Here is a 55,066-nt window from a genome sequence, read left to right as displayed (position 1 = left end):
AACAGCATGCTCAGGTAAGCCACCGGGAACGCCATCCACACCCCTTGCAACCCGAAGTGCGCGTCCAGCAGATACGCGGCCGGCACTTGCACGGCGACGATGCAGAAAATCGAGATGGCGACCGGCACCAGCACCGTGCCGCTGGCGCGCATGATGCCGCCGACGATCGCCTGGAAGCCGAACACCAGCAAGCTCCAGAGCATGATATGCAGCAAGTGTTCGGCCTGGACCCGGGCCGCCGGATCAGTGATGAACAGCCCCAGCAGCCAGTGGGATAACAGATAGCCCAGGAGCACCAGCCCACCGGTGAGCCAGAGGTTGAATGCAAGCCCCGTGCGCAGGATCGGCCCCAGGCGCTCCAGGCGGCCGGCACCGATGGCCTGGGCGCCGAGGATCGAGGCAGTGATGGCAATCGACAGCGCCGGAAACTGCACGTAATTGACGATCTGCGTCACCGCGCCGTAGGCCGCCGTGGCCTGGGAGCCGTGGCGATTGACCAGCGCCAGGATCACCAATTCCGACAACGAGATCACCACCATCTGCAACCCCGTGGGCAGGCCGATGCGCAACACCTTGCCGAGGATGTCCCTGTCCAGGCGCATCGCCGCGAACAACGCACGGTCCGGCGCCAGGGCATGCTCGCGGCGACGCAGGCGCCACGCCAGCATCAGCATCGCCGACGTCGTCCCCGCCAGCCCCGCCCATGCCGCGCTCTGGATGCCCATCTGCGGCAACCCCAGCCAGCCGCGGATCAACGCTGGCGTGAGCAGCAGCCCGACGCTGGTGGACACGAGCAGCGCCAACATCGGTGACACCGTATCGCTCACCCCGCGCAGCAACTGGGTGAACAGCACGAATACCAGCAACATCGGCAGGATCCACAGCATGACCCGGGCATAGGAAACGGCGTCCTCTAGCACATCGGCCGGCGTGCCGAGCCCTTGCAACGCCTGACGCGCGAAGACACTGCCAAGCACCGCCGCCACCAGGCCAATGATCGCCCCCAGCAACAAGGTCGAACCGGCAATCGCCTTCACCGTACCGGTTTCGCCGGCGCCATAGGCCTGCCCGATCAACACCCCCGCCCCCGCGCCCAGGCCGATCACCAAGGCGATAAAGAAAAACACGATGGGAAACATGCCCGACACCGACGCCAACGCCTGGGTGCCGAGCATCTGGCCGATGTAGATGCTGTTGAACGTGCCGGACATGGACTGCAGGAAGTTGGACAGGACCATGGGGATCAGGAACAGGAGATAGGTTTTCCAGAGGGGCTGGGTCGGCATGGGGACTCTGATGGCAGTTCGAAAATCCGATGCGGGGTAATTTAGCTCAATCCATCGATTCTGTTTCAGAAGATGTCCGTTTTCGTGACGAGGGCGCTTGACTGCGCTGTAGAAGCTGCTGAAGGCTGCGATCTTTGATCTTCCACTGGATATTCAACGAGCCTTGGAAGGATCGCAGCCTCGCTTCGCTCGGCAGCTCCTACAGCGCAGTCCACCGGGGGCTAGCGCCCTGGCCAGGGGATCTCCATAGGTCAGGCCACCTCGACAATTTCCCGATCTCGTCTATCCTTAGATAGCACTGTGCCATTATTTTTATCGAAATCGGACGACTGGTCCTCAAGACCATGCCGGCTTTGCAGATAACCAGTTATTCGCAAATTACCTGTCAGCACCACTGTTCAAGGACCGAACCATGACGTCGTACTCTCACGGTCATTCCCTTTCCCGAGCACAACCACGCATTCTCTGGAGCGCCGTGCTGGTGGCCATTGCCGCGAGCATTGGCGTGCTGGCGCTCAATGGCACGAGTGGGCAAAACATCGGTTTGAGTGTGGCGATCCTGGTCTTGGGCGTCGGTGCTGGCGCATGGGGTGCGCGCTCGCAACGCCAACAGTTCGACAGCGCCCTCGCCGCCGCCATCGCCCACCACGACCTGCAAGGCAGCGAGCACCAGGCCCATAAAACCCACGCACAACTCAACGACGTCATCCTCGGTGCCATGCCGATCTGGGCCAAGCAGGTCGAAAGCTCCCGGCAGCAGACCGAGACCGCGATCGTTTCCCTGACCGGCCGCTTCACCGGCATTTCGTCACGCCTGGAAGACACCGTGCAAGCCTCGCAATTGGCCGCCGGTGAACTGGCCGGCGGCAGCGCTGGCGGCGCCGTGCAGGTGCTGGCCCAAAGCGAAGGTGAACTGGTCAAGGTCATCGACTCCCTGAAGGCCACCCAGGCCAGCCGTGACGAAACCCTGGCCCAGGTGCGCAACCTGACGGCCTATACCGGCGAGCTGCGGACCATGGCCGCCGACGTCGCGGCGATTGCCGCGCAGACCAACCTGCTGGCCCTCAACGCCGCCATCGAAGCCGCCCGTGCCGGCGAGGCCGGGCGTGGGTTTGCGGTGGTGGCCGACGCCGTGCGCAGCCTCTCGAGCAAGTCCAGCGAGACCGGCCAGCAGATGTCGGCCAAGGTCGACATCATCAACACCGCCATCACCCAACTGGTGCATGCCGCTTCCAGCGGCGCGGACCAGGACAGCCATTCGGTCAGTGCTTCCGAGCAAAGCATCCAGCAGGTGCTGGAGCGCTTCAAGAGTGTCACCGGCCGATTGGCCGACTCGGCCGACATGCTGCAACGGGAAAGCTTCGGCATCCGCGATGAACTCACCGAGGTGCTGGTCAGCCTGCAATTCCAGGATCGGGTCAGCCAGATCCTCAGCCACGTGCGCGACAACATAGAGGACCTGCATGTGCATCTGCAGCAGGCCAGTCAGTCGCCCGACCAGGCCGTCTCCATCGATGCCCGCCAATGGCTGGCGCGCATGGAAACCACTTACGCCACCGACGAGCAACGCCGCAATCACCACGGCGACTCGAGCGCGCAACAGACTTCACAGGAAATAACCTTCTTTTAGGAGAGCCGCTCATGGCTAAAAGTGTATTGGTTGTCGACGACTCCGCGAGCGTTCGGCAGGTGGTCGGCATCGCGTTGAAAAGTGCCGGCTATGACGTGATCGAAGCCAGCGATGGCAAGGACGCGCTGGGCAAGCTCAACGGCCAGAAAGTGCACCTGATCATCAGTGACGTGAACATGCCCAACATGGACGGCATCACCTTCGTCAAGGAGGTCAAGAAGCTGGCCAGCTACAAGTTCACGCCGATCATCATGCTCACCACCGAATCCCAGGAATCGAAGAAACAGGAAGGCCAGGCCGCCGGGGCCAAGGCCTGGGTGGTCAAGCCGTTCCAGCCGGCGCAGATGCTGGCGGCGGTATCCAAGCTGATTCTTCCTTGATAGCAGGAGGCTCCCATGCCGTTGCACTACGAAACACGGGATGACACTGCCCAGGTGCACATCGACGGCGAGCTGACGATCTACACCGCGGCCGAGCTGGCCGCGCAGTGGCTGCCGCACTTGGGGGCAACGCCGCGAATGGCCCTCGATCTGTCGCAGATCACCGAGATGGACGGCGCTGGCCTGCAACTGCTGCTGATGGTGCAGCGCGAGGCCTCCCGGGCCGGGACCCAACTGACACTTACCGGCCAAAGCCAGGCCGTCACGGAGACACTTGCCCTGTGCAACCTGGTTGCCTAGGACGTCGGACACGACAAAGGAAATGAGCGTGAGCATCAATCTCGATCAGGCACAACAGACCTTCATCGTCGAGGCACGGGAACAGCTGCAGGCGATGGAAGAGTCGCTGCTGCAGCTGGAAACCGACCCCGGCGACGATGACGCCATCGGTGCGATCTTCCGGGCGGCCCACACGATCAAGGGGTCGGCCGGCCTGTTCGGCCTGGAACCGATCGTCAGCTTCACCCACATCGTCGAAGACGTGCTCGACCGCCTGCGCAACGGCAGCGTCGAGGTGGACGCCGGCCTGATTGCGGTGTTGCTCAAGTCCAGCGACCACATGCTGGAACTGATCAACGTGGCCGCCAACCAGGGCGGAGCGCTGCCGCCACCGGCCCTGCAACGGGAAGTGGAGCTGTGCCAGATCCTGCAGGAATACCAAGCGCCCTCGCCGGCCACGGCCCCAACGCCTGCGCGGGACACCGAAACCCGCGAACCTGGCGAAATGCGCCTCTGGCACCTTTCCCTGCGTTTCGGCCAGGACGTGTTCCGCAATGGCATGGACCCGCTGTCGTTCCTGCGCTACCTGCAAACCCTGGGTGAAATCGTCGACCTCACCACCCTGACCGACACCCTGCCCGCCGCCGATGCCTGGGACGCCGAGTCCTGCTACCTGGGCTTCGACATCGCGTTTCGCTCGGCCGCCAGCCACGGGGCGATCAACGAAGTGTTCGATTTCGTCCGGGAAGACTGCGAGATCGAGATCGTTGCCCAGGATGACGACATCGCCCCCCCGGCCAACACCGGCCTGATGACCACATCACCGGAACCGGCCGAGGAAACCACTGCGTTGGTCGCCACCGGCGAGTTGCTGTCCGACCAGCGCAAGACGCCGCGCATGCCCGCCCAGATCGCCACCGACAAACAAGCGGTGACCAGCGACAGCAAGGCCAAGGACACCTACGTACGGGTCAACGCCGACAAGCTCGACGAGTTGATCAACCTGGTGGGCGAACTGGTCATTGCCAGCGCCGGCGCCAGCCTGCTGGCCCGCACCTGCCACAACGACCCGTTGCAGGAAGCCACCTCGTCGGTCTCCGGGCTGGTGGAAGAAATTCTCGACGGCGCCCTGCGCCTGCGCATGATCCCCATTGGCGAAACCTTCAACCGCTTCCGTCGGGTGGTGCGCGATGTCAGCCAGGAACTGGGCAAGGATATCGACCTGATCATCAGCGGCGCGGAGACCGAGCTGGACAAGACCGTGGTGGAAAAAATCGGCGACCCACTCATGCACCTGCTGCGCAACGCCATGGACCACGGCATTGAAACCGCCGAGGCGCGGCTGGCGGCCGGCAAACCGGTCAAGGGGCACTTGCACCTCAACGCGTATCACGACTCCGGCAGCATCGTGCTGGAAATCGCCGACGACGGCGCCGGCCTGAACCGTGACCGGATCCTGGAAAAGGCCCAGGAACGTGGCCTGGTGCAGCCAGGTGCCAGCCCCACCGACCAGGAAATCTACAACCTGATTTTCGAACCTGGCTTTTCCACCGCCCAGGCCGTGACCAACCTTTCGGGGCGGGGCGTGGGCATGGACGTGGTCAAGCGCAACATCACCCTGCTGCGCGGCACCGTCGACCTGGACAGCCAGCCCGGCAAGGGCACCGTGGTGCGCATCCGCCTGCCACTGACCCTGGCGATCATCAATGGATTCCTGGTGGGCATCGGTCAGTCGACCTATGTGATACCGCTGGACATGGTCCAGGAATGCATCGAGCTGAGCGAAGACGATGGGCTCGCCAGCCGCGAGCAAGGCTACCTCGACCTGCGCGGCGAGGTGCTGCCCCTGGTCTACCTGCGCGATCACTTCAGCCACGAAGGCCCGGCCGCGCGTCGGCAGAACGTGGTGGTGGTGCGCTACGCCGAACTCAAGGCCGGGCTGGTGGTGGATGACTTGCTGGGTGAATTCCAGACCGTGATCAAACCGCTGGGCAAGCTGTTTGGCGCCCTTCGCGGCATCAGTGGCTCGACCATCCTGGGCAGTGGCGCCGTGGCGTTGATTCTCGACGTACCGGCGCTGCTCACCGAGATCGCCCAGACAGAAAACCGCTACACCCCGACTCAATTACAACAAGCCAACGCTCGCTGACGCTTTAGCACTTCCATGGAGAGGTACTTCCCAATGAAATGGTTCTACGATCTTAGAATCGCCACCAAACTGATCACTTCATTTCTTGTGGTGCTGGCCCTGACAGCCGTCATGGGGGTGTTCGCGATCATCCAACTGGGCGAGGTGAACAGCACCACCGTCGAGATCCGGGAAAACTGGATGCCATCCATGCGTGCTGCCTCGGGCATGCGTTTCTACGGGGCAAACTACCGCCTCAAGGAAAACCGCCACATTACCGCCGATTCCGAACAGGAACGCGCCACCATCGAGCAAGAAGCCGAAGAATCCAAAAAGGCCTTCGAGACACGCCTGGCGACCTATGAAAAACTGCTCTCCAATGCAGAGGACCGCCAGCTGTTCGAAACCACCCGCAATGACTGGGTCGCTTACCTCGCAGTCAGCAAGGACCTGCTTGCACTGTCTCGGCAAAACCTGACCGAGCAAGCCCATGCACTGCTCAAGGGCGAATCCAAGCGTCAATTCGAGCTGGTGGTCAGCGACCTGCAAAAACTGGTGGAACTCAATGACGCCGGCGCCGCCGCCGCCAGTGAGCGTGGCGCAGCGCTGTTTGAAAAATCGCGCCTGTCGATCATTGTCGTGCTGATTGCCGCCCTGCTGGCGGGCCTGAGCCTGGCGCTGTTCATCTCGCGCATCATCTCCCGCCCCTTGAAACAGGCTGCGACCGTCGCCGAGCAGTTGGCCGAAGGCAACCTGAACGCAAAAATCGAAGGCGGCTCCAAGGACGAAACCGGCATGGTGCTCAACGCCATGCAGAACATGGTCGGCAAGCTCTCGCACATCATTGGCGAAGTGCGTAACGCCGCGGACAACCTGGCCAGCGCCTCCGAAGAAGTCAGCGCCACCGCGCAATCGATGAGCCAGGCCACCAGCGAGCAGGCGGCCAGCGTCGAGGAAACCAGCGCGTCCATCGAGCAGATGAGCGCCAGCATCAACCAGAACACCGAGAACGCCAAGGTCACCGATGGCATGGCCAGCAAAGCCGCCAAGGAAGCCACCGACGGCGGCGAATCGGTGCAGCAGACCGTGGTGGCGATGAAGAAAATCGCCCAGCGCATCAGCATCATCGACGACATCGCCTACCAGACCAACCTGCTGGCGCTCAACGCAGCCATCGAGGCAGCCCGCGCCGGTGAACACGGCAAAGGCTTCGCCGTGGTCGCCGCCGAAGTGCGCAAGCTGGCCGAACGCAGCCAGGTGGCCGCCCAGGAAATCGGCGAGCTGTCTTCCAGCAGCGTCGATATGGCGGAAAAGGCTGGGAACCTGCTCAACGAAATGGTCCCCTCGATCAACAAGACCTCGGACCTGGTGCAGGAAATCAGCGCCGCCTCCGAAGAACAGGCCGCCGGTGTGGCGCAGATCAACACCGCCATGACCCAGCTCAACCAGGTGACCCAACAGAACGCCTCCAGCAGCGAAGAGCTGGCCGCCACCGCCGAGGAGATGAGCAGCCAGGCCGAACAGCTGCAACAGGCCATGAGCTTCTTCACCTTGGACACGCCGCCCAAGTCCGCTGTGCAAGTTGCCAGGGTCGATAACACTCCCGGTTCCTCCGGCCGCAAACCGACGCGGGCACCGGCACCGATCATGCCCAAGGCGTTTGCCTACAACATGGCTACCGCCCCGGACGAATCGGAATTCACCCGGTTCTGATGGCCCGGTTCCACAGGCTTGCTTAAAGGAGAAAAAGCAATGGGCGCCATCGCGACCACACGTCAGACCGCCATCGCGGTCGAGGAAGAAGCGCAATACCTGACGTTCATGCTCGGCACGGAGATGTTTGCCATCGGCATCCTGTGCATCAAGGAAATCATCGAATACGGCAACCTGACCGTCGTGCCGATGATGCCGACCTTCGTGCGCGGGGTGATCAACCTGCGGGGCGCGGTCGTGCCGGTCGTCGACCTGTCGGCCCGTTTCGGCCGGCCGAATTCAGCGATCAGCCGGCGCTCGTGCGTGGTGATCATCGAGGCGTCCAGCGCCGACGGCCAGGCCCAGGACATTGGTCTGCTGGTGGACACAGTGTCGGCGGTGCTGGAGATCCCGGCTTCGCAGATCGAGCCGCCACCGAGCTTCGGCGCGAAGATCCGGGCCGATTTCATCAGTGGCATGGCCAAGGTCGATGGCAAGTTCGTCATCGTACTGGAGGTGGACCGCGTATTGTCCATCGACGAAATGTCCCAACTCGCCGAAGCCAGCCCGAACGCGCTGGAAGTGGATGCCCCGTGAACACCGATACCTGCAAGGAACGCACGGCGAACGCGCTGGCGCTCAGTGACCGAGAATTCGGCCAGTTCCAGTCCTGGCTGTACCAGGCCGCTGGCATCAGCCTGTCCGAGGCCAAGAAAGCCCTGGTGGCCGGGCGCCTGTTCAAGCGCCTCAAGCACTATGAGCTGGACAGCTACGGCGAGTATTTCAAGCTGATCATGAACGGCCAGCGCACCGATGAATTACAAGTGGCGCTGGACCTGCTGACGACCAACGAGACCTACTTTTTCCGCGAGCCCAAGCATTTCGATTTCCTGCGCCAACACGTACTGCCCCACGCAACGCCGGGCAAGACCTTCCGCCTGTGGAGCGCCGCCAGCTCTTCCGGGGAAGAACCCTATAGCCTGGCCATGACCCTGGCCGAAGGGCTGGGCACCACGCCCTGGGAAGTGATCGGTTCGGACATCAGCAGCCAGGTGCTGGCCAAGGCGCGCTCCGGGCATTACCCGATGGAACGCGCCCGTACCCTGCCCCAGCCGCTGCTGGTGAAATACTGCCTCAAGGGCACCGGCAGCCAGCAAGGCACGTTCCTCATCGACCGGGCGTTACGTAACCGGGTCAACTTCATCCAGGTCAACCTCAACGACACCTTGCCGGAGCTGGGGGAGTTCGATGTGATCTTCCTGCGCAACGTCATGATCTATTTCGACCAACCCACCAAAAGCAAAGTGGTCGCCCGCTTGATCCCCCGGCTCAAGCCCGGCGGGTATTTCATCGTCAGCCACTCGGAGAGTCTCAACGGTGTGTCCGATGCGTTGAAACTGGTGGCGCCCTCGATTTACCGCAAACCATGAACGCCGCCATCAGAGCAGTGGCCGAGGAATACCTGGCGCCAGGGGAGTTTCGCTTCGCCACCTGCCCGACTCGCCTGCGCACGATTCTCGGCTCTTGCGTGGCGATCACGCTGTGGCACCCCGAACGCAGGATCGGTGCCATGTGCCACTTCATGCTGCCCAGTCGAGTGCGCTGCTCCACCGCACTGAACGGCCTCTACGCCGACGAAGCCATCGAACTGTTCATCCGTCAGGCCCGGGCGCACCGCACCGCCCCCGAGGACTACCAACTCAAGCTGTTCGGCGGCGGGGAGATGTTCCCCGAACTGCAACGCCATGTGCCCTACGGCGATGTGGCACGACTGAACGTCAACGCCGCGCTGGAAATGGCCGCCCTCTATCGCCTCGACCTGATCGCCCAGGACATGGGCAGCACCGGCCACCGCAGCATCATCTTCGACCTGCGCAGCGGCGATGTGTGGGTCAGGCACCAACCCATAAGGACCCGGCACTGACCATGTCAAAAAAGATCAATGTACTGCTGGTGGATGACTCTGCCGTGGTTCGCCAGGTGTTATTGGCGATTCTCAGCGAGACACCGGACATCCACGTCATGGGCGCGGCGTCCGACCCGATTTTCGCCATGGACAAACTGACCAAGGAATGGCCCGACGTGATCGTGCTGGACGTGGAAATGCCGCGCATGGACGGCATCACTTTCCTGAAGAAAATCATGAGCGAACGCCCCACCCCGGTGGTGATCTGTTCATCCCTGACGCCCCGGGGGGCGGAAACGACGTTGCAGGCGATGGCCGCAGGCGCGGTGGAAATCATCACCAAGCCCACCACCGGGCTGAAGAACTTTCTGTTGGAGTCGGCGCCCGAATTGGTGTCGGCGATCCGTGCCGCCGCCCAGGTCAATGTGCGCAACCTCGGCAAGCGTCCCGCCCCGACGGCGCTGGCGCCGGCGATCAAACTCACCGCCGACGCCATGCTGCCCGCCGCCAACGGCCATGCCATGGCGCAGACCACCGAACGCATCGTCGCCCTGGGTACCTCCACCGGCGGCACCCAGGCCCTGGAAGCGGTGCTCACCGCCCTGCCACGGGTGTGCCCGGGCATCGTCATCGTTCAGCACATGCCGGAGAAGTTCACCGCCTCGTTCGCCGCCCGGCTCAACAGCCTGTGCCAGATCGAAGTGCGCGAAGCCCGTAACAACGACCGCATCCACCCGGGCCTGGCGCTCATCGCCCCGGGCGGCAAACACATGATGGTGACCCGCAGCGGCGCGTTCTACCACGTGCAAGTGGTGGACGGCCCGCTGGTCAACCGCCATCGCCCCTCGGTGGATGTATTGTTTCGCTCAGTCGCCAAATTCGCCGGCCGCAACGCCACCGGCATCATCATGACCGGCATGGGCGACGACGGCGCCCGCGGCCTGAAGGAAATGCTCGACGCCGGCGCCGCCACCGTGGCCCAGGACGAAGCCAGTTGCGTGGTCTTCGGCATGCCCAAGGAAGCGATCAAACTCAATGCGGCGCAACGGGTGATGGGATTGCAGGAAATCGCCCAGGTGATCTTGCATCGGTAACAGCATTAAAAAGGCAATCAAAACCTGTGGGAGCGAGCTTGCTCGCGATAGCGGCGGACCATTCAACATGGATGCAAGCTGTACCACCGCTATCGCGAGCAAGCTCGCTCCCACAGTGGAGTTGTGGCGAGGAACAATCCCTCGTCACAGAAGCTTCAACCGCTTGTGCCTATACGGGCGAAATCGTCGCCAGCACGCCGATCAGAAGCGTCAGTGCCAAAAAACCACCTAGAAAAATCGCCATCTTCGCCATGAGCACTCCTGGACCAAAAAATTGCAGTACACGGGTAGCTCACTAGGCTAACCGCGTGGTTATTCTGGGGTCGGGCCCGGGTTCATTACAGAGGCACCTGGCGCAGGAAAATACGGATCAGACGAACGCCCCTCCACCCTCCTCGCACAATTTCAGTGGGCAACAAAAGATAAAGCCCTGCCGCAGAGTTCTCTCACCGAAGGGAACGGATATACCAACGTATATTTTCATGTCCCAAGTCAGCGTGGTCATCAACCCGGGCACCACTTAATCTTGCCGGGTACTTAACGCCCCCGCTCAAGTGCGCTTCAACTTCATGACTTCCAATGATCGCCAGTGTGGTCGCAGCCCTGATTTCCAAAGCTTAGATAGAGGTGATCCATGCGCCCTTCATTCCTTGCACCTGCATTGACGCCCTTCAAAAACAGAGAACAACTCCCTGCCCATTCCTGGCGCGCCGACATAGCGTCATTGGGCCTCCTGGTGCTCTTGGCTGCCTTTGTATTCCATGGCCTGGATCAGATGAACCAGCCCCTCGGCGTGCTGGATGCTTCGCCACTGTCCCTGGATCTGGTGCACCTGCCGGAATATGCCTTGCGCACCACGTTGCGCATGTTCATCGCCTTGTTTGTTTCATTGGTTTTTTCCCTGGTCATTGCCACCTTGGCAGCCAAAAGCCGCAAGGCGGCAATGGTGATCCTGCCGGCGTTGGATATTCTCCAATCCGTGCCGGTACTGGGCTTCCTGACCTTTACCGTTGTGTTCTTCATGGGACTGTTCCCGGGCAAGGAGACCGGCGTGGAGTGCGCGGCCATCTTCGCCATCTTCACCAGCCAAGTCTGGAACATGACCTTCAGTTTCTATCAGTCGCTGAGAACCGTGCCCAACGATCTCTATGACGTCAGCCGACAGTTCTCGTTTTCACCATGGCAACGTTTCGTCAGGTTGGAGCTACCGTTCGCCACGCCGGGCCTGGTGTGGAACATGATGATGTCGATGTCCGGCGGCTGGTTTTTCGTCGTCGCGTCCGAAGCCATTACCGTCGGCGACACCACCGTCAGCCTGCCGGGCATCGGTTCATGGCTGGCGCTGGCGATCGAGCAGCAAAACATCGCCGCGATCGCTTGGGCGGTGCTGGCCATGGTTGGGGTGATCATTGCCTATGACCTGCTGTTTTTCCGGCCGATTGTCGCCTGGGCGGACAAATTCCGCTTTGAACAGACCGCCTCCCAGAAACGCCCACGGTCCAGGGTCTATGACCTGCTGCGCTCGACTCGCCTGGTGCCCTTGGTGCTGCTGGCGCTGGGCAGCCTCAAGGCGTCGTTGTTTCTGGAAAAGATCCCGCGGCTGCCGTCCATCCGCTTCAGGACCAGCGCCCGCGTCAGCCGCGCCGCCGACCTGGCTTGGCTCGCCCTCGTCGCCGCGGCCTGCATCGCCGGCATCCTGTACTTGTCGCGTTTCATTGGCAGCACGTTGGGCTGGGACGACGTCGCCAGTACCTTCGGCCTGGGCCTGGCCACCCTGTTGCGAGTCAGCGTGCTCATCGTGCTGGCCAGCGTAGTGTGGGTGCCCATCGGCGTCTGGATCGGCTTGAACCCGCGCTGGGCCGAACGCTTGCAACCCGTCGCGCAATTGCTGGCGGCCTTCCCCGCCAACGTACTGTTTCCGTTTGCGGTGATCGCCATCGTCGCCCTGAAACTCGACCCCGATGTCTGGCTCTCGCCGCTGATGATCCTGGGCACCCAGTGGTACATCCTGTTCAACGTGATTGCCGGTGCCAGCGCCCTGCCGACGGATTTGCGCGAGGCGGCGCGCAGCTTCCACGTGCGCGGCTGGCAGTGGTGGCGCCAGGTCGCGCTGCCGGGCGTCTTCCCTCATTACATCACCGGCGCCCTCACGGCAGCGGGTGGCTCATGGAACGCCAGCATCGTCGCCGAGGCGGTGTCCTGGGGCGACCAGCATCTGTATGCGTCCGGCTTGGGTGCCTTTATCGCCCAGGCCACCACGGCCGGGGATCTGCATCGGGTGGCGCTGGGCGTCGTGGTCATGTCGATTTTCGTGGTCGGTTTCAACCGGTTGCTGTGGCGCCCGCTGTACGGTTTCGCCGAACGTCGGCTTCGAATTGATTGAGGGCAATCTCATGCAAGTGATAGACAAACGCTGCCTGGTGGATGTGCAGCAAGTCGGCCATGTCTACGGCACGGGCGGCGGTGCCGAGCGCCGGGTCCTGGACAATGTCTGCATGCGCCTGGACGAAGGCGAAATCGTCGGCCTGCTGGGGCGTTCGGGCTCCGGCAAATCGACCTTGCTGCGCTCCATCGCCGGCCTGATTTCGCCCACCACAGGGGTGGTGGATTTTCCGCCCAATGCCCAAGGACTGGCGAGTTCGGTGCGCATGGTGTTCCAGAGCTTCGCCCTGTTCCCCTGGCTGACGGTACTGCAAAACGTCGAGATCGGCCTCGAAGCCTTGGGCGTGGCGGCGCCTGAGCGACGTCGGCGGGCGCTGGCCGCCATCGATATGATCGGCCTCGACGGCTTCGAAAGCGCCTTCCCCAAGGAACTGTCGGGCGGCATGCGCCAGCGCGTCGGCCTGGCCCGCGCACTGGTGGTCAACCCGGATGTGTTGTTGATGGACGAGCCGTTTTCCGCCCTGGACGTATTGACCGCCGAAACACTGCGCACCGATCTGCTGGAGTTGTGGCGTGAGGGGCGCATGCCGATCAGGTCGATCCTGATGGTCACCCATAACATCGAAGAAGCCGTGCTGATGTGTGACCGGATACTGATTTTTTCCTCCAACCCGGGGCGGGTCATGAGTGAGATCGCCGTGGACCTCAGCCAGCCGCGCAATCGCGCCGACCCGGCGTTCCAAGCCCTGGTCGAACACATTTACGTGCAGATGGCCGGCGGCGCGAATGTCGGCTCCGCACGTCAGGAGACCTTTGCAGGCAGCGGAGTGGGCATGGTCCTGCCGTCGATTTCCAGCAATGCCCTGGCCGGGCTGATCGAAGCGGTGCAGGATCAGCCGTTTGCCGGCCAAGCGGATCTGCGCGAGCTCGCCGACGCATTGCGCTACACCGCCAGTGATCTTTTGCCGGTCGCCGAGGTGTTGCAGCTCCTGCGCCTGGCCGACCTGCAGGATGGCCACATCACCCTCCTGCCGGCCGGGCTGCGCTACGCCGAGTCAGCGGTGGATGAGCGCAAACACCTGTTTGCCCGGCACCTGCTTAAATATGTGCCGTTGGTGGGGCATGTGCGCCGGGTGCTGGACGACCGCCCCACCCGCACCGCACCGGCCAGGCGTTTCCGTGACCAACTGGAAGATTTCATGTCCGAGCACGACGCCGCCATTACGCTGGACTGTGTCACGCAGTGGGGGCGCTACGCCGAGTTGTTCGCCTATGACGAAGTGGCCGATCAGTTCAGCCTGGACAATCCATCCTGAGGTGCTGCGGTATAAACTGCGTGGATCGGTCGTTGGAGCAATGCGCGATGGACATTCAATGAGAAGAACCCAGTTGACCCTGCGCCTGCTGCTCCTGCTGGGGTTGGCCCTCGGCATCGCGGCGATCGATACGGTCACCGACCTGGAAATCGCGGTCGGGGTCTTCCAGATCGTGGTGGTGCTGATCGCGGTGAGAATCCTGCCGGCACGCGCCGTGGCAGGGGTAGCGCTGATCTGCATGGTCCTGACGATCCTGAGTTATCGGCTGACGCGTTTTGGCGACACGGAGGCCGGTCTGATCAACGTGCTCATCAGCCTCGCGGCCATCGCCGGCACGACGTACCTGGCCCTGCGGCTCTCGGCCGCCGTGCGCACGGTACACCAGACCCGTGCCCACCTGGCGCACATCGCCCGCATCAACATGCTCGGCGAACTCGCCGCCTCGATCGCCCACGAAGTCAACCAGCCCCTGGCTGCCGTGGCCGCCAGCGGCGGTGCCTGCCTGCGCTGGATGGCGACCGAGCCGCCCAACCTGCCCAAGGCCCGGCAGGCGGTGGAGCGGATCATCGCCGACACCCACCGGGCCAGCGACATCATCGCTCGGTTGCGCGGTATGGCCCGGCATCAAGCACCGACGAAGCAGTGGCTGAACGTGGCCGACACGGTCCATGCCGCGTTGCGCTTGATGACGGGCGAGCTGAACGAGCAGAACATCACTGTGCAGGTGCAGGTCCAGGACGGACTGCCGCCGATGCTGGCGGACGAAGTGCAGATCCAGCAAGTGATCCTGAACCTGGCGATGAACGCGCTCGACGCCATGCGTCAGGTTGACGTCGACCAGCGGATTCTGCAGTTTCAGGTGACGCTCGAATCGCCTGGGCAACTGCTCTTTTCGGTATCCGACCAGGGCAATGGCTTGCCGGCCAGCGACCGCGAACGGGTGTTCGACGCTTTCTACAGCACCAAGCAGGACGGCATGGGGATGGGGTTGGCCATCAGTCGCTCGATCATCGAGGCCCATGACGGACGACTCTGGGCCACCAGCCATTCGCCGTCAGGTTCGACGTTTCACTTCACCCTGCCCGCCGTCACAAGGGAATCCGATGAGCCAGACTGACATGCATGACCAGGCCGACTCGAGGGTCTTCATCGTCGACGACGACCCTTCGGTGCGGGCCTCCCTGCAAGACCTGCTGGCCTCCGTGGGCCTGACGAGCATGGCCTTCGGCTCGGCCCGTGAATTCATGGATGCCGAACGGCCGGACGTCCCGGCGTGCCTGATCCTCGACGTGCGCATGCCGGGCCTGAGTGGGCTGGATTTCCAGCAGGAAATGGCGCGTTTGAATATCCAAGTCCCGGTGGTGTTCATCACCGCCCATGGCGACATTCCCATGTCGGTCAAAGCCATGAAGGCCGGGGCGCTGGAGTTCCTGACCAAGCCATTCCGCGAACAGGACCTGCTCGATGCAATCACCCTGGGCCTGAACCGCGACCAGGAACGGCGCAAGGCCGCGGCGAGTGTCAACGCATTGAAACGTCGGCATGACGCGTTGACTGACGGCGAGCGCGAGGTGATGGACCTGGTCGTGTCAGGGCTGTTGAACAAGCAGGTGGCCGCCCGACTGGGTTTGAGCGAGGTGACCGTGAAGGTGCGGCGCGGGTCGTTGATGCGCAAGATGAATGCGGACTCGTTGGCAACGCTGGTGAAGATGTCGGAAAAACTCAAGGAAGCAGATCGCTAGCGGCCCATGATCACGGCTATCATTGCCGTTCGCCCTGTTGACGGGCGATGTCGCTGCCCCCTCAAGGACTCAGGTATGAACCTTCTGCCGTCACGCTCCACCCTCTTCGTCTCCAGCCTTTTGCTCAGCTCGCTGTGCTTCGCCGAAGGCGAGCCAACCGACGGCAGCCTCATCAAGGACTCGACCAAGGCAGCCGTCTCAAGCTTCATTACCGCTGGCAAGAACCTGTTGGGCGGCGTCAGCGAAGGTGTGCTCGATGGCCGTGAGTCGGTGCAGGGCACCGACGGCGCCGCGATCGTTGCCTCCGGCGAACAAATGAAAGACCGCATCGCCATCGAGGTGCTGAAGCTGGAGCCCAGCGACGAAAACATCAGCGTCACCCTCGGCTTCAAAAACAGCACCGACACCCAACTGCGCCTGATCAACCTCGGCCAGACGGGCGTGCTGCTGGCCATTGACCAAGCAGGTTACGCCAACCGCCTCACCGGCCTGGACAACCCGGATGAAGTCACCATCCCGCCGAAAACCGCCGTGCGCCAGAAGTTCGTGTTTGAAGGCATGAACGAGCCGGTCAGCACCGTACGGGTGTGGGGGCAGGATTACTCGGTCAAAAAATAATGCGGCAACGTATCCGGATGACAGGCCTGGTTCTCGCCATGTGCACGCTTGCGGCCTGCGAGTACGCTTCAGAGCCGGACCCGCTGAAAACCGCCCTGCTCGACGCACCACCCGAACTCGTCTTCAAGGGCCCGCTTGCGGGGCAGTCTGTTCACCTGGTTGTTCACGATTGCGCGGTTTACAAGATCGAGGGCCAGTCAGCGAAAGACATAGCCTGGACCGTGGTGCTGGAAACCGAGCCCTACCCTTTTTTCACCCGTTGCGCGCGGCAGTCGCTGAGCAAGGGAGAGGATGGGGTGACGGTTGAGCTGGGGAAAATGGCGTTTGGGGCTGGTGGGTGCTGTGCCACAGGGGGAACCTACCGCACGACCGATGGACGCGGATGGAAAAAGTTGTAGGCGTAACTGCGCCGCTACAACGTCCAACCTCATTACCTCCCTCCACGACAGCATCAGCTGGCTTTTGCCCCATTACCCGGCCCAACACTCAACGCCAGCACGCTCATCAACACAATCACCGCCCCCACAATCACCATCATCGACGGGCGCTCGGCCAACACCAAAGAAGCCATCGACATCGCCGTGGGCGGTATCAGGTAAAGCGCCATGGAAGCGCGGCTCACGTTGCTGTGCGCCAGCACGTAGGCCCAAGCAAGGTACGCCAGCGCGCTGGGAAAAATACCGAGAACCAACACCGCCAGGTTCACCGAAGCCGAAGCCTGTCGTGCCGCGCTCAACATGCCCGGCGCGAAAATGAACAACACGAGCGTGCCCGACCAGACGGTGTAACAAACCAGGGTCAAACCGTCGTAGCGATGGGTATGGCGCTTCTGCAAAGCGAAATACACACTCCAGGACAGCGCCGCCAGCAGAATCAATAGCCCACGGGCGTCCATGTCACCCAAGCCTCGATCCCCCGTGACGACTATGGCAGCGCCAAGCAAGCCGCACAGGACACAGCCCCATTGCCAAGCGCCAACTCTTTCCTTGAAGACAGAATGCGCCAGCAACGTACTGAACAGAGGGGTGGACTGGGCCAGGACACTGGCCGCCCCAGCGCTGACGCCCCGCTGACCGTAATTGAGGGCGATGTGGTGCAGACTCACGGCAAAGAAACCCAACACCGCCAGCAACGGCCAATCCCCGAGACGCGGCCAGGAAATACCCTTCGCCATCGCAACGACGGCCATGAACACTGAAGCGATGAGAAACCGCACCAATGCCAGCTGACCCGGTTCGTAGGCCTGCAAGCCGATGCGAATACCAATCGGCGAATAGGCCCAGCAAAGAATCACGAACATCATCGCCAGGATCACTTTCACGCGGGGTCTGCTGGGGCTCTTCAAGCCGCCAAACGGCATACAACGGGTTTCCATTCAGAGTTCCTGCGCACTGAGCGCCTGGGCTATTACGCCGCAGTATCAAAAACCACCAACCCTCAATACAAGTGACTTAAACTCAGCCAACCATTCACTTTGGGTGAGTTATGGAACTGTCCCAACTGCGCATGCTCAAGACCGTCTGCGACACAGGCAGCATCGCCCGCGCCGCCGAAGTGCTGCACTGCGTGCCGTCCAACATCACGGCACGGCTCAAATCCTTGGAGCGGGAGTTGGGCACACCGTTGTTTTTTCGTGAAGGTCGCGGCTTGCGGGTCAGCCCAGCGGGCGAGGTGTTCCTGGGATACGCGACAAAAATCCTCGGCCTGACGGAAGAAGCCCGCCGCGCGATCAACCCCAGCCACACGCCAAGCGGACCGCTACGCATAGGCGCCATCGAATCCAGCGCCACGGGGCGCCTGCCGCAGTTGTTGGCCAAATACCACGCGCAGTATCCTCAGGTGTCGCTGGAGCTGAGCACGGGGACTTGGGCACAGTTGCTGGACGATACCCAGCACCACCGGCTCGACGGTGTGATCGTGGCGGTGGATGCGGAACGGCCGGGGCTCAAGCGCGCCGTGATGTACCGCGAAGACCTGATGCTCATCGCCTCCGAATCCCACGGCCCCTTGCGCAACGCCGCCGACCTGCAAGGCAAGGCCATCTTCATGTGGCCCCCGGGCTGTCCGTACCGCCTTGCCCTGGAGCAGTGGTTGCTGCGCCATGACCAAGTGCAACCGATCATCAGCATCGCCAGTTATGGCGCCATTGTCGGCTGCGTCAGTGCCGGAGCCGGCGTCTCGCTGGTGCCTCGCGGGATCTATGAGCAATACCGCCAGGGGGCTGGCTGGACAGGGTATGAACTCCCTGAACTGACGGGCATCGATAACCTTTTCTACTGGCATGAAAACGCTGGCCGGCATCCTGCCAGGGAAGCGTTTTTGACGATGTTGAAGACAGAGTTCGAAGGGTAGTTGCAACCTCGCCACAAAAGCCATTGGATTGGCGGGTATCCCACTGACCATTCTTGTGGCGAGGGGATTTATCCCCGTTGGGGCGCGAAGCGGCCCTAAAAGCTGACACCTCGGTCCACCGACCGACACAAACCCCATGGCGAGGGAGCTTGCTCCCGCTGGACTGCGAAGCAGTCCTGAAAACCTGTGTACCAAGCCAAATCTCAGGGTTTGTTCGAAGGGCCGCTTCGCGGCCAGCGGAAGCAAGCTCCCTCGCCACAGGTTCTCATCAATCTTGCCTGTCAGCGCACGGCTGAAAAATGTTACATAGTTGAAGGATCGGTCCTAACCGCACTACGACAGGGAGTCAGCTTTGGAACCAGCACCACCGTTTATCCTCCATGAAACGAACCATTGGACAGTCAACCATCACTTGGCGTCTGCCCTGCCCGGCTACCTCATGCTCGGCGCCAAAGCTCACGTGAACTCATTGGCCCAATTGCCCGCGTCGGCGTTAGCGGAGCTGGGTGGCCTGATGGCACACATCCAGAGCGTCCTTGAAACACAGCTCAAACCCAAATGGCTTTACATCAGCCGATTCGGCCACGATCCCCGCTACCCGATCCACTTCCATTTCATCCCGGTGTACGACTGGGTCGAGGCGTTATTTTGGAAAGATACGCGGTACAGGCTGCTGGAGAGCTTTGGGAATCAAGGGGATGCCCAGACATTGACCGACGGTGCGGAGCTGACGTTGTTCATTTGGCGGGAGTTTGGGGAGAGCACAACGCCGCCAACCATTCAGGGGCCGTCAATTGAGCAAGTGATTAAAAGATTGCGTCAGTCATTCAACTCAGTTGTACCGGTCACATGAACATCAAAACATCATCCGTCGCTCTACTCGGCATATTGTCATTCATACAAGCGTCAGCGTCTTTCGCGGACAACGCCAATGGGAAAACGCTCTATCTTCAGCGATGCGCCGTATGCCATGGCGCGGACATCAAGGGAACAGGGCCGTTGGCCAGGAAAAGCAACCCGCCAACCCCTGACCTTACGACACCCGCCTTCAAGAAACGACTGACCGATTACCCGGGTGTGATTGTCTCTTCAATCATACTTCGCCCAAATGGAAACCTGATTCCAAGGACCTTGCAGGAAAATGGCGTGAAGATCCCGCCGCACCCTTGGAACGTCAAGGACCTGCGTGATCTCCATCAATACATGAGTGACGTCATTTCAAATAAATGATCTTACGGGGAACTGCGCCTCGGCTTATCGACAACAACTGCAATACCAAGGCTTCTCGGGACTGGGTATTGAAGTGTTCTATAACATCGTCAGTAAAGCGTATTGGCAACACGCTCCGGCAGAGCCTTGTCATAAGCGTCGCCATCGACCTGCGAGGGGCAAATGCGTTTGAACACCTCGCCCGCCGTAGGCAGTGCACTGCGCTCGATCTGCCGCTTCACGTCCCACAATCCCGCCCTGACCACTGCCCTGCTGCACTGGAAATAAACACTGGTTACGGTGACTTCCAGAACGGTTCGAGGGAGTTGCCCTTTTACTGCGAAGCGGGACAACAGGGCTGGCTCGACGGATATCCTGGCCGTGCCATTCACGCGCAGGGTTTCCCCCACGCCGGGCACAAGGAAAAGCAGCGCGACCCGGGGATCCTCGACGATATTTCGCAGCGAATCGATACGGTTGTTACCGCGGCGGTCGGGCAGATACAGCGTCTTGCTGTCGTGGACATGAACGAACCCCGGCGCGTCGCCCCTCGGAGACGCATCCAGCCCTCCGGGGCCTGAGGAAGCGAGGATCACAAAGGATGCAGCCTCGATGAAGGGCTGGTAAACCGGATGGATATGGTCGACTTCCTTGAGGATCGAGGGTGCTGCGACGGGGCCGTAGAGGCTTTCCAGCGCTTGCGTCGTGGTGATATAGGCGCTGTCCCGTTCCATGCTTGTCTCCGTTGCAGATGCTAAAAAAATCGTATTCAAGTGACTGACCAGACCATTGCACAGCGGCTGCCCGGAGCATATCCACGTTGGTATTCGGCATTCAATATGGTCGCCAGTCGCGGTTCCAGGTCTTGGGTGGCTTTAGCCTGGAAACCCATGCTGGCATAAAACGGGGCGTTCCAGGGCACGTCGATGAATGTCGTGAGGGTGATCAAACCCAGTCCGTTGGAGCGGGCATAGTCCTGCGCAACCTCTATCAGCCGCCGCCCCAAGCCCTGGCCCTGCCAGGACAGTGCGACAGACACCTCATGGATATGAAGAGCCTCACCGTAGCGCTCGGCACTGAGAAATCCTTGTGGCCTGCTTTCGTCATCGAGGGCAACCCAGCACGTCGATAACGCAATGAGCTGGCGATGTCGCTCGACGGACATCGGCGGCGACTGTGCCACCCAGCTCAGCTCATCAATGCTGCGGAACGCAAGGACGGCGGACGCCTCGATGGCGAACAGGTGTTGTGCGTCGTCCGCCATTGCAACCCGAACAGTCACAGGCATGGATACCCCCTCGGTTGTGTGAATCGACTGACCCGATCAAGAACCTGGCAGGCCGCGCCCATTCGATGGCGCCGCCTGCGCAAGCATCAGCGCAATACCCCCTATGGTCAATGAGCCTCCCTCATCAGCTCGGCCACCGCTTTCTCCAGAAAACCCAGGCAGCGTTCATTCAACCAAGTGCCCTCGGCGAGGCCGGGTTCTGCCAATTCACTCACTCGAAGCAACATCGTTCCCAACTCCTATTTCCTTAGACGCAGCCCTTAAGGCTTGGCATTCATGCGCCCCTGGATCGCCACGCGCAGGCAACCCCAGGCAATAAAGCCGACGATCACGCCCTCGGCGATACCCACCAGCAAATTGAAGGAAAAGCTCAGCGGCTGCTCGGCCCAGTAGAACGTCGTCGAGCCCGTTCGAAAACCACTGACGCGCAGCCGTCCGGTAAAAATGGCCGGCACCAAGGTCATGACGTTAGTCAGTTCCAGTACCGCAAAGAAGGCGCCCAATAGCGTGAGCAAGGCACGTGCAGGCACGCCCAATTTCTCGGTCGGCTCAGGCGCAGCAGCGTCGCCCTTTTCCCGGCGCTGACGGGCTGCCCTTACTGCCTTGCCGCTGGTAGGGGCCGGAGTTGGCCTATAGGGCGCCTTCACAACCGGCGCCGCCCCCTCGACGACCTCGGTGGGCAGCGCCACGCCCAGATAGTCGGCCAGCTCCCGCAGCCACACGTCCGTGCGTTGACTGCCCGGCACCACCGGAACGTTGTCGGTGGTCAGGCGCTGCGCGGTGCCATCGCGCAGTATCAACCACAGCTGGGTGCGAGCTCGCCCAGCCTGAGGGAGGCGGCGCAGTTCGAGGGATTTGGCAGCCTCGATCCGGAAGGCCGATTGCACACGCTCGCGGCGCCCGAAAAAGTTACGGGTCAGGCGCTTGCCTTCGCCGTCGACCCGCGACAACACCAACGTCTCGTGGACGCCGGTGTACACCACCAGCAGCAGGCCAAGGGCAGGAATCAGCAGCCACAGCAACATCATCAATAGAGCGGACAGTGGATCCACCTCCGCCATCAACGAGGCCCCATCAACCATCAAAAACACGGCGAACGCCATCGGCAAGATAAAGGCCAACGCCCCTATCACCCACACGACCAAGCTCTGCACCACGTTGCGCGAATGGATGTGCAGGTCCCCCTGCGCGGTGCGCTCGAACCGATGTCCTATCAACATGCATGTCTCCTGTTGCGTTGCTTTGCAGACTGTTCGAGGGGCCGGGATGACGATTGGAACGCCTCGGGCCGGGATGGTGTTTCAGAGGCGCAGGATACCGGATGTCGCGGTCTCGGGGTTGGGGTGGGTTTTCTTCGGTATGAGTAATTGTTCCTACAGAAATGGATAAAGTCGGTTCGTTTCCTCGGAGAGTTCTCATCATTCCTACGAAGGCCTCGGAATCTCTCACCTTGTTCGTCTTGGGGGCGCAAATCTATAGTTCTTTCCGTCGCCAACCATGGTGATCAGGTTTGGCGACCTGCGGATCGGATAAGTCCTCTAACCAAACGGAGCAATCCCATGCAGAGATACATCCCCATCACCGGCATCGACTGCACCCCCGCCTCCTTACTCATCGATACCGAAGCCCCGCTAGATGTCCTACACGCGACAGCCGACTACCGCATTCGTGTGGTGACCCAGGTACTGGAGAACATCGCGTTTCGTTCCGAGGTTGCCAGCGATACGGTTGTGCTTTCGGACTTCGCACAGCTTTTGGTGATTCCTTTGCGTGACAGCTGTGATTTGCTGGAGGTGGTTGGTCGGCGGCTTCAGGCGCAGGTAGAAAACTGATGGCGTTACGGGCGCTTACGGCGCCCGTTTTCATGTTTGGCATTTACAGGTCGTGGCTGGCGGATATGTAACGTAGGGGAAAAGAGGACACCCATTAGCCGGTCTCAAGTCAAGGTTAAAAGCCAAATCGCCCTGCAGCGTTTAACTGCTGGGGTCCCCCTTATCCCAACCTGCCTGGTTGAACCCGTCGTACCCGTTTTCTCATAAATGGCTACGACCGAGTCGTGCCTGACATCCATATGGATCAAGCGATAGCGATAAACTTGTACCGCCCTGGCATTGAACTGCCACAGAGAAACGTTGGTGCCGCCAGATTTATTATCAGAAAAATAAGTCTGTCCCATTTTTTCCATGGTTCGTCACGCTACATCAATGACGATTTTGCCGAACGCCCCACGGTCCAAGTGATCGAAGGCGGCCAGGGCGTCGACCATGGCGTAACGAACATCTATGACAGGCTTCAAGCCGATCCGGTCGACAGCGCGTATCAGATTTTCCAGGGCGTGCCGGCTGCCGGTGCCGATCCCATGGACAGTGACGTCCTTGAGCATCAGCGGCATGGCCGGTGCGCTGAGGTCGAAGCCGTCGAGTGCGCCGATCTGGCAGATGTGCGCCCCCACGGCAGCCACCTGGACCGACTTGCCGAGATGGTTGCCGCCCACCACTTCCAGGATATGGTCCGCACCGCGATCTGCGGTCATGTTGTACACGGCTTCTACCCAGTCATCGCGCTGGCGGTCCACATAATGGTCGGCGCCGAGCGCGCGGGCGCGCGCTTCGTTGTCGGCACGGCCCGAGACAATGACGGTGGCGCCATGCGCCTTGGCGATTTGCAGGCCGAACAAAGCAACTCCACCGGTGCTGGTAATGAGCACCGTATCGCCGGCGCGTACACGGGCACGTTCCACCAGGGCGAACCAAGCGGTCAGGCCTGCGACCGGGAGGGTGGCGGCCTCGGAATGGTTCAGCGTTGCCGGCGCCAGAACCAGCCATGCTTCAGGCATCACGACATATTCGGCCAACACACCTGGGTAGTAGCCGCCCAGGGTGCGGTAGGCAGGCGTACGCGCATTGCCTGGACGCAGACCATCGATCCAATCCGGAGTGAATACCGAGATGACGCGCGCACCCGTGCTGAACCGAGTGGCGCCAGGCCCCAGCGCGATCACTTCACCCGAAAGGTCTGAACATGGTGTGAACGGGAAGCCGAGTGAAAGACCGCGACCGCTCTCAACAACCATTTTGTCGCGGTAATTCAACGCGACAGCGCGCACCTTGACCAGTACCTCACCAGCTTGCGGAACCGGTACGGGTACCGTACGCATCGTCAGCCGTTCACCAATTGCATCGATTTCCCAGCGCTGCATCGTGTTTGTCATAACCATTCCTCTGAAGAAGACCCTCAGTCTGGCAGCGTCGATTGCTGTGTTTAATACTCTATAATCGGGATGTGTTGTTGAGCAGAGCGCATGAATATGAAGGGAGCAGAATTTGCCGAACTCTCGGCGTTTGTCGCCGTCGCGACGGAGCGCAGTTTCCGCCGGGCCGCGGATAAACTCGGCGTGTCGCCATCGGCAATCAGCCATACCATTGCCGCCCTTGAGCAGCGTCTGGGCGCACGCCTGCTCAACCGCACGACGCGTAGTGTGGCACCCACCGAAGCTGGCCTTGCCCTGGTCGAGCGCCTGCGTTTTGTGATGGCCGAAATGGATGAGGCAGTGCGTGCTGTCGCGGCATCGCAGGACGCTCCGAAGGGTTTGGTGCGGATCAACCTCCCCCGGATTGCGGCTCAGTTGCTGATCATCCCGCGCTTGGCGGCGTTCTTTCTGGCCTATCCGGATGTGCGGATCGAACTCGTCATCGATGACAGCATCACGGACGTGATCGCGCGGGGATTCGATGCGGGAATCCGGTCCGGCGACCTGGTTCACCAGGATATGGTGGCGATCAGGATGACACCAGACCTGCGCATGGCCGTGGTTGGCGCGCCGGCATATCTCGCCACGCGGGCCATGCCCGCGACGCCGGACGACCTGCGCGACCACGCCTGCCTGACGTACCGCTGGAGCGACACGGGCGCTTTGTATCGCTGGCGTTTCACAGGACCTGGAGGAGAGGTCGATGTCGATGTGGTCAGCGTGATGATGGCGAACGACACCGACATGTTGCTGGCGGCGGCGTTGCAAGGAGCGGGGCTGGCATTCGTCCCCGAGAGTTACGTGGCAGCCCACCTGCAAAGTGGTGAGCTGGTGCGGATGCTCGATGCTTGGTGCAGACCGTTTGGCGGGTTTTACCTCTACTACCCCAACCGGGCACACATGCCGGCGCCCTTGCGCGCTTTCATCGATTTCTTTAAGCCGGAGCTGCCATCTATAACGATTTAAAGCAGATTGCCATTTACCCACTGGGCTAAACGCTTCGTCACGCAGCATAGATGGAACACCCATCCAAGATTTGTATATTCAGGTGCCCATCAGAAAAATTATCGCTCTACGGCGACGCATTTGATCTCCACGAGAAGGCCGGGGCGAGCCAGTTCACTGACACCTATGCATGTCCATGCACATGTGCCCCGAGGAAAGACTTGATCTTTCACCCGTCTGAAAATTGGCATGTGGCGATGCATATCGACGTGATAAGTGGTCATTTCTACGACATCTGCAAATTCGCAGCCGCCGGTTTCCAAGACGAGCCGGAGATTTTCCCATGCTGCCAGAAACTGCAGCTCGGGGTCTTCGATAACTGATAAGTCCGGCGTCCGGCCTACCTGACCAGCACAGTAAAGAGTTTTTCCTACCTTTACAGCCGGTGCATAACCAGCATGCTCGAAGAGCAATCTCATGCCATCTGGAACAATGATCTGACGATCAGTCATGGTTGTGGAAGCTCAAAATATGAACGGATACGGAAGCTAACCCAGGTTCCAGAGCGGCGTCCACTCGGGTCGCTACGCATTAATCAATCAAATCTGACAGGTGCGATAAAGCAGAAAAGTGGGATAGATTTATTATCAGAAAAATATATCCACCCCCTTTTTCCTGAACGGAACTCACTCGATCTCGGTACTCATTGCAATTCCCTTGTACTGCTCCAGCTCAGCCAGTCGCTGGCTCAGCGCTGCGTGGACACGCCCATAAGCACCGCTGCCTAACAGCAGACGTTTTGGTGCCGGTTCGGCTTCGGCGATCCCCAGCATGGCTTTGGCCATTTTCTGCGGATCTCCTGTCAGGGGGAAAGCACCACTGGCGATCGCTCTACGCACCTCGCCGGCAGGCGTCTGTTCGTATTCCGCCATCACCGGAGGGCGGACCAAGGCCGCGGCAAAGTTCGTACGAGTCGGGCCTGGCTCTACAAGGGTGAACTGAATGCCGAAGGGTGCAACCTCCTGCGCGACTGATTCGACAAAACCCTCGATGCCCCACTTGCTGGCGTGGTAAAGGCTGAAGTTTGGATAAGCCAGTTGGCCGCCCTCCGACGATACTTGCAGAATTCGACCGCCCCCTTGCCGACGGAGAAAAGGCAGGCAAGCGCGAATCAACTGGATTGAGCCGACCAGATTAGTTTGCAATTGCTGATCGATTTGTTCGTCACGGCATTCCTCGGCGGCGCCGAATAATGCGTATCCTGCGTTGCTGACCACGACGTCAATGCGTTCCAGTTCAGTGAATGCACGGCTAACGACATTCCGAATGGCGGATGCATCGTTCACATCCAGTGCCGCTGTCCACAGCCGTTCGCCGTAGCGCTCTTTCAAGTGACTGAGTGCTTGAGGTTCACGCAACGTAGCCGCCACGCGATCCCCTCGTTCCAGCAATTGCTCAACTACCGCCAAGCCAATGCCGGACGAGCTGCCAGTGACTAACCAGGTTTTATTCATCGGTATGTTCTCCTCTGAGCGAGCCGGGCTGGCTTGCGAGGGTCTAACGCTACGCGCCTTGGACTGCTGCTACTATCGAGCAGAATGAGGATGACCTGGTGAAAAATAGCCATGAATGAATTCCCCCTGTCGCTCACTGATGTACGGGCGTTGGCGCTGATCGTTGGTCACCGAAGCTTCCGCAAAGCGGCGGATGAGCTGGGTTTGTCCGCGTCCACGCTGAGCCATTTGATGAGAACCCTCGAGGCAAGGCTCGGGGTTCGTTTGCTCAATCGCACAACACGCAGCGTCGCTCCGACGGCAGCGGGGGAACGCCTACTGAGCCGGTTGAGCCCGGTGTTGCGAGAGTTTGCGCTGGCTGTAGATGAAGTTAATCAGTATCGGGATCTTCCAAGCGGCACCCTGCGCATCAATACAAGCGATCAGGCTGCCCGCGTTTTGATGGAGTGCGCCCTGCCGACATTCCTGCAACGTTTCCCGCAGATGTCGGTCGATCTCGTCACCGATGGTCGCCTGGTTGATGTCGTTGCCAACGGCTTCGACGCGGGCATCCGCTTGGGTGAGTCGATACCTCAAGACATGATCGCCGTCCCGATAGGCCCGGATATTCGGTTTGTAACCGTCGCTTCCCCGGACTACCTCAAGACTCATTCATACCCATTGACCCCGGATGATCTGCTTCGACATCAGTGCATCGGCATCCGAATGCCGAGTGGTAAACCTTATCGATGGGAGTTTGAAAAGCATGGGCAGTCATTGGTCATCGATCCCAAAGGACAGCTGACCCTCGATAACCCGGAAATCATGGCCGACGCCGCCATTTCCGGACTCGGCATCGCCTACGTGCCAGAGCGCGTAGCCTCGCGATCTTTGGCTGACGGGCGACTTGTGAAGGTCCTGGAAGACTGGTGCCCGCCAATTCCAGGATTGTTTTTATATTACCCGGGACATCGCCATATCCCCTCTGGGTTGCAGGCATTCATCGAAGTCCTGAGGGAATGCACCGCAGCCAATCTTGAAAATAATGAGGCCTAGGACTTTCCGCCATTACCTTGTCCGCGCCGAGGGCATGGCGGACATGTTCAGCGCTTACGTGATTGCGCTCGACGCCCGCTGAAGCTGCTGATACGCCGTCACCAGTTGCGCTTGATTGAACGCCAGATTGCGACCGCTGGGGTTGGGCAGGATCCATACCTTAGCGCCCCCGAGCGTCTCCTTTTGCAATCCCCACTCAATCGACTTCTTGCCGGATAACCCGGCATACGCAGCCTTGCCGAGAAGCGCCACGAAGCGCGGCGCGTAACGGGCGATCTTGCGTTCGAAGCTGGCGGCGGCTGCGGTGAATTCCTCGGCAGACAGTTGATCCGCACTCGCCGTCGGCCGTTCGACCACGGCGGTCAGGCCGCAGTGAAATTGCAGGATCGAGCGGTCGTCTTGCGGGCGCACTTCGTGGGGAGTGAAGCCGGCCTGGTGCAACGTGCGCCAGAAGCGGTTGCTGCGTCCGGCAAAGTGATGCCCCTGCTCTGCCGCCAATAACCCCGGATTGATCCCGCAGAACACCACGGACAAGCCTTCCGTGAGGATGTCCTCAAGCCCGTTCAACCGCAGATCACCTTCACCGCATCGCGCGCCTGCCCTGCCAATTCTTCGCGGGATTTACCGGCGCGGGCACGGATCGAGATGCTGTGCAGCAGCGATGACGCAAGCATGGCCCGCGCCGCCGGGGTGAAGCTGGGGACAGACCACGATTTTGAATTCACCTGTGATCGACCTGTTCCATAATCGTGATCTGCCTCATTTTTGTTACTTAGCCATCCGCTAAGCAAGCACGAACTGCCTCAACGCTGCCATCATCGCAATGACCAAAACGGCTAGCCCAATCGCAGACGTCCATTGGGCTGAAGGGCTTACGGAGAACCAGGAGCCTTTAACGGGATATTTCCCCAGGGTCAGGGCTTTCATCAAAGGCCAGCCGATAGGGAAGCAAATTGCTTGGAAAATAAATTCAGCCAGTACATCCAATGGCTCACCTCACAGAGCAGATCCCGCTGAATGACCAGCCTTGAAGCGCAATCATGTGGCTCCAACCTAGCGGTGGCAAGGGGAAGCCGATGGGGCAAACGATATCGAGCAAACGACTTGCATATCAGTTGATATCTGGCGGAATCACACTCGGTGACTTGGTTGAACGCTTACGCAATAACTACAGAGGCCACAAATGCAGCCTCTCGGAGCGCCTGGCAAAGCCGCCTTTAGCATGATCACACAACTCGCGAAGGCGCCTCTTTAATCGTGAGCAACCTCAGAAATCAACAGTAGCCGACACCTTCAGCGTGCGTGGCGCACCTTGGGTCAGGTAACCACCGTTGGCCGAGGCCCAGTAGTTCTCGTCGGCGACGTTTTCCAGCATCGCGTTGAAGGTCAGCGCGCGGCCCTCCATTTTCGTGCGATAGCGCGCGCCCAGGTCGACGCGGGTCCAGGCGGGGATGCTGTAGTCGTTGGCGCTGTCAACGAACTGGCCGCCGGTGCGCAGTAGCAGGCCGTTCAGGCTCACCCCGGGCAAGCCGGGCACATCCCAGTCGGCGCCCAGATTGAACTGGAATTTCGGCACACCCACTGCCTGGTTGCCATCGTCGCGACCGCCGGCGGTGCCGCTAAGTTCGGCTTTGGTCCAGGTGGCGCCGCTCAGCAGGCGCAGGCCGTCCAGCGGCTCACCGAACAGGCTCAGTTCCACGCCGCGATTGCGCTGCTCGGCATCCACCCGGTAGTAGCCATCGCCGCCGAGCACGCCCTGGGGCTGCTCGATGCGGAACAGGCTGAGGCTGCCGCCGAAGGTGCCCCAGTCGAGCTTGGCGCCTATCTCGGTCTGCTTGGAGCGATAGGGTGCGAACATCTCGCCGTTGTTGAGTGCGGCGGCCGGCGCGGTCGGGCCCTGCTGCAGAGACTCGACGCGGTTGGCATAGAGCGACAGGTACTCGGTGGGCTTGATCACCAGGCCATAGGCCGGCGTGGTGATACTTTCCTGATAGCTGGAGGTGCGGGCACCGCTGGCCGCGCTCCAGGCGTCGGCGCCGATGGACTGGCGGCGCAGGCCCAGGGTCAGCAGCACGCGGTCGTCGAGCACGCCCAGGGTGTCGGACACCGCCAGGCTACGGTTCTGCACCTTGGCGGTGGTGTCCGGGTCGTGGATGTCGCCGGAGACGCTGGTGGCCGGCGGCTCGGCGACAGGCTGGCCCTGATACAGATTGCCGAAGCCGCGACTGCCCGCCGCGGTGGTCTCGAACGCGTTGCGCTTCTCCTGCCAGATACCGTTGGCGGCCAGGTTGATGCTGTGGCTGACCGGCCCGGTGGCGAGTGCGCCGCGCAGCCCGGTGACGGCGCTCAGGGTTTCCTGATCCAGCGGCGAATAGAGGCGGCCGATACGGGCGTCGCCATTCGCGCCGTAGACGTAGTTGGAGGCGTAGACACCGTTCTCCCGCGTGTATTTGCCGCCTGCGCTCAGGTAGGCGGTCCATGTGGGCGACAGGTCGTACTCGGCGCTGAACATGCCATAGGTGTCTTCGAGCTGCGACCAGCTCCAGGGTTGCGCGTAGTTGTGGTCGGAGTCGGGTGCCGACGGCGTCTTGCCGTTGAGTGTGCTGGTAGGCCCCGTCGTGGTGAGGTAGACCACCGAGCGCCCCTCATTGACTCGTTGCTTCTGGTAACCGAGGTCCGCGGACAGGCGCAGACGGTCACCGCGGTAGTCCAGACCGAGGGTGGCCAGGCTGAAGCGCGACTGCTCATCGTCCACCGCGGTCTCGCCCTCGCGCTGGGCCAGGTTCACCCGCACGCCGAAACGGTTGTCCTCGCCGAAGCGCTGGCCCAGGTCGAGGTGCCCGCCCACTCGGCTGTCGCTGGCGTAGTCCAGGGTGGCGCTGCGCGTGGGGGTGTCTTCGGCACGCTTGGAGACCACGTTGATCGCCCCGCCGACACCGCTGCCCGACGGCGACACGCCATTGACGAAGGCGTTGGCCCCCTTGAACACCTCGACCCGTTCGACCGACTCCGTGGAGATGATCTGGCGCGGCAGAATGCCGTACAGCCCGTTGAAGGCAATGTCGTCGCTGAACAGCTGGAACCCGCGCACGACGAACACCTGGGAGAAGTTGCCGAAGCCGAACGACTGACGCACGCCCGGATCGCTGGCCAGCACATCGGCCAGGGTCTGCGCCTGGCGCTTCTCAATCAGTTCGGAGGTGTAGCTGGAGAAGGCGAAGGGCACATCTTGCATGTCCTGATTGCCCAGTACGCCGATGCGGGCACCCCGCGCCGCCTCCCCGCCGGCGTACTCGGCCGGCAGGTCGACACGGCCTTCGGCGAGCCCGCTGATGGTGGTCGGGCCCAGCTCCAACACGCCCTGCTCGGGCAGTCGCACCAGGGTGATGGTGCCGTCGTTGCCGGTCTGAAAGGTCAGGCCGCTGCCCTCCAACAACCGCTGCAGGCCGTCGACCACCGAATAGTCGCCCTTGAGCGCCGGCACCATGGCGCTGCCACGGGTCAGACCAGCGTCATAGAGCAGCCGCACATCGGCCTGCTCGGCGAAATCGGTGAGCGCCCCGTCGAGCCGCTGGGCAGGCACGTCGAGCTGGACGGCTTGCGCCTGTGCGGCGGCAATGGCCAGGGGGAGAACGGCTAGCGCCGCGAGGAAGGAGGTCGACCGCATGCTGATGTCCTTGGCTTTCAATACGAAGAAGTCGCATTTGCAGGAACGGAAGACGAAGGCGGCGATGATTTCTGAACCATCGCCGCCTAAATATTTTCTTTTTTTTGAAGGGACAGGCGTGGGCCTCAGCGGCGCGATGTGACCAGGATCAACCCCGGCAGACGCACCAGACGCACAGGCAAGGTGGTTTCCACAGCGCTCAACACCGCCTGTGGGTCGTCAAGGGCGAACACGCCGGTCACCTGTAGCCGGCGAGCGGCTTCGTCGGCAAACAGCACCCGCGCAGACTGGCTGCGCTCAAGCTCGGCGAACACTTGCACCAGCGGCCGGTCGCGGAACACCAGCTTGCCGCGCTGCCAGCCCAAGCGCTGGCGCCCATCCAATGCCTGCGGCGCCTGCAGCGCCCCGCCGCGCCACTGCACCTGCTGCCCGCCGACCACCGGCAGCGGTTCGCGCCCCTCGCTGGAAGCCAACACGCGGCCCTCGCTTACCGCGAGGTCGACACCGCCCTCCTCCAGACGCACATCGAAGCGCGTGCCGGTGACGCGAATGCGCGCCTCGCCGGCCCTGACAATGAACGGCCGGGCCGGGTCATGGGCGACCTGGAAATCCGCCTCGCCGCGGTACAGCCTGACCTCGCGGCGACCGTCGACAAACTGCCAGTCCAGCGCCGAATCGCCGTTGAGGGTCAACAGCGAACCATCGGCCAGACGCACCTCGCGCACCTCGCCCGGCTGGGTGCTGATGTCGGCATACAGGCCAATCCAGGTGCCGCGCGGTAGCCACAGGGCGAGCAACAGCATCGCGGCGCAGGCCAGTGGAGCCGTCCACTGTCGACGACGCAGCACGCGCACCTGAGGCTGCTCGGCCGGACGTTCTATCTGGCCGAGCAACGACCACAGCCCTTCCACCTCACGCAACGCCTGCTCGTGTTCGGGCGCCGCCTGGCGCCAGGCCTGCGCAGCAGCGCGATCGGCAGCGGTGGCGCGGCCAGAATGCAGCAGCACCTGCCATTGCCGGGCCTGATCGAGAAGCGAAGGATGAGTCACGGCTGCGGGTCCATCTGCTGCTGGCAGTGTTCGAGGGCCTTCAGGATATAGCGTCCGGCCATGCTTTCCGAGACACCCAGGCGCTCGCCGATCTCACGCTGGGTCAGCCCGTCCAGGCGATTCCACAACAACGCCTGGCGCAGGTGCGGTGGCAAATCCTGGACCACGCGCTGCAGTCGCTCCAGGCGCTGGGCGTCGCTTGCCGCTCGCTCCGGACCCGGCTGGGCACTGACCAATTCGATGGATATCTCCTCCTCGACGGGGCGGGATTTTTGCTGACGGCGGTAGTCGATGATCAGGTTGCGTGCGATGCGATAGAGGAACGCACGAAGATTGCCGATCTCTTGCCCGGACTCGCGTCGGCGAAAGCGCAACCACGTCTCCTGGCGCAGGTCGGCCGCCAGTTCTGCGCACTTCACCTGCCGTGTGAGGAAGCGCAGCAGTTCACTCGAATGGCTCTCGAACTGGCCGTCGGTGGAATGAGGATCGGATGGCCTGGACACGCAAGCGACTCAAGCGAGAAGGAGTCGCGAGAATATATCAAATGATAATGACTTTCAATTACTGAGGGCTTGCGGCATTTCCTCCCCCTTTAATGGGGGTAAAAACGCCAACCCGGCCATTCCCGAGATCCGTTCGGTACATTCCGCTCTAGGCTACTTTTTCATCGTAGAAGGCGATGCGAAGTCCGGGCCTGTCCTTGGAGACAAGGATATTGATGCGATAGCTTCGCCAGCGGCCCTGTGCATCACGCAGCGTAATGTCCGTATCGCCGATGGGGAGGATTTCGGGATCATCCCACCATTGCATCGTTTGCGGGACGGCTTGAAGAACCTCGTTGAGGATGGACTTTAGAATCGGGCTCTTCCCTCCCGTCAGATAGTCGTGGCGCGCCTTGAGCAGGACAAACCTCGCGGCGAACTGCCAGTCTTGAATCTTCCGTCGGTAGTGGTCGGAAAAGAAAACGATGCGGATCATGTTCGGTCGCGGCAATGCGAAGTCTTCAAACAGGAGCCTTGCCGCTTCGTTATGGGCCAGTACGTCCCAAGAGCTGTCCATTATGTAGGCAGCTTGATCGAGAGCATTGATCATCCTTACGAGCGACTGAGGAAGCTCGGCACTTTCAGCCCCCTCCGCAAATGTCTCACGGCCAGCCAGTGCAAAAAGGTGCTCCCGTTCGGCTCGGTCGAGCCGAAGCCCTCGCACCAATCGCTGGAGGAAGTCGTCCGATACCGCGATGTCGCGTCCCTGCTCGAACCAGGTGTACCAGGTCAAGCCGACACCCGCCAACGCGGCGACTTCTTCACGACGCAGGCCCTTGGTTCGACGACGGCGCCCCTGTGGCAGGCCAAGCGATTCTGGAGAAGTGCGCTCGCGACATTGGCGGATGAAGTCCGCAAGCGCCTGTCTGGCCGGCACGCGCGTTAATCGATCAGATGTCACTTCACACCTCGTAAAGCATCACTTTAGTAACAGCATAAATGCCCCATTGTAACAGGATATATTGCGGGTAATCTCTGGGACACGAAGTGATCGAAATGCCAAACTCGGGAGGTTGGATCGTATGCTTCTCTACCAATTTCAAAAAGGCACGAATCCGCGGCGCGTTATCATCTACCTGAGCGAAAAGGGAATTGACGTTCCGCGATATGAACTTGATTACGCCAGCGCAGAGCACAAGTCGCGCGAATACCTCGCAATCAACCCCAGCGGACGAGCCCCGACACTTCTCACGGATGAGGGTGTGCCGATCACCGACTCCGCCGCCATCGTCGAGTATCTGGAGGAGCTGTATCCCGACACGCCAATGATTGGGACGGACGCCATTTCTCGATCAAAGATACGGTCGCTTGAACGCCTGGGCACCGATCTGGTAGTCCGATCTCAACTTTGGCTGTGGAACGTGACCCAATCTTTTCCTGCCAAGGAGCCGTCCCCGTCACCGGAAGTCGCTGAAAAGCTCTTTGGCTACGTCACCGAAATACTGGATGTCCTGGAGACGACGATCGGAGATAACGAGTTCCTGGCAGGAGACAGGCCTTCGATCGTGGATTGCACGGTATTTTCAATTTTTCAAACATGCCGGGAGAGATTCGACCACCCCTTCGGCTCCGCACATCCGCGCCTTGACGCCTGGTACAAGAAGTTTCGCCAGCGGCCGAGCGCCGACTACTGAGAGGCCAGTGATTTGAACACGCCCAAAGCCATGAACCGCGACTCAAAGAGACTGGAGACAAGCGACGGCCCCGTCTTCGCTCCGATCAGACCTTCCAGAATCAGAATGGCAATCGTCATGACTGTATTTGTTTACCCCATCGTGACGCTCCTGCTCTACGTATTGAATCCACTGGCCCAAGACTGGGCTGTGTGGCATCGAACACTGGTTCTAACACCGATCACCGTAAGCCTCATTGTCTTTATCGTGAGCCCGTTGATAACAAAACACTTTGACTGGTTCCTGCGTCCTCGCTCAGCACCGGGATGCATCGTAATGTCTCGGCCGAAACAACCGACTAGGCCGTCGGCACCGTTCCGCCATCGATCACAAACTCACTTCCCGTGATAGATGAAGCTCGCGGCGAAGCCAGAAAGCCAATCAGGTCGGCCACCTCTGATGGGGTCGAGGGGCGCCCGAGCGGGATGCCTCCCAGGGCTTGCATGATGATCTGCTTGCCGCCTTGATAGTCAGTACCGGCTTCCTGCGCGAGTCGCTCGGCCAAGGCGACCGAGGCTTCGGTTTCCACCCAGCCCGGCGAAACCCGGACAACACGGACGCCCTTGGGCGAAACCTCTTTCGATAGGCTCTTGCTGTAAGTCGAAAGCGCAGCCTTGGCCGCTGCGTAGGCTGTCGTAGCTTCCGGCAGCGGCAGCCGACTCTGGATGGAGGTCACGTGGAGGATGACCCCTTCCTTTCGCTCCAGCATATCCGGTAGCAAGGCGCGATCCAGGCGCACGGCCGGAAACAGATTCAGATTGAGTTCACGTTGCCACTGCTCTTCGTCCAGTGCCGCGAAGCCGCCGCCGGGTGCCGAGGAACCACCCAGGACGTGGACGATGATGTCCACACTGCCCAATCGCTGCCTGGTCGCGGCGACGACCGCATCACAGCCTTCCCGGGTCGAAAGATCGGCCTGGACCAAGAGATTATCCGGCAGCGTACCGCTTGCCTTCCGAGCGGAGGTAAGCACCTGCGCGCCCTCCGCCAGGAACAGCTCGACTACGGCCTTCCCGACGCCTTTGGTGCCTCCGGTGACGAGGACTCGCTTACCACTCAAGCCAAGGTTCAGCATGGCGTGATCTCCAGAGCACCTATTCGATCGCCCTCCAGAGTGAAGAGGTGACTCAGAATGCCCTCATGCGTCTGGTTTTCATCGAACACCGTGGCCTGTGGGCAGAAGCAGCTCGCAAGCTGTGATACGTCGCCGCCATTGCTGATATTGAAGTACGTCTCAACGACGTCGGGAAGCTGAAGGCTCATTGGCCGGTCTCCTGGATGGATTGCTGGGAGCGATCTTGCTACCTGACCGATAGTTTGCTCAACTGGGATAAACTTTATGGCCTATCCCAAAATCCAGGATAATTCATGTCAGATACTCGTCTAGGCCTGAGCGAGCTGGACGCTGTCCTAGCGGTTGCCCGCAGGGCTTCGTTCCGACAAGCCGCCATCGATCTCAATGTCTCGACCACCGCGTTAAGCAGCACCATCGCCAAGCTGGAAGCGAGCCTCGAAACGCGGTTGTTCAATCGTACGACGCGTAGCGTGGCCGTCACCGAAGCGGGCAGGATCTTTCTGGAGCAGGTGGGGCCGGCCCTGCAGGATTTGCGTACTGCGCTCGACTCGGTGCGATCTCACAATGCCGGTCCTTCGGGCACGCTGCGCATCAATGCGTTCGCCAGCGCTGCTCGAGCAGCACTGCTGCCGCTGATGATGGAATTCCTGCGGCATCATCCGAAGGTACACATCGACCTTGTCACCGAAGGCCGCCTGGTGGATATCGTCGCTGACGGCTTCGATTTCGGCGTCCGTTCCGCGAGCCTCGTACCGAGCGATATGATCGTGATCCCCCTCGGCCTGCCGCAACGGTATGCCGTGGTCGGTACACCGGCGTACTTCGAGCAATACGGCAGGCCACGGACGCCGCCTGATCTGCTCAACCATCGGTGCCTGCGTGTTCGTTTGCCGAATGGGGCGATTTTTCCTTGGCATTTCGAGCGCGATGGGGAAGTGACCAGGCTCGATGTGAGCGGCCCGCTCACGCTCGATGAGCCGAGCGTCGTCAAGGCAGTGGTGCAGGAAAGCATGGGGCTCGGCTTTTTCATGGAGCAGGACGTTCAGGATGAAATCGAGGCCGGCCAGTTCGAGCGAGTGTTGGAAGATTGGACACCGCCCAGGGACAAGCTTTGCCTGTACTACCCGAACCGCCGCAACCCCTCTGCCGCGGTCAAGGCATTCATCGCCCTGGCCCGCGCCAATCCGTCCGTCCAAGAATGATCGATCTGCCGCGCCTTGGCATCAGGAGATCAAGCCCAGCGTCAATGCCTTCAGGGTCGCGGCAGCTCGGGTCGAGCATTCCAGTTTGCGAAATATGCTTTCCATGTGTGTGCGAACGGTGCTCGGACTGATGTCCAGCAGTCGCGCCACCTGCTTGTTACTGGCGCCACGGCTGATTTCCAGGAGTACATGACACTCCCGTGCGGTGAGTAACGAACTCTTGGGCTGATGAGTCAGACGCTCGCCACGTGCAGCGGCGATAACCGCTTCGCATACAGCCTTGTCGAACAAACCACTGGCGGCCTCCTGCTCCAGCAGTCTGGCCGCCTCCGATTCGCCGTGGGCCGCCCTCCATGGCCTGGCTTCCCTGAGTGCGACCCAGGCTACGGAAGTGGCGAACAGTCGATGCTCGGCACACAGGGCATCCCCCATCACACCTCGAAAGTAGCCACTGCCGTCGAGCCGTTCGTAGGCATGGGCGGCAATCTCCGCAGGCACGGCCAGTTCACTGATAGGCCTGAGCGCCTGTTGCGTCCAGTAGGGAACCAGGTGCACGCGCTCCGCGGCGCTATAAGGAAGCGCCCCGGCGGTGTTCCAGAGCTGGTTGGAAACGGCTGCCCGACCCAGACCGTAGACGAGCGCCGCCTTTCCGAGCGCTGTCAGGGTGGGTTCATCTAGCCCCCACAAGCGTGCAGCCTCCATGGCGACATGCGCCACCCGCCGCGAATGCCCCGCCAGCCAGGGTAGCTTCAAGTCAATCACGTCCCCCACCAATGTCAGTGAGACGGAGCGTTCGGTCTCCCCATGGACCGGGTTTTGAGAACGGCCATCCAGGTCGGCCAGCCACGCCCTGGCGTTATCCATGAGCAACGACGCGAGGCCAGCGGGATAGCGCCGATCCGACTGGTCGCGGATCCAGCGCAGCGCCGCGTCCAAGCCATGTGCTCGACTGAGAATGTCCAGATCACCGGCAAGCACCACCTGATAGGCGACCTCCGGAATGTGCTCATGGGTCAGGCCCAGCGGCCGGCCAGTCCCGTCGTAGGTTTCGAATACGCGGCACAAGCCTGCCTCGACAGCGGCCCCCAGTTCGAGGGTTTTCGCGACTTGGCCAGAGACCTCGCAGTGCACGACGGCCAGCGGGGTCGCCTGATGCACCGCGTTCATGGCCTCTTTGCTCAGGGTCAGGTCGAGCATCGCACGGCGGCCATCGACGTCATCGCCGAGCAGATCCGCAAACCCTTCGGCGTTGGCGGTGCAGCCAGACCAGCGCAGCAAGGCGACCTGCTCCGCCACCCTCAGGTGCTCGCCATCGCCGTGTGAGGCCTGCGCCAGACTGCGCGCCAGTGCGGCAACGCGTCGCGAATGCCCGAGTGGCTGGCCCATGCTGAGGTCCCCGACCTGGCCGATCGCCTGCAGCGCTGCGCTCAATGAAATGTCCAGTTGCAACGCACTCTCCATGAAAATGCCTTGGGGTCGGATAAATGACCGATGCCCACGAAGCAGGCCAGTCAGCAGAATTGAACTCCCACACAGGAGTTCATCCCATGAAAACATTCAGATCAAAAGCCGTCACCCTCGCCTTCGCCCTTGCAAGCACATTGGCCGCCGGTATCAGCCAGGCCCAAGATACAACGCCTTCGGTGGTCATCGTACACGGCGCATTCGCCGATGGCTCCGATTGGGCCAAGGTCGTGCCGCTTCTGCAGGCCAAGGGGGTTGCCGTTTCGGTCGTGCAAAACCCGCTCACCTCGCTTGCCGACGATGTCGCTGCCACGCAAAGAACGCTGGACAATCAGACGGGGCCGGTCGTGCTGGTCGGTCATTCCTGGGGCGGTACCGTGATTACCCAGGCCGGCAACGACAAGAAAGTCCGCGCCCTGGTGTATGTCGCCGCCTTCGCTCCCGATGCCGGTCAAACCAGCGGCGAACAAGGCAAAGGCGCGCCCACGCCCCCGGGCATCAGTCAGATCAAGGCTGACGGCAACGGTTTCCTCTACTTGACCCCGGAAGGCATGGCCAAGGACTTCGCCCAGGATCTTCCAGCGGCGCAGACCGCCGTGATGACCGCGACGCAAGGCCCCATCAAGGCCTCCGCGTTCGAGGACAAAACGACCGTCTCCGCCTGGAAGACCAAACCGTCCTGGTATCTGCTCGCCACCGAGGACCGGATGATCCATCCCGATGTCCAGCGTTCCGCCGCCAAGCGTATCGGCGCCACCCTGGCGCAGGTGCACACCAGCCACGTGCCCCAGCAGTCGCAGCCGGCCGAAGTGGCCAAGGTGATTCTGGAGGCCGTGAAAAGCGTCGGCGAGCAGTGACCGCCGCGGCCCCCTGATAACCCTGAACCCAACCGCTGCACCGATATGGACGGACGCATGAATCATCGGCGTGATCGGAACTACGACTTCATCGTGTGTGGTGCGGGTACGGCGGGTTGCGTGGTTGCGGCCCGCCTTGCCCAACAGGACAACGCACGCGTGTTGTTGATTGAAGCAGGCAACGAATACGCCGGCCCTGAAGGTGCAGAGCCGGCGCAGTGGCCGCTGAACCTCGGTTCAGAGCGCGACCGGGCATTCGCAGGACAACCCAATCCGCACCTCAACGGGCGTCGTCTTTCCTTGAACATGGGCAAGGGACTTGGAGGTGGCTCCAGCATCAACGTGATGGTCTGGGCACGCGGGCAGCGGATCTCGTCCTCGCAGCCCAGGGTGTCGATGCGCTGGGAACGGACCTCTTTCAGTCAAAAAAGGAACGACGCCCTCAACTGGAAGATAGCGTCAGCCAGGGAGGCAAAGCGGGACCGTCATGCCGAGGGTGCCTTGACTGCTCGCAGGGCCATGAAGATCAACCTGCAATTGTGCGCATTGTCTGGTCAGCCAGGGTGTTCGCGGCCCGGACCGCACTCGGGGACAAGCCCACCGAACGTTTGAAAGCCCGGCTAAAGGCGGCCAATGAGCCATACCCCAATTGGCTGGCGACGATTTCGACAGGTTGATGCTCTCGGCTCAGACTTAGAAAAGCCAAACGCATTCTCAAATCTGTCAGGTATCGAAGCGGAGAAACGCCTGTCGCCAGAAGAAAGCGTTGCGCAAACACCGAGCGAGACTGATTGGCTTCGTTCGCAAGCGACGCCACTGTCCAATTTTTACCGGGATGCTTGTGCATCATGACGATAGCCCTGCTCAGTCGGGGATCCCTTAACGCGCTTAACCATCCGGTGGCGCTACCGCATCCGCCTGCCACCCAACTTCGTACGATGAGCGCGGCGACCACTTCGGCAAGGCGCGCCAAAATGCCAATGTGCCCAGGTTGTAATGTGAGCGATTCCCGCTCCATTGCCTCAAGCATGGGACGGATTTCGGGTGATGTGTCCAAGAGCGTGCTCACCAGCAGAACCTCCGGCATCGCAGAAACGAGAGGCTGCATCCCGCCAAGCTCCAGTTCCATGCAGCAACTGAAGATAACCGCACCTTCCTGCGCGCTCATCTCATCGCAAGTGCCCTGCTCGCGGCGTTTACCCTCGATGACAGCGTCCAAGGCAAACGGCCTTACATCTGAAACAAGCGTGTCTTCGGTGGACAACACCCCATGGGACCCTCCACGGGGGATGAGCACGGCATCCCCGGTATCGAGCCTATACAGATCTGCGCCGGGGCTGCGCAGCCAGACGGGCCCACGTCCGACGAAATGAAACTGTGCTCGTCCTGTTTCGTTGCTGAAGCCAACCCCCAGGGGCTTGGGAATTTCTATTCTGCGAAATTGAACACCGAAAAGGCGCATGCCCATTAGCAATTCGCTGATCAGCTCACTGGAATTGGTTTGCATAGAGGGAACCTTGGAGTCTGGACGAATGATCAACATGTCCGCACCCTGGATCATAGACCGTCCTGAACCCGCGCTCTAGACTCTCCTCATCAACCTTGAGTCTGGAAGCAATCCCATGAATCACCCTCTCCTCACCCGGCTATTACGTGGCGCCTGGCTTGTCGTTTTGTTAGCTGGCCTCTCGTCAATGAGCATGGCGGCAGACAAGCGCTACACAGTGACGGCACCGGATGGGGTCAAGCTCGCGGTACAAGAGTCAGGAAACCCCGACGGTCCCACCATTATCTTCATTCATGGCTTGCTCGGGAGTCGGCTCAATTGGGAAAGGCAGACGAGTAGCCCCGCGCTGCAACGCTACCGGATGGTCACCTATGACCTGCGCGGCCATGGTCTTTCCGGTATGCCCACAAACGCGGATGCATACACCGACGGGCGCCGGTATGCCGATGACTTGGCAGCGGTGATCAAGGCAACGGGCAGCGACTATCCGGTATTGGTCGGCTGGTCGTTGGGTGGCGTGGTCATATCCAACTACCTTGCCGCTTATGGTGACGCTGACCTCGGTGGCGTCATGTATGTCGACGGTGTAATCGAACTCAACGCTGCGCTGATTACATCCCATCCCGATGTGTATAGCGGCCTGGCGTCTGACGATCTGAAGACCCACTTGAACGCTATACGTACTTTCCTTGCACTCTGCTTCCACACCCAGCCAGATGGATCGATATTCGAACTGCTGTTATCCAATGCCTCGATGGCTTCCTGGACGATGACTCGCGCCACCCCTTCAATGACTGTCTCTATCGCAGAGGGTTTGCCGAAAGCGCGTGTACCTGTCCTGATGCTGTATGGCGCAAAGGATGAGCTCGTCCAAGTTCAACCCAGCATCGCCCGCGCCAAACAGCTGAATGCCCACATCCAAACGAAGATTTATGAAAATTCGGGTCATGCCCCATTCCTGGAAGAAGCGCCACGATTCAATCAAGATCTGGCGAAGTTCATGGAGTCGGCTACCAGCGCGACAACGGGTATAGCGAGGTGACTGATGACTGATCTTCCGGGCACCACATCTGCACCGTTCTTTCCTGGATTCCGGCCTCTCGAGGTAATGGCCGGTGGTGTGCAATTCGCTGGAGCCATTGGTGGCGAAGGCCTGCCAGTTCTCCTGCTTCACGGCTACCCGCAGACTCATATCGCTTGGAGGCGGATTGCACCTGAGTTAGCGAAGAATCATACGGTGATTATCCCGGACCTTCCGGGGTATGGCTCGAGTCAGCCTCTGGAGACGACCCCAAGATGGACAAAGCGGCGTGTCGGTGATGCGCTGGTAGCTCTTATGGACGCGCTGGGCTACAGGCGATTCGCAGTGGTTGGCCATGATCGGGGAGCACGGGCTGGGTATCGCTTGGTGCTGGACCATCCCGACTCAGTCACTGCCTTCGCCTCCCTTACCGTGGTGCCCACTCTGGACGCGATGGCCTCCATGGACTTCCGCGCCGCAACCAAGGCTTTCCACTGGTTTTTATTTGCTCAGAAGGCCGATCTGCCGGAGCGCTTACTTGCAGCGGACCCGGACGCTTTCATCGATGCTGCTTTGGCGCAAATGACAGAGGGGCGAGACTTTATTGAGGCGACGGCAATGGAGGCCTATAGAGCAGCATTCCGAAAAACCTCGGTGCGTCACGCCATACTTGAAGATTATCGAGCAGCGATGGATGAAGACCTGGTACAGGACGCCGCTGACTTCGCAGCGGGTCGGAAAATACATTGTCCAGTACTGGTTCTGTGGCCCGACGCAGAACACACGAATGGCCGACCTACGCCCGCCGATATCTGGCGACGTTGGGCAACCGACGTCAGTGGTACCTCCATCGGCGGTGGGCATTTGCAGCCAGAAGACACTCCAGCGCAAGTGTTGGCCGCACTGAAGCCATTCCTTGCCCGGAGCGAAGTCTGATATCAAGGCATGAGGTCGCGTTGCGATGCAACGATCAAGGGCCCATCAACCAGAGCCTGGATCTCCCTGAAGACATCCGAGGCCAACGTGGCCGGTACGCCCCAATAGTCAAATATTCCCCCGTCATCTCGATGTTGGCCGCAAGTGACGAAAACACCCGTTCCAAAGCGCTGTTTCAGTCGAGTCGCCAACCACCCTACAAACCCACTGTTGTCTGCACCCTCTGGAAAATGGAAGCGGAAGACACCGAATAGTTCCTGGTCGACGGCATCGCAAGGGACCAGTTGACTCCATACGTTGTCATCCCGAACGAGCGCCAGCGCGTCAGGACGTACTGCGTTTGGAAAAGATGACAACGGAAACTCTAAAAACGCATACGTGCCGCTAAAGAACCGGACGCGCGCTTGGGTTGTCACGCGTAACAGTCGACGCTCCGCAGCCTCTGTCGTTTCATGCGATATGTTCACCATTCCAGCTCTCCGACCTATAAAGCGCAAGGCGCTACCTTTGATTGACCTGGGGGCATGTTAAGCGGGAAGATTTCCAAGATAAACGTTCGATATAGCGCAACATTGACAACCAAAGGTTGTAGATATGGATAAGCTGAAAAGCATGGCGGCTTTCGTTGCGGCCGCCGAATCAAGTTCTTTTTCGGCAGCGGCGGCTGTATTGGGCGTAACCCCGCAACAGATTGCCAAACAGGTCGGCAACCTGGAATCGCAGCTAGGCCTCAAACTGATCACCCGAACCACTCGCCGACAAAGCCTGACCGCCTTGGGAAAAGAATATTATCTGCGCTGCAAGGCCATCCTGAGCGACGTTGAAGACGCCGAAGCGCTGGCACTTTCAGCGAACTCAACACCGCGCGGAAAGATAAGGATCAGCGCCCCTTATAATTACGGCTCCCATCGATTAATCCCGTTCCTTACCCAATATCTGACGCGCTATCCAGAAACCGAAATTGAATTGGAATTGACAGACAGGTTTGTGAATATCGTGGAGGAGGGATACGAAGTGGTTTTCCGGCTAGGAAAACCGCGATTAGCCGACAGTGCCGCGTTGGTACAACGCGGTTTGAAACCTTTCAGGATGTTTGCCTGCGCCTCTCCAGGTTACCTGTCGCGCAAAGGGACCCCGCTCCACCCCCAGCAACTCGTGGACCATGACTGTCTGGGGTATCTGTTTTCTGATCGAATGACGGACAAGCTTTGGCGGTTTACGAAAAACAGGCAGACATTTGCGATTCCCATTGCGAGCCGACTGAAAGTCAATAACACCTTGGCCAAGGTAAACGCAGCGTTGTCGGATTTCGGCATCACGCTCTGTGTAGAGGACGTGCTTGCGCCCTACGTGCAACGTGGGGAGCTGGTCGTACTCTTCGAAGACTTCGAAGGACCTACCTACCCCGTGAACCTGATATACCCAGCCGACCGTCGTCCCTCGGCAAAGGTCAGGCGCTTCATAGACGAAGTAGTCGTCGCTCTCGGCGTGCCACAAGCCCGGAGCGGCGAGGGCTGATCTTGAACTGATGACTCGCATGTTGATCGTGGGCTATCGCTACGGCATTCGGGTAACCCTGCTGGAAAACGACGCCCCCCTCATTCAAAGCAGCTCGATCAACCTGTCGAGAAAGGCACGTACGGCCGGGTTGGTGCGCCGACTCTCGGGCCATATGGCCGTGACGTTGTGTCGGTCCACGGCAAAATCGGACAGGATCGGGATCAACTCTTGGCGCCTCACCCAGGGGGCAGCCATGAAACTCGCGGCCATTCCGATGCCTGCGCCCGCCGCAATCGTCGCGATGACGGCTTCGCTTGCGTCAACGACGATAGGAGACGACGGCAATATCTCAATCTCCTTGCCCGCCATTCGGAACGGCCAGCGAAACACCTGCCCTGTGTTTTGATAGCGCAGGTTGACCGTTTCGTGCCCCACCAGCTCATCGGGATGCCGGGGGGTACCGCACCTGGCCAAATAATCAGGCGACGCATAGCAGCAGAGCCTGTACGGCGAGAGTCGGTGCGACAGCAGGGACGAATCCGGGAGATCGCCGATCCGGACTGCAAGATCGATGCTCTCTTCGACCAGGTCCACGATGTGGTCGCTCAGCCGCAAGTCGATCATTACCTTTGGGTGGAGCTTGCGGAACGCCGTAATGACGGGAGCGATCATGTGCAGACCGATCGGCAGGGATGTCGCTATTCGCAAGGTGCCTGCGGGTTCGGAACGTGCTGACTTCGCCACCTGTTCGATCTCTTCGGCATGGCGCAACAGCTGCAACACACGCTCATGCAGTTCGCGACCTTCGGCGGTGAAACTCAGCGAGCGTGTCGTACGGGTAAAAAGGGAAAAGCCGAAATGACGTTCCAGCCGCTGGATGCTTTTGCTGATCGCAGAGGGAGAAACAGACAGGGACCGGGCTGCGGCTGTATAGCTGCCCAAGGAGCCCGCGCGGGCGAATGCGATTAAGCCAGTCAGGCTCTCGAAACCAATTTGTTCCTTCATGGCATGATTAAAACGAAACCAGGCACCATTATCAATCCTGCAGAATCATCCTACATTGGTCATCCAGGCTAAATCTCTGAGTGAGGTTATTGTGATGAACGAGATGATGAAAGCGGTGCGGCTGCACGAATTCGGTGGCCCGGACGTATTGCATTACGAAGATGCGCCTCGGCCCATGGCGAAAGCCGGCGAAGTACTGGTCCGCATCCATGCGGCAAGCCTCAACCCACCAGACCTCTACCTGCGTGACGGCTATCGGGCGCTGCCGCCTGAGTGGCAACCCCATCCAACCTTTCCGCTGATCCTGGGCACCGATGTATCCGGCGTCGTTGCCGCGGTCGGCGACGAGGTTGGCGGGATCAGCGTTGGTGACGAAGTGTTCGCAATGGTGCGTTTCCCGGAAGATCTCATGAAAGGCAGCGGCGCCTATGCCGAATATGTCTGCGTCCCTGAATCCGAACTGGCCTTCAAACCCAAGGGTATCGATCATGTCCAGGCAGCGGGTGTGCCGATGTCGCTGCTCACTGTGTGGCAGTTTCTGATTGATCCCAGCCATGACTTGCCGAACCCCTTCCAGTCGTTTCCACATACCCCCGTCCCGCTCGAAGGCAGGACAGTCCTGGTGAATGGCGCTGGAGGTGGCGTGGGGCATCTGGCGGTTCAGGTTGCCAAATGGAAAGGTGCGCGCGTGATCGCGGTCGCTTCCGGCAAGCACGAGGCGCTGCTTCGCAGCCTGGGAGCGGATGAGTTTATCGATTACACCAAGGGCGCTGCCGAAACGGTCGCACATGATGTGGATCTGGTGATCGATGCTGTCGGCGGCCCGAACATGGAACGCTTTCTGAGCGTCATCAAGCAGGGTGGCGCGCTCTTCCTGGTCAACCCCCTGGGCTTCTCGGGGCATGATGAAGCAGCCCATTGCGCGATCACGGTGTCCTCGACACAGGTGCGTTCCAATGGCGCGCAATTGGCGGAGGCCGGACGCCTGCTCGATAACGGTACCCTTCGTGTCGTTATAGACAGCACCTATCCGCTGGCCGAAGCCTCGGCTGCGCATCGGCGAGCTTCACGCGGCGGTCTCCAGGGTAAGGTGGTGCTAATCGTCTGAATGCGCTTTTATGGCCCGACCTGCCCTTCATACCGCCGCTGAATCCGCTCCAGCTCCCCTGATCGGCGCAACTGCTCCAAAGCCTTGGTCCACGCCGCGATCACTTCGTCTTCAGAGTCCAAGCTAAAAGCGATATACAACGACGAACGATAAAGCTCGAGAGGAATTTTCCGCAGCGTGCCCGGTGCGATGTTCAACTGGCGGCTGTAGTAGGCCACGCCTGCATCGGTGTCGCCGACGATGATGTCGGTGCGTCCGGCAAGCAGCATGCGATAGAGCAGCTTGCTTTCGGTGGCACTTTTGTCCAGGTTGTTAAAGCCCAGGGACAACAGCATCGTCGGCACCAGGCCGGCATGTCGCGTGGTGATCTGCGGGGCGTGCAGCAGTTGTTCCAGGGAATTCACCGGCGGCGCCTTGGCCAGTTGATAGGGGTGGATGGACTCTTCTACGATAGGCCCGACCCATTTGTACAACGTCTCGCGTTCCGGCGTGCGAAACAGGGAGTACATGATGGTCTTGGGGCGGTGCTTGAGTATTTGGGTGGCACGCATGCTGGGTTGCAGCAATACCTCGAAGTCATCCCCGGTCAGTGCCATGATGGCCCGGACGATCTCGGTGGTCATGCCGGTGAGCCGGTTGTTTTCCTGATAGTTGTACGGTGCCCATTCTTCGGTGACGATCTGATACTGCTCGGCCCTGGCAACCGTGCCGAGCAAGAGACAAAGCAGCGCTGCAGCCGATATCGAATGTCTCACGCGTACTCCTTGTGGACCGTTCGGTGTTCGTGCATGGGTGGGCCTGATTCAAGAGGGGCAAGGTAAGCATAGACCCAAACACTTGCCTGGCAGTTGACGCAGTCCACATTCCACCCCTTAGCAACCTCTGGACCTTGGTGTAGGATCAGCGCGAACCGGATACGCGGCGCTCCCCTTTCGCCCTCCTCCCTGCGACCCAGCCCACATGAATCCTATCGATCCCCTGGAGAATTACCTGCGCGGCCATAAGGCCCAGGTGATCGAGGACGACATGGATGACGAGGACTGGGACTAGAACGAGCTGCATCGTCTACAAATATTAAGCGACGGCTGCCACGGGTTTTGCTCGGGCACCGCCCGCTTTTACCCGCCCAGGATGGGCCCCCTTCTTATGAGCCTCGACCCATGAAAATCTGTGATCAATGCAGGTCCGTCATTCTTGACGAAGACGCTGCTTGCCCGCGCTGCGCCGAAAAAATGAGGCTTTCGGAAGAGGCTCTCGCCCTTACGTCCCAGCCGTCGAAAGGGTTGAAAATCCTTAAATGGGTGTGTATCAGCATGGTGGTTGCGGTGCTGGCCGCCGTGGCGGCGGTGATGTGGATCTTGCACTCGTTGGGGCCGATGCCTTCTTTTGGTTGATAATTGCAGAGACTTCCCACGGATGGACGAATGCCCCATGAAAACCACTATTGATCACCTGGTCATCGTGGCAGCGGACCTCGATACCGGCTGCGCGTTCGTGACGGGTGCGTTGGGCGTAGACCTTCAGCCGGGCGGCGTCCATTCACGCATGGGCACCCATAACAGGCTGCTCCACCTTGGCCCCGGGCTCTACCTCGAAGTGATTGCCGTGGACCCGGCCGCCATGCGTCCGGATCGGGCACGCTGGTTCGGCCTTGATCAACTGGATCCCCATTCGCCTGCACGCCTGGCGACCTGGGTTGCACGCACCGATGATATCCATACGGCGCGTGATGCCTGCCACGGCGTTGTCGGATCTGTCGAACCCATGGCGAGAGGAACATTGAATTGGCAAATAACCATTCCGGCTGATGGAAGTCTCCCCATGGCCGGATCGGTCCCCACCCTCATCCAATGGGCGCCGGGGCTTCATCCGACGGACACACTCCAGGACAAGGGCTGCTCGCTATTGGCACTGGATGTCTTTCATACGGAGCCGGAGAAAATCAAAGCGATCCTGACGGCCATGAGCTTTTCTGGCCCGGTTCATCTTCATGCACTGCAAGCACCTTCGGCCCCCTACCTGCTTGCGCATATTCACACGCCAAATGGGCTGAAAACATTACCGCTTTCAGCCGTGTGAATTAGCATCCCATGGGCCCATGCAAACACTGACGGCAACGGCGCTCAGCCACGCCTGTTCACCTCGCAACCGAAGCGAAACGCAGCTATCCGATTTTCCTATAGTTGCTATCGATGCCCACGCCGTTCTCGTCACCGGCCTCTCTCTCTAATCTGCCCACCAACGCGATCGATGACCATCGCCGCAGATCAAACCGACCTTATGGAGAGAGACACGATGAACACCTTCAACCGCACCCTGGCTGTCGCGACCCTGGCATTGGCCACCCTCAGCGCCGAGGCCGCGTCGCCGGTCCAGGTCGCTGCAAGCGCATCCGCTGTCGGCAGCGTGATCCAGTCCGCCAGCTACATCACCACCAAGGATGGCGTTCAGCTGTATTACAAGGACTGGGGCCCGCGTGATGGCCAGGTCGTGACCTTCAGCCACGGCTGGCCGCTGGACTCCGACAGCTGGGAAGGCCAGATGATGTTCCTCGCTTCGAAAGGCTATCGGGTGATTGCTCACGACCGTCGCGGTCATGGCCGCTCCAGTCAGCCTTGGGAAGGCAACGACATGGACCACTACGCCGACGACCTGGCGGCGGTGATTGAAGCGCTGGATCTCAAGAACGTGACGCTGGTGGGCTTCTCGACGGGGGGTGGTGAAGTGGCGCGTTATATCGGTCGCCACGGTACCGGTCGGGTGAAGAAAGCCGTGCTGGTTTCTTCGGTGCCACCGTTGATGCTCAAGACAGAAACCAACCCCGGCGGCTTGCCTATCGAGGTGTTCGACGGCCTGCGCAAGGCGTCCCTGGAGAACCGTTCGCAGCTGTACCTGGACATCGCCTCGGGCCCGTTCTACGGCTACAACCGCAAGGGTGCCAAACCATCCCAGGGGTTGATCCAATCGTTCTGGATGCAGGGCATGCAGGGTGGCAGCAAGAATACCTATGACTCGATTGCGGCGTTCTCGGCGACGGACTTCCGCGACGACCTGAAGAAATTCGACGTGCCGACCCTGGTCATCCATGGCGATGACGATCAGATCGTGCCCATCGACGCAGCAGGACGGGCCTCGGCGGCGCTGATCAAAGGCGCCCGGCTGATCGTCTACCCTGGCGCACCGCACGGCTTGACCGAGACGCACAAGGACCGGCTGAATCAGGATCTGCTGACCTTCCTCAAGGAATAACACAGGATCAGTTGTGAGGGGCCTGCTCGCGCAAGCGGCGGGCCTGCTTGCAAGGGTGTTGAATGGGCTGCCGTCATCGCGAGCAAGCTCGCTCCCACAGGGGGTGGTTGTGAACCCGGAATTGGCGTGCACCCAACATCAACTGTGGGAGCGAGCTTGCTCGCGATGACGGTGGAGCACGTTGCATCTATTCCTCAGACCGCCCCGTCCCCTCACGATCATGCGCATAGCCTCGGGTGAGCGCAAACGCCGAATCGGTCCATTGTGCATCTCCTCTACAACTGGACAGACAATTTCACGAAACCGGTCGATCAATGATAGGCGCATGCTGCGCCATCAGTTCCACCACCCAATCGATGAACACCCGCAGCTTGGCATTGACGTGGCGATTCGGCGGATACGCCACGTAGAGCGGCATCGGGTCGAGGTGCCAGTCTTCGAACAACTGCACCAACTCGCCTTGCGCCTGGTGACGCCGGGACATGTACGCCGGCAACCAGAGCACGCCCAGCCCCGCCAGACCGGCGGCGAGGTAGGCGTTACCGTCGTCGATGGCCAGGGCGTAGCGCCCTTTGACGTGAAGCAGTTCACTGCCACGGCGCATGGCGTAAGGCAGGGATTTACCAGTGCGCGCCCACAGGAAACCCACGGTGCGATGGTGCGAATCTTCCAGTTCACGCGGATGCGCGGGTCGACCGAACCGTGCCAGGTAACTCGGGGCGGCGAAGACGCCCAGGGCAAGATCGCCGACGCGCCGGGCCACCAGCGACTGATCCATCAGCTCACCGCCGCGCACCACGCAATCGACACTTTCATCGATCATGTCGACGATGCGATCACTGACGCCCATGTCGATCTGGATGTCCGGATAACGCTCATAGAACGCCGGCAAGGCCGGTACCAGGATCATCACTGCCAGCGGGCTCGGCACGTCCACCCGCAAGCGCCCGCGGGGTAGCGCCTGGGCGCTGGAGACGCTGGTCTCGGCATCGTCCATGTCGGCCAGCAAACGGATCACCCGCTCGTAATAAAGGGCACCGTCGGCGGTGACATTGACCTTGCGCGTGGTGCGGTTGAGCAACTTGACCCGCAACCGTGCCTCGAGCTGCTGCACCAATTGGGTCACGGTGGTCTTGCTCATGTGCAGGGTTTCCGCCGCCTTGGTGAAGCTGCCCGCCTCCACGACTCGCACGAACGCTTGCATCGCATCAAAACGATCCATTTCTGCCCCAGGTATCGATCCGATTGTTTGGAATTTACAAACAGTGATCGCCAAGGTTGCTCGTTTATCGCCAGGACACAAGCCCCTAGAGTGAGTTCATCGTTTGGAACCCACTCTTTGATGGAGGTATTTCATGACACAGCGCGATGTAGTTTTCCCGCCCGGACGCCAGGCACTGTATGAGCGCAATCGCTATTCACCGGCGATTCGTTCCAATGGTTTCCTGTTCGTATCGGGGCAAGTCGGCAGCACCGCCGACGGTTCGCCGGAACCTGGCCTGGAAGCTCAGGTACGGCTGGCGTTCAACAACCTGAAGGCGATCCTGGCCGCGGCCGACTGCAGCTTTGACGATGTGGTGGATGTGACGGTGTTCATGGTCGATCCCGAGTCGACCTTCGAACGGATCTGGAGCGTTGTGCCCGAATTCTGGGGCAGCGCGCCCCATCCGACACTGACGGCGGTGGGCGTGACGTGGTTGTATGGTTTTCAGTTCGAGATCAAGGTGATTGCCAGGTTGCCTGAGGCCACCCCGTGATGAACTGAGCTGAATGTGTAGGCGCCATCGCGAGCGAGCTCACTCCCACAGGAGATCCAGGCAAGCCGAAAAATCAAAGCCACCGATGATCGAGTGTGGGAGCGAGCTTGCTCGCGATGGCGGTGGGTCAGCTTGCATCACTGTTGGCTGTGCCGACGCCATCGCGAGCGAGCTCGCTCCCACAGGGGAATGAAAGTGCTGCGCCGGCTAGCCTTTCACCGCCGCTTCAATCGCCGCGATGTCGATCTTGGTCATTGTCATCATGGCCTCGAAGGCCCGCTTGGCGACGGCCTTGTCAGGACTGGCGACCGCTTCAAGCAACACACGCGGGCTGATCTGCCACGACAAGCCCCACTTGTCCTTGCACCAGCCACACTCGCTGGCCTGGCCGCCGTTGTCGATGATCGCGTTCCACAAGCGGTCCGTTTCGGCCTGGTCTTCAGTTGCAATCTGGAATGAAAAGGCCTCGCTGTGCTTGAACACCGGTCCGCCGTTGAGGCCGATGCAAGGGATGCCGATCACCGTGAAATCCACCGTGATCACATCACCCTCCTTGCCCGACGGATAATCGCCCGGGGCCTGATGGACGGCATTCACCGCACTGTCGGGAAACGTTTTGGCGTAGAACTGCGCCGCTTCCTGGGCATCGCCGTCGTACCAGAGGCAGATCCTGTTTTTATTGTTCATTCCGCTTCTCCAAAAGGGACTGGACGATAAAGTCTAGCAGCCCCCGAAAGTTGCAGATGACCGCATCTCAGGTAAACAGATCGACCGCCAGCTGGAACGCGACCCACAACGCCAGGCCGGTGGCAAACATCAGCGCGATGTTCTCGAACAGGTTGTTGCGATATTCCTTGTCCAGCAGGGACTTCTGGTTGGACATGATCAGCAGGCCCAGGGAAATCACCGGCAAGCCGATGATGTTCAGCGCGTTGACGCCGATGGTCAGCGTGACGAAGTCCGGCATGCCGGGGAGCGACCAGATCAGCGGCGTTACGAGAACGAACAGCATGAACCATTTGTGCATCGGATCATGGTGGAATTCTTTGCCGTAACGCTCCCGGCGCTCGGGCCGCACGTGCTGGAAGGCATCGGTGATCAGCATCGGAAACGCCGTGGTCTTGCCAGAGATGCTGGCGAACAGCGTGGCGAACACACCGACAAAGAACACGTACCAACCGATCGAGCCGAAGAACATTTCCAGGGCCTTGCCCAGATCGCCCAGGGTTTTGACCTCGATGCCGTTGGGTCGCAGGATTTCCGCACCGACGATCCAGATCGCCAGGTTGATGATGATCCCGACAAACACCGCAAACAGCAGGTCGTTACGCTGGATACGTTTGTGTTCAGGCCCCACCCAGCCCTTCTGGCGCATGACATACGGATGGACGAAGTTGGCGATGGAACCGGCCACCGCACCGATCACCGAGACGGCCACCAGCAGCGCACCGTGCACGCCTTCGTCGGGCGGAATGCTGAAGCCGATGGTGCCTTTGACGATGCCCGCGACATCCGGGCCGGACATCACCGCCAGGGCCAGGAACGCCAACGTCATGATCGCCAGCAGGCCTTTCATCACGCCTTCGATCATCGAATAGATATTGCGCCCGACGAGCATCCACACCGCCAGGACCACCGCCACCGAACACAGCAGTGGATAGTCGACCTTGAGCAACATGGCCAAGGCTTCGCCAGCCCCCTTGATCATGTAGGCATTCATCAGGTGCCCCATGAGCAGCGCATACACCAGCAGGAACCAGGCGAAAAACGGATTGAGCTGGGCATAGCCTTGCAGGATGGTCATGCCTTGGTTATTGCAGAGCTGGAAGCGCGCGATGATGTTGACGATCAGGTAGCGCAGCAGCAGAGAGACCGCCAGCACCCACATCATGGCGTAGCCGTAGTTCGCTCCGGCCACGGATGAGGTGATCAGGTCGCCAGCGCCCAGCCAGGAAAGAACGGCGATGATGCCGGGGCCGAGAAGCTTGAGCAGGCGCACGAAGCGGCCTTGCACGGGCGCCGCAGCCTTGCCTTCAGCGGAAGGGATGCTCGTCATGGATGGAATCTCCGTTTATTTTTTTTGTGAGAAACGGCCACAGTCGAACATATTAGATACGACGTCGTACAACCATTATTCATGCGTAATTATGTAAAAATGTTTCATGGTATCCGCCCCCGATGTACCGCTGTATTCAAGAGCAAATTGCCACTAATCCTTCACCTGTTCGCCGTTATCGACCAACCAGCGCACCATCTTCGGCAACGACACCCGATGTTGCTGGATGGCGCACCAACTGACGTGTTCATGGCGATACAACTCGACATAACGGTTGAGCAGCACATGGCGCCCATCCTCGGCCAAGCGCAATTCAACTTCCCGACAGTGCAATACATCCGGCTCGAGCGAGCGCATTCGCCGATGCAAGACCAACGCCTGGTTATTCATCGGCAGCGGCTCCATCCTGGCACTGGGGGTTGTCCTCCACCACCGCTCCCAACTTGCCCTGCGCGACAAATTCGGCACGCCGCTGCGCCGTGGCATCACGAAGCGCCGCGTAATAATCCGGTTCGGCCTGCAACGCGTCGGTCAGAGGCAATGCTTCGGCACGGCCATCGATAACGCCACCGACGGTGTTGATCGTGCCTAGAGTGTCGACGGTGCTGCTGTTGTCGCCGAACGGATCGACGGCAAAACTCAGCACTTTGCCCGTCGCGTCCCTCAGGTTGGCGCTGCCCAGCAACGGCAGTTCCACGGTGGGCCCGGGGGCGAGGTTCCAGACGCCGAAGGTCTGGCCGAAATCGGCCTTGTGGCGCTCGATGCCCAGCTTGCCCGACACGTCGATCAGCCCGACGATGCCCGCGGTGGTGTTGATCACGAAACGGCCCAGTGTGTTGACCGAGCGTTGGGCATTGCCTTGCAGCAGGTCGTTGATGAACACCTTGGGCTCGCCGAAGTTCGCCACGAAGTTGTGGACGCCGGCCTGGAACATCTCCGGCAGCTTGCGATAACCACGGGCCACCGGGGCCAGCGCATAGTCATCCACGGTTCGGTTGAAGGCGAATATGCCGCGGTTAACCGGTTCTGCGGGATCGTAAACGGTGTAGGTCGCGCTTTCACACGAGCCCGGCGTTGCAGCGGGCGTACTGGCGCAACCGCTGGCGAGTGCCGCCAATACAACCACGAGGGTGGATCGAACGAACGACGGAGCGGGCTTGGTGATTGGCATACAGGGTGATCTCGGCGAGGAATGGGATGCTGCCAATCAACTAAGAAACAGTGCCAGACACAGCTCTTGTGGCGAGGGGATTTATCCCCGCTGGGTTGCGAAGCGACCCTCAAACCAAACATCCCAGTGTGTCTGGTTCATTGAGTCGACAGTTTTGGGGCTGCTTCGCAACCCAGCGGGG

At 60.5% G+C, this 55,066-nt stretch carries 59 protein-coding genes and 1 pseudogene (1 of these 60 only partly in view); 34 read left to right on the top strand and 26 right to left on the bottom strand.

What is annotated here, in order from left to right; all coding sequences use genetic code 11:
- Nucleotides 1–1,286, bottom strand: the 5' portion of a protein-coding gene (locus tag BLQ55_RS12200; RefSeq protein WP_092196685.1) for an MATE family efflux transporter. It extends 61 nt beyond the left edge of the window; the window shows 1,286 of its 1,347 coding nt (coding positions 1–1,286); it begins with the start codon at nt 1,284–1,286; the stop codon falls past the left edge of the window.
- Nucleotides 1,287–1,698: 412 nt separating this feature from the next.
- On the opposite strand from BLQ55_RS12200, the gene BLQ55_RS12195 reads away from it, so the two are divergent.
- The 15 genes from BLQ55_RS12195 (at nt 1,699) to BLQ55_RS12125 (ending at nt 16,851) form a co-directional block, all read left to right on the top strand.
- Nucleotides 1,699–2,916 carry a methyl-accepting chemotaxis protein gene (locus tag BLQ55_RS12195; protein WP_092254009.1) on the top strand — a complete coding sequence of 406 codons (1,218 nt, stop codon included), beginning with the start codon at nt 1,699–1,701 and terminating at the stop codon, nt 2,914–2,916.
- Between the two features lie 11 nt (nt 2,917–2,927).
- The gene (locus BLQ55_RS12190; protein WP_003203044.1) at nt 2,928–3,296 is read left to right on the top strand and encodes a response regulator; all 369 of its coding nucleotides are present in this window, start codon (nt 2,928–2,930) and stop codon (nt 3,294–3,296) included.
- Between the two features lie 15 nt (nt 3,297–3,311).
- On the top strand, nt 3,312–3,596 hold the full coding sequence (locus BLQ55_RS12185) for an STAS domain-containing protein (protein ID WP_092196691.1): 285 nt from the start codon (nt 3,312–3,314) through the stop codon (nt 3,594–3,596).
- A 28-nt stretch (nt 3,597–3,624) separates the two neighbouring features.
- Nucleotides 3,625–5,724 (top strand): chemotaxis protein CheA, encoded by a 2,100-nt coding sequence (locus BLQ55_RS12180; protein ID WP_092254068.1) that lies wholly within the window; start codon nt 3,625–3,627, stop codon nt 5,722–5,724.
- Nucleotides 5,725–5,757: 33 nt separating this feature from the next.
- Entirely contained in the window at nt 5,758–7,416 is a 1,659-nt protein-coding gene (locus BLQ55_RS12175; protein WP_092254007.1) for a methyl-accepting chemotaxis protein, read from the top strand.
- A 39-nt stretch (nt 7,417–7,455) separates the two neighbouring features.
- Complete coding sequence (locus BLQ55_RS12170) at nt 7,456–7,992, top strand: chemotaxis protein CheW (RefSeq protein WP_063320600.1); 537 nt, start codon at nt 7,456–7,458, stop codon at nt 7,990–7,992.
- Entirely contained in the window at nt 7,989–8,825 is an 837-nt protein-coding gene (locus tag BLQ55_RS12165) for a CheR family methyltransferase (protein WP_170847538.1), read from the top strand. Before BLQ55_RS12170 ends, BLQ55_RS12165 begins: the two co-directional genes overlap by 4 nt.
- Entirely contained in the window at nt 8,822–9,319 is a 498-nt protein-coding gene (gene cheD / locus BLQ55_RS12160) for a chemoreceptor glutamine deamidase CheD (RefSeq protein ID WP_092196701.1), read from the top strand. The genes BLQ55_RS12165 and cheD overlap by 4 nt, the downstream gene beginning before the upstream one ends.
- A gap of 2 nt (nt 9,320–9,321) precedes the next feature.
- Complete coding sequence (locus BLQ55_RS12155) at nt 9,322–10,395, top strand: protein-glutamate methylesterase/protein-glutamine glutaminase (RefSeq protein WP_092196704.1); 1,074 nt, start codon at nt 9,322–9,324, stop codon at nt 10,393–10,395.
- Nucleotides 10,396–11,029: 634 nt separating this feature from the next.
- A complete protein-coding gene (locus BLQ55_RS12150) occupies nt 11,030–12,778 on the top strand; it encodes an ABC transporter permease (RefSeq protein WP_092196709.1) in 1,749 nt (582 codons plus the stop codon).
- A 10-nt stretch (nt 12,779–12,788) separates the two neighbouring features.
- Complete coding sequence (locus BLQ55_RS12145; RefSeq protein ID WP_092254005.1) at nt 12,789–14,093, top strand: ABC transporter ATP-binding protein; 1,305 nt, start codon at nt 12,789–12,791, stop codon at nt 14,091–14,093.
- A gap of 58 nt (nt 14,094–14,151) precedes the next feature.
- Entirely contained in the window at nt 14,152–15,210 is a 1,059-nt protein-coding gene (locus tag BLQ55_RS12140; RefSeq protein ID WP_092254003.1) for a sensor histidine kinase, read from the top strand.
- On the top strand, nt 15,197–15,835 hold the full coding sequence (locus tag BLQ55_RS12135; protein WP_092196719.1) for a response regulator transcription factor: 639 nt from the start codon (nt 15,197–15,199) through the stop codon (nt 15,833–15,835). Before BLQ55_RS12140 ends, BLQ55_RS12135 begins: the two co-directional genes overlap by 14 nt.
- A gap of 75 nt (nt 15,836–15,910) precedes the next feature.
- The gene (locus BLQ55_RS12130; RefSeq protein WP_092196722.1) at nt 15,911–16,453 is read left to right on the top strand and encodes a hypothetical protein; all 543 of its coding nucleotides are present in this window, start codon (nt 15,911–15,913) and stop codon (nt 16,451–16,453) included.
- A complete protein-coding gene (locus tag BLQ55_RS12125; protein ID WP_218130107.1) occupies nt 16,453–16,851 on the top strand; it encodes a hypothetical protein in 399 nt (132 codons plus the stop codon). Before BLQ55_RS12130 ends, BLQ55_RS12125 begins: the two co-directional genes overlap by 1 nt.
- A gap of 53 nt (nt 16,852–16,904) precedes the next feature.
- Here the strand turns inward: BLQ55_RS12125 and BLQ55_RS12120 are convergent, their stop codons facing one another.
- Nucleotides 16,905–17,828 (bottom strand): DMT family transporter, encoded by a 924-nt coding sequence (locus BLQ55_RS12120; protein ID WP_256326564.1) that lies wholly within the window; start codon nt 17,826–17,828, stop codon nt 16,905–16,907.
- A gap of 110 nt (nt 17,829–17,938) precedes the next feature.
- Here BLQ55_RS12120 and BLQ55_RS12115 point away from each other — a divergent pair, with 110 nt between their 5' ends.
- The 3 genes from BLQ55_RS12115 to BLQ55_RS12105 all read left to right on the top strand — a co-directional run bounded on the left by BLQ55_RS12115 (nt 17,939) and on the right by BLQ55_RS12105 (nt 20,035).
- The gene (locus tag BLQ55_RS12115; RefSeq protein WP_092254001.1) at nt 17,939–18,805 is read left to right on the top strand and encodes a LysR family transcriptional regulator; all 867 of its coding nucleotides are present in this window, start codon (nt 17,939–17,941) and stop codon (nt 18,803–18,805) included.
- A gap of 352 nt (nt 18,806–19,157) precedes the next feature.
- Nucleotides 19,158–19,658, top strand: coding sequence for an HIT family protein (locus tag BLQ55_RS12110; protein ID WP_092253999.1), 501 nt, complete (start codon nt 19,158–19,160; stop codon nt 19,656–19,658).
- The gene (locus tag BLQ55_RS12105) at nt 19,655–20,035 is read left to right on the top strand and encodes a c-type cytochrome (RefSeq protein WP_092253997.1); all 381 of its coding nucleotides are present in this window, start codon (nt 19,655–19,657) and stop codon (nt 20,033–20,035) included. The genes BLQ55_RS12110 and BLQ55_RS12105 overlap by 4 nt, the downstream gene beginning before the upstream one ends.
- Before the next feature lie 89 nt (nt 20,036–20,124).
- Here BLQ55_RS12105 and BLQ55_RS12100 read toward each other — a convergent pair whose 3' ends face one another.
- The 3 genes from BLQ55_RS12100 to BLQ55_RS12090 all read right to left on the bottom strand — a co-directional run bounded on the left by BLQ55_RS12100 (nt 20,125) and on the right by BLQ55_RS12090 (nt 22,522).
- Nucleotides 20,125–20,748: a pyridoxamine 5'-phosphate oxidase family protein gene (locus BLQ55_RS12100; protein ID WP_092253996.1), complete on the bottom strand. Its 624-nt coding sequence runs from the start codon at nt 20,746–20,748 to the stop codon at nt 20,125–20,127.
- A gap of 35 nt (nt 20,749–20,783) precedes the next feature.
- Complete coding sequence (locus BLQ55_RS12095) at nt 20,784–21,302, bottom strand: GNAT family N-acetyltransferase (protein ID WP_092253994.1); 519 nt, start codon at nt 21,300–21,302, stop codon at nt 20,784–20,786.
- Nucleotides 21,303–21,562: 260 nt separating this feature from the next.
- Nucleotides 21,563–22,522, bottom strand: a complete 960-nt coding sequence (locus BLQ55_RS12090) for a hypothetical protein (protein ID WP_092253992.1) — start codon at nt 22,520–22,522, stop codon at nt 21,563–21,565.
- A gap of 339 nt (nt 22,523–22,861) precedes the next feature.
- On the opposite strand from BLQ55_RS12090, the gene BLQ55_RS12085 reads away from it, so the two are divergent.
- Nucleotides 22,862–23,134, top strand: coding sequence for a hypothetical protein (locus BLQ55_RS12085; RefSeq protein ID WP_092253991.1), 273 nt, complete (start codon nt 22,862–22,864; stop codon nt 23,132–23,134).
- Nucleotides 23,135–23,493: 359 nt separating this feature from the next.
- Here BLQ55_RS12085 and BLQ55_RS12080 read toward each other — a convergent pair whose 3' ends face one another.
- Nucleotides 23,494–24,513, bottom strand: a complete 1,020-nt coding sequence (locus tag BLQ55_RS12080; RefSeq protein WP_092253989.1) for a zinc-dependent alcohol dehydrogenase family protein — start codon at nt 24,511–24,513, stop codon at nt 23,494–23,496.
- A gap of 90 nt (nt 24,514–24,603) precedes the next feature.
- On the opposite strand from BLQ55_RS12080, the gene BLQ55_RS12075 reads away from it, so the two are divergent.
- Complete coding sequence (locus tag BLQ55_RS12075) at nt 24,604–25,518, top strand: LysR family transcriptional regulator (RefSeq protein ID WP_218130106.1); 915 nt, start codon at nt 24,604–24,606, stop codon at nt 25,516–25,518.
- 98 nt (nt 25,519–25,616) lie between these two features.
- Here BLQ55_RS12075 and BLQ55_RS12070 read toward each other — a convergent pair whose 3' ends face one another.
- Both BLQ55_RS12070 and BLQ55_RS12065 read right to left on the bottom strand, forming a co-directional pair.
- The gene (locus BLQ55_RS12070) at nt 25,617–26,009 is read right to left on the bottom strand and encodes a RidA family protein (RefSeq protein WP_092196769.1); all 393 of its coding nucleotides are present in this window, start codon (nt 26,007–26,009) and stop codon (nt 25,617–25,619) included.
- A gap of 174 nt (nt 26,010–26,183) precedes the next feature.
- Nucleotides 26,184–27,011 carry an SDR family oxidoreductase gene (locus tag BLQ55_RS12065; RefSeq protein WP_092196772.1) on the bottom strand — a complete coding sequence of 276 codons (828 nt, stop codon included), beginning with the start codon at nt 27,009–27,011 and terminating at the stop codon, nt 26,184–26,186.
- Nucleotides 27,012–27,122: 111 nt separating this feature from the next.
- On the opposite strand from BLQ55_RS12065, the gene BLQ55_RS12060 reads away from it, so the two are divergent.
- Nucleotides 27,123–28,046, top strand: a complete 924-nt coding sequence (locus BLQ55_RS12060; protein ID WP_092196775.1) for a LysR family transcriptional regulator — start codon at nt 27,123–27,125, stop codon at nt 28,044–28,046.
- 54 nt (nt 28,047–28,100) lie between these two features.
- On the opposite strand, the gene mug is transcribed toward BLQ55_RS12060, so the two are convergent.
- The 3 genes and pseudogenes from mug to BLQ55_RS12040 form a co-directional block, all read right to left on the bottom strand.
- Complete coding sequence (gene mug / locus BLQ55_RS12055) at nt 28,101–28,613, bottom strand: G/U mismatch-specific DNA glycosylase (protein WP_092253987.1); 513 nt, start codon at nt 28,611–28,613, stop codon at nt 28,101–28,103.
- Nucleotides 28,610–28,735 (bottom strand): annotated as a pseudogene (locus BLQ55_RS12050) (TetR/AcrR family transcriptional regulator); the annotation flags it as partial. The pseudogene BLQ55_RS12050 and the gene mug, both read right to left, overlap by 4 nt.
- A 578-nt stretch (nt 28,736–29,313) precedes the next feature.
- The gene (locus tag BLQ55_RS12040) at nt 29,314–31,713 is read right to left on the bottom strand and encodes a TonB-dependent receptor (protein ID WP_092253983.1); all 2,400 of its coding nucleotides are present in this window, start codon (nt 31,711–31,713) and stop codon (nt 29,314–29,316) included.
- On the opposite strand from BLQ55_RS12040, the gene BLQ55_RS32150 reads away from it, so the two are divergent.
- Nucleotides 31,712–31,855: a hypothetical protein gene (locus BLQ55_RS32150; protein ID WP_176814203.1), complete on the top strand. Its 144-nt coding sequence runs from the start codon at nt 31,712–31,714 to the stop codon at nt 31,853–31,855. The two genes, BLQ55_RS12040 and BLQ55_RS32150, sit on opposite strands and share 2 nt — an antisense overlap.
- Here the strand turns inward: BLQ55_RS32150 and BLQ55_RS12035 are convergent.
- From BLQ55_RS12035 to BLQ55_RS12025, 3 genes are all read right to left on the bottom strand, one after another.
- Entirely contained in the window at nt 31,839–32,762 is a 924-nt protein-coding gene (locus tag BLQ55_RS12035) for a FecR family protein (RefSeq protein WP_092253981.1), read from the bottom strand. The two genes, BLQ55_RS32150 and BLQ55_RS12035, sit on opposite strands and share 17 nt — an antisense overlap.
- On the bottom strand, nt 32,759–33,265 hold the full coding sequence (locus BLQ55_RS12030) for an RNA polymerase sigma factor (protein WP_072406686.1): 507 nt from the start codon (nt 33,263–33,265) through the stop codon (nt 32,759–32,761). The genes BLQ55_RS12035 and BLQ55_RS12030 overlap by 4 nt, the downstream gene beginning before the upstream one ends.
- A gap of 148 nt (nt 33,266–33,413) precedes the next feature.
- On the bottom strand, nt 33,414–34,205 hold the full coding sequence (locus BLQ55_RS12025; protein WP_092253979.1) for an MmyB family transcriptional regulator: 792 nt from the start codon (nt 34,203–34,205) through the stop codon (nt 33,414–33,416).
- A 121-nt stretch (nt 34,206–34,326) separates the two neighbouring features.
- Here BLQ55_RS12025 and BLQ55_RS12020 point away from each other — a divergent pair, with 121 nt between their 5' ends.
- Complete coding sequence (locus tag BLQ55_RS12020) at nt 34,327–34,938, top strand: glutathione S-transferase family protein (protein WP_092196792.1); 612 nt, start codon at nt 34,327–34,329, stop codon at nt 34,936–34,938.
- Between the two features lie 337 nt (nt 34,939–35,275).
- Here the strand turns inward: BLQ55_RS12020 and BLQ55_RS12010 are convergent, their stop codons facing one another.
- Nucleotides 35,276–36,052 (bottom strand): SDR family oxidoreductase, encoded by a 777-nt coding sequence (locus BLQ55_RS12010; protein ID WP_092196795.1) that lies wholly within the window; start codon nt 36,050–36,052, stop codon nt 35,276–35,278.
- Nucleotides 36,046–36,240: a hypothetical protein gene (locus BLQ55_RS12005; RefSeq protein WP_092253977.1), complete on the bottom strand. Its 195-nt coding sequence runs from the start codon at nt 36,238–36,240 to the stop codon at nt 36,046–36,048. Before BLQ55_RS12005 ends, BLQ55_RS12010 begins: the two co-directional genes overlap by 7 nt.
- Before the next feature lie 105 nt (nt 36,241–36,345).
- Between BLQ55_RS12005 and BLQ55_RS12000 the strand changes: the two genes are divergently transcribed.
- Entirely contained in the window at nt 36,346–37,254 is a 909-nt protein-coding gene (locus BLQ55_RS12000) for a LysR family transcriptional regulator (RefSeq protein ID WP_092253975.1), read from the top strand.
- 21 nt (nt 37,255–37,275) lie between these two features.
- Here BLQ55_RS12000 and BLQ55_RS11995 read toward each other — a convergent pair whose 3' ends face one another.
- The gene (locus BLQ55_RS11995) at nt 37,276–38,715 is read right to left on the bottom strand and encodes an HD domain-containing phosphohydrolase (RefSeq protein WP_092253973.1); all 1,440 of its coding nucleotides are present in this window, start codon (nt 38,713–38,715) and stop codon (nt 37,276–37,278) included.
- 86 nt (nt 38,716–38,801) lie between these two features.
- Here BLQ55_RS11995 and BLQ55_RS11990 point away from each other — a divergent pair, with 86 nt between their 5' ends.
- Both BLQ55_RS11990 and BLQ55_RS32470 read left to right on the top strand, forming a co-directional pair.
- Entirely contained in the window at nt 38,802–39,575 is a 774-nt protein-coding gene (locus BLQ55_RS11990; protein ID WP_092196809.1) for an alpha/beta hydrolase, read from the top strand.
- 45 nt (nt 39,576–39,620) lie between these two features.
- Nucleotides 39,621–40,187: a GMC family oxidoreductase N-terminal domain-containing protein gene (locus tag BLQ55_RS32470; protein WP_371128529.1), complete on the top strand. Its 567-nt coding sequence runs from the start codon at nt 39,621–39,623 to the stop codon at nt 40,185–40,187.
- Here the strand turns inward: BLQ55_RS32470 and BLQ55_RS11980 are convergent.
- Complete coding sequence (locus tag BLQ55_RS11980) at nt 40,102–41,082, bottom strand: AraC family transcriptional regulator (RefSeq protein ID WP_092254060.1); 981 nt, start codon at nt 41,080–41,082, stop codon at nt 40,102–40,104. The genes BLQ55_RS32470 and BLQ55_RS11980 overlap by 86 nt on opposite strands.
- 115 nt (nt 41,083–41,197) lie before the next feature.
- On the opposite strand from BLQ55_RS11980, the gene BLQ55_RS11975 reads away from it, so the two are divergent.
- Nucleotides 41,198–42,124 carry an alpha/beta fold hydrolase gene (locus tag BLQ55_RS11975; RefSeq protein ID WP_092253971.1) on the top strand — a complete coding sequence of 309 codons (927 nt, stop codon included), beginning with the start codon at nt 41,198–41,200 and terminating at the stop codon, nt 42,122–42,124.
- Nucleotides 42,125–42,127: 3 nt separating this feature from the next.
- Nucleotides 42,128–43,039 carry an alpha/beta fold hydrolase gene (locus tag BLQ55_RS11970; protein WP_092253969.1) on the top strand — a complete coding sequence of 304 codons (912 nt, stop codon included), beginning with the start codon at nt 42,128–42,130 and terminating at the stop codon, nt 43,037–43,039.
- Nucleotides 43,040–43,041: 2 nt separating this feature from the next.
- Here the strand turns inward: BLQ55_RS11970 and BLQ55_RS32465 are convergent, their stop codons facing one another.
- Nucleotides 43,042–43,509: a DUF6196 family protein gene (locus tag BLQ55_RS32465; RefSeq protein WP_092196818.1), complete on the bottom strand. Its 468-nt coding sequence runs from the start codon at nt 43,507–43,509 to the stop codon at nt 43,042–43,044.
- Nucleotides 43,510–43,633: 124 nt separating this feature from the next.
- Between BLQ55_RS32465 and BLQ55_RS11960 the strand changes: the two genes are divergently transcribed.
- Nucleotides 43,634–44,557 (top strand): LysR family transcriptional regulator, encoded by a 924-nt coding sequence (locus tag BLQ55_RS11960; protein ID WP_092196821.1) that lies wholly within the window; start codon nt 43,634–43,636, stop codon nt 44,555–44,557.
- Nucleotides 44,558–44,641: 84 nt separating this feature from the next.
- On the opposite strand, the gene BLQ55_RS11955 is transcribed toward BLQ55_RS11960, so the two are convergent.
- The gene (locus BLQ55_RS11955) at nt 44,642–45,544 is read right to left on the bottom strand and encodes a LysR family transcriptional regulator (RefSeq protein WP_092196824.1); all 903 of its coding nucleotides are present in this window, start codon (nt 45,542–45,544) and stop codon (nt 44,642–44,644) included.
- Nucleotides 45,545–45,638: 94 nt separating this feature from the next.
- On the opposite strand from BLQ55_RS11955, the gene BLQ55_RS11950 reads away from it, so the two are divergent.
- Nucleotides 45,639–46,652, top strand: coding sequence for an NADP-dependent oxidoreductase (locus BLQ55_RS11950; protein ID WP_092253967.1), 1,014 nt, complete (start codon nt 45,639–45,641; stop codon nt 46,650–46,652).
- A gap of 8 nt (nt 46,653–46,660) precedes the next feature.
- Here BLQ55_RS11950 and BLQ55_RS11945 read toward each other — a convergent pair whose 3' ends face one another.
- A complete protein-coding gene (locus BLQ55_RS11945; RefSeq protein ID WP_092253965.1) occupies nt 46,661–47,407 on the bottom strand; it encodes a substrate-binding periplasmic protein in 747 nt (248 codons plus the stop codon).
- A gap of 405 nt (nt 47,408–47,812) precedes the next feature.
- Here BLQ55_RS11945 and BLQ55_RS11940 point away from each other — a divergent pair, with 405 nt between their 5' ends.
- From BLQ55_RS11940 to BLQ55_RS11930, 3 genes are all read left to right on the top strand, one after another.
- Nucleotides 47,813–48,046, top strand: a complete 234-nt coding sequence (locus BLQ55_RS11940; RefSeq protein WP_092253963.1) for a hypothetical protein — start codon at nt 47,813–47,815, stop codon at nt 48,044–48,046.
- 37 nt (nt 48,047–48,083) lie between these two features.
- Nucleotides 48,084–48,731, top strand: a complete 648-nt coding sequence (locus BLQ55_RS11935) for a VOC family protein (protein WP_092196836.1) — start codon at nt 48,084–48,086, stop codon at nt 48,729–48,731.
- A gap of 216 nt (nt 48,732–48,947) precedes the next feature.
- Nucleotides 48,948–49,901 carry an alpha/beta fold hydrolase gene (locus BLQ55_RS11930; RefSeq protein ID WP_092196839.1) on the top strand — a complete coding sequence of 318 codons (954 nt, stop codon included), beginning with the start codon at nt 48,948–48,950 and terminating at the stop codon, nt 49,899–49,901.
- 295 nt (nt 49,902–50,196) lie between these two features.
- Here the strand turns inward: BLQ55_RS11930 and BLQ55_RS11925 are convergent, their stop codons facing one another.
- The gene (locus BLQ55_RS11925) at nt 50,197–51,123 is read right to left on the bottom strand and encodes a LysR family transcriptional regulator (protein WP_092196841.1); all 927 of its coding nucleotides are present in this window, start codon (nt 51,121–51,123) and stop codon (nt 50,197–50,199) included.
- Nucleotides 51,124–51,256: 133 nt separating this feature from the next.
- Here BLQ55_RS11925 and BLQ55_RS11920 point away from each other — a divergent pair, with 133 nt between their 5' ends.
- On the top strand, nt 51,257–51,658 hold the full coding sequence (locus BLQ55_RS11920; RefSeq protein ID WP_092196844.1) for a RidA family protein: 402 nt from the start codon (nt 51,257–51,259) through the stop codon (nt 51,656–51,658).
- Nucleotides 51,659–51,865: 207 nt separating this feature from the next.
- Here BLQ55_RS11920 and BLQ55_RS11915 read toward each other — a convergent pair whose 3' ends face one another.
- From BLQ55_RS11915 to BLQ55_RS11900, 4 genes are all read right to left on the bottom strand, one after another.
- Nucleotides 51,866–52,345 (bottom strand): VOC family protein, encoded by a 480-nt coding sequence (locus BLQ55_RS11915; protein ID WP_092196847.1) that lies wholly within the window; start codon nt 52,343–52,345, stop codon nt 51,866–51,868.
- A 67-nt stretch (nt 52,346–52,412) separates the two neighbouring features.
- Nucleotides 52,413–53,714: an Nramp family divalent metal transporter gene (locus tag BLQ55_RS11910; protein WP_092196850.1), complete on the bottom strand. Its 1,302-nt coding sequence runs from the start codon at nt 53,712–53,714 to the stop codon at nt 52,413–52,415.
- 153 nt (nt 53,715–53,867) lie between these two features.
- Nucleotides 53,868–54,104 carry a hypothetical protein gene (locus tag BLQ55_RS11905; protein WP_092196853.1) on the bottom strand — a complete coding sequence of 79 codons (237 nt, stop codon included), beginning with the start codon at nt 54,102–54,104 and terminating at the stop codon, nt 53,868–53,870.
- On the bottom strand, nt 54,097–54,885 hold the full coding sequence (locus BLQ55_RS11900) for an MlaA family lipoprotein (protein ID WP_092196856.1): 789 nt from the start codon (nt 54,883–54,885) through the stop codon (nt 54,097–54,099). Before BLQ55_RS11900 ends, BLQ55_RS11905 begins: the two co-directional genes overlap by 8 nt.
- Nucleotides 54,886–55,066 lie beyond the last annotated feature (181 nt).

Source organism: Pseudomonas sp. NFACC13-1 (assembly GCF_900104425.1).
In the GTDB taxonomy this organism is placed as follows: domain Bacteria; phylum Pseudomonadota; class Gammaproteobacteria; order Pseudomonadales; family Pseudomonadaceae; genus Aquipseudomonas; species Aquipseudomonas fluorescens_AA.
Note: the sequence above shows the minus strand (reverse complement) of the source record. Positions and strands in the feature narration are given on the sequence as shown.

Excerpts from the sequence above, each read along its gene's own strand:
- BLQ55_RS12095 (WP_092253994.1), bottom strand. The coding sequence starts at position 21,302 with ATGCCTGTGACTGTTCGGGTTGCAATGGCGGACGACGCACAACACCTG.
- BLQ55_RS12120 (WP_256326564.1), bottom strand. The coding sequence starts at position 17,828 with ATGGAAACCCGTTGTATGCCGTTTGGCGGCTTGAAGAGCCCCAGCAGA.
- BLQ55_RS12040 (WP_092253983.1), bottom strand. The coding sequence starts at position 31,713 with ATGCGGTCGACCTCCTTCCTCGCGGCGCTAGCCGTTCTCCCCCTGGCC.
- BLQ55_RS12170 (WP_063320600.1), top strand. The coding sequence starts at position 7,456 with ATGGGCGCCATCGCGACCACACGTCAGACCGCCATCGCGGTCGAGGAA.
- BLQ55_RS11995 (WP_092253973.1), bottom strand. The coding sequence starts at position 38,715 with ATGGAGAGTGCGTTGCAACTGGACATTTCATTGAGCGCAGCGCTGCAG.
- BLQ55_RS12175 (WP_092254007.1), top strand. The coding sequence starts at position 5,758 with ATGAAATGGTTCTACGATCTTAGAATCGCCACCAAACTGATCACTTCA.
- BLQ55_RS11915 (WP_092196847.1), bottom strand. The coding sequence starts at position 52,345 with ATGAACAATAAAAACAGGATCTGCCTCTGGTACGACGGCGATGCCCAG.
- BLQ55_RS12150 (WP_092196709.1), top strand. The coding sequence starts at position 11,030 with ATGCGCCCTTCATTCCTTGCACCTGCATTGACGCCCTTCAAAAACAGA.
- BLQ55_RS12060 (WP_092196775.1), top strand. The coding sequence starts at position 27,123 with ATGAATGAATTCCCCCTGTCGCTCACTGATGTACGGGCGTTGGCGCTG.
- BLQ55_RS12185 (WP_092196691.1), top strand. The coding sequence starts at position 3,312 with ATGCCGTTGCACTACGAAACACGGGATGACACTGCCCAGGTGCACATC.
- BLQ55_RS11940 (WP_092253963.1), top strand. The coding sequence starts at position 47,813 with ATGAAAATCTGTGATCAATGCAGGTCCGTCATTCTTGACGAAGACGCT.
- BLQ55_RS11905 (WP_092196853.1), bottom strand. The coding sequence starts at position 54,104 with ATGAATAACCAGGCGTTGGTCTTGCATCGGCGAATGCGCTCGCTCGAG.
- BLQ55_RS12000 (WP_092253975.1), top strand. The coding sequence starts at position 36,346 with ATGTCAGATACTCGTCTAGGCCTGAGCGAGCTGGACGCTGTCCTAGCG.
- BLQ55_RS11960 (WP_092196821.1), top strand. The coding sequence starts at position 43,634 with ATGGATAAGCTGAAAAGCATGGCGGCTTTCGTTGCGGCCGCCGAATCA.
- BLQ55_RS12115 (WP_092254001.1), top strand. The coding sequence starts at position 17,939 with ATGGAACTGTCCCAACTGCGCATGCTCAAGACCGTCTGCGACACAGGC.
- BLQ55_RS12195 (WP_092254009.1), top strand. The coding sequence starts at position 1,699 with ATGACGTCGTACTCTCACGGTCATTCCCTTTCCCGAGCACAACCACGC.
- BLQ55_RS12190 (WP_003203044.1), top strand. The coding sequence starts at position 2,928 with ATGGCTAAAAGTGTATTGGTTGTCGACGACTCCGCGAGCGTTCGGCAG.
- BLQ55_RS32470 (WP_371128529.1), top strand. The coding sequence starts at position 39,621 with ATGGACGGACGCATGAATCATCGGCGTGATCGGAACTACGACTTCATC.
- BLQ55_RS11955 (WP_092196824.1), bottom strand. The coding sequence starts at position 45,544 with ATGAAGGAACAAATTGGTTTCGAGAGCCTGACTGGCTTAATCGCATTC.
- BLQ55_RS32465 (WP_092196818.1), bottom strand. The coding sequence starts at position 43,509 with ATGGTGAACATATCGCATGAAACGACAGAGGCTGCGGAGCGTCGACTG.
- BLQ55_RS12135 (WP_092196719.1), top strand. The coding sequence starts at position 15,197 with ATGAGCCAGACTGACATGCATGACCAGGCCGACTCGAGGGTCTTCATC.
- BLQ55_RS11990 (WP_092196809.1), top strand. The coding sequence starts at position 38,802 with ATGAAAACATTCAGATCAAAAGCCGTCACCCTCGCCTTCGCCCTTGCA.
- BLQ55_RS12090 (WP_092253992.1), bottom strand. The coding sequence starts at position 22,522 with ATGTTGATAGGACATCGGTTCGAGCGCACCGCGCAGGGGGACCTGCAC.
- BLQ55_RS12020 (WP_092196792.1), top strand. The coding sequence starts at position 34,327 with ATGCTTCTCTACCAATTTCAAAAAGGCACGAATCCGCGGCGCGTTATC.
- cheD (WP_092196701.1), top strand. The coding sequence starts at position 8,822 with ATGAACGCCGCCATCAGAGCAGTGGCCGAGGAATACCTGGCGCCAGGG.
- BLQ55_RS11910 (WP_092196850.1), bottom strand. The coding sequence starts at position 53,714 with ATGACGAGCATCCCTTCCGCTGAAGGCAAGGCTGCGGCGCCCGTGCAA.
- BLQ55_RS11975 (WP_092253971.1), top strand. The coding sequence starts at position 41,198 with ATGAATCACCCTCTCCTCACCCGGCTATTACGTGGCGCCTGGCTTGTC.
- BLQ55_RS11930 (WP_092196839.1), top strand. The coding sequence starts at position 48,948 with ATGAACACCTTCAACCGCACCCTGGCTGTCGCGACCCTGGCATTGGCC.
- BLQ55_RS12125 (WP_218130107.1), top strand. The coding sequence starts at position 16,453 with ATGCGGCAACGTATCCGGATGACAGGCCTGGTTCTCGCCATGTGCACG.
- BLQ55_RS11970 (WP_092253969.1), top strand. The coding sequence starts at position 42,128 with ATGACTGATCTTCCGGGCACCACATCTGCACCGTTCTTTCCTGGATTC.
- BLQ55_RS11950 (WP_092253967.1), top strand. The coding sequence starts at position 45,639 with ATGAACGAGATGATGAAAGCGGTGCGGCTGCACGAATTCGGTGGCCCG.
- BLQ55_RS12140 (WP_092254003.1), top strand. The coding sequence starts at position 14,152 with ATGAGAAGAACCCAGTTGACCCTGCGCCTGCTGCTCCTGCTGGGGTTG.
- BLQ55_RS32150 (WP_176814203.1), top strand. The coding sequence starts at position 31,712 with ATGCTGATGTCCTTGGCTTTCAATACGAAGAAGTCGCATTTGCAGGAA.
- BLQ55_RS11920 (WP_092196844.1), top strand. The coding sequence starts at position 51,257 with ATGACACAGCGCGATGTAGTTTTCCCGCCCGGACGCCAGGCACTGTAT.
- BLQ55_RS12010 (WP_092196795.1), bottom strand. The coding sequence starts at position 36,052 with ATGCTGAACCTTGGCTTGAGTGGTAAGCGAGTCCTCGTCACCGGAGGC.
- BLQ55_RS12145 (WP_092254005.1), top strand. The coding sequence starts at position 12,789 with ATGCAAGTGATAGACAAACGCTGCCTGGTGGATGTGCAGCAAGTCGGC.
- BLQ55_RS11980 (WP_092254060.1), bottom strand. The coding sequence starts at position 41,082 with ATGCAAACCAATTCCAGTGAGCTGATCAGCGAATTGCTAATGGGCATG.
- BLQ55_RS12130 (WP_092196722.1), top strand. The coding sequence starts at position 15,911 with ATGAACCTTCTGCCGTCACGCTCCACCCTCTTCGTCTCCAGCCTTTTG.
- BLQ55_RS12065 (WP_092196772.1), bottom strand. The coding sequence starts at position 27,011 with ATGAATAAAACCTGGTTAGTCACTGGCAGCTCGTCCGGCATTGGCTTG.
- BLQ55_RS11925 (WP_092196841.1), bottom strand. The coding sequence starts at position 51,123 with ATGGATCGTTTTGATGCGATGCAAGCGTTCGTGCGAGTCGTGGAGGCG.
- BLQ55_RS11935 (WP_092196836.1), top strand. The coding sequence starts at position 48,084 with ATGAAAACCACTATTGATCACCTGGTCATCGTGGCAGCGGACCTCGAT.
- BLQ55_RS12100 (WP_092253996.1), bottom strand. The coding sequence starts at position 20,748 with ATGGAACGGGACAGCGCCTATATCACCACGACGCAAGCGCTGGAAAGC.
- BLQ55_RS12075 (WP_218130106.1), top strand. The coding sequence starts at position 24,604 with ATGAATATGAAGGGAGCAGAATTTGCCGAACTCTCGGCGTTTGTCGCC.
- BLQ55_RS12080 (WP_092253989.1), bottom strand. The coding sequence starts at position 24,513 with ATGACAAACACGATGCAGCGCTGGGAAATCGATGCAATTGGTGAACGG.
- BLQ55_RS11900 (WP_092196856.1), bottom strand. The coding sequence starts at position 54,885 with ATGCCAATCACCAAGCCCGCTCCGTCGTTCGTTCGATCCACCCTCGTG.
- BLQ55_RS12155 (WP_092196704.1), top strand. The coding sequence starts at position 9,322 with ATGTCAAAAAAGATCAATGTACTGCTGGTGGATGACTCTGCCGTGGTT.
- BLQ55_RS12105 (WP_092253997.1), top strand. The coding sequence starts at position 19,655 with ATGAACATCAAAACATCATCCGTCGCTCTACTCGGCATATTGTCATTC.
- BLQ55_RS12070 (WP_092196769.1), bottom strand. The coding sequence starts at position 26,009 with ATGACTGATCGTCAGATCATTGTTCCAGATGGCATGAGATTGCTCTTC.
- BLQ55_RS12085 (WP_092253991.1), top strand. The coding sequence starts at position 22,862 with ATGCAGAGATACATCCCCATCACCGGCATCGACTGCACCCCCGCCTCC.
- BLQ55_RS12005 (WP_092253977.1), bottom strand. The coding sequence starts at position 36,240 with ATGAGCCTTCAGCTTCCCGACGTCGTTGAGACGTACTTCAATATCAGC.